The organism is Ruegeria sp. CI1 (assembly GCF_056536925.1).
This window is the reverse complement of sequence record NZ_JBQFQP010000005.1, coordinates 168,899-226,569: the sequence shown is the minus strand read 5'-3', so window position 1 is coordinate 226,569 and position 57,671 is coordinate 168,899. Positions and strand designations below refer to the sequence as shown.

General features: G+C 57.7%; 50 protein-coding genes (2 of these 50 running past the window's edge). 29 read left to right on the top strand and 21 right to left on the bottom strand.

Annotated elements, in window-relative coordinates; all coding sequences use genetic code 11:
- On the bottom strand, positions 1-328 hold the start of the coding sequence (locus tag ACR0LZ_RS08070) for an AMP-binding protein (RefSeq protein ID WP_480749339.1). The gene continues 1,193 nt to the left of window position 1, outside the view; only the first 328 of its 1,521 coding nucleotides appear in the window; the start codon lies at positions 326-328; its stop codon lies beyond the left edge, outside the window.
- 191 nt (positions 329-519) lie between these two features.
- Here ACR0LZ_RS08070 and ACR0LZ_RS08065 point away from each other — a divergent pair, with 191 nt between their 5' ends.
- On the top strand, positions 520-1,125 hold the full coding sequence (locus ACR0LZ_RS08065; protein WP_480749277.1) for an OmpW/AlkL family protein: 606 nt from the start codon (positions 520-522) through the stop codon (positions 1,123-1,125).
- A 51-nt stretch (positions 1,126-1,176) separates the two neighbouring features.
- Here ACR0LZ_RS08065 and ACR0LZ_RS08060 read toward each other — a convergent pair whose 3' ends face one another.
- The 3 genes from ACR0LZ_RS08060 to ACR0LZ_RS08050 all read right to left on the bottom strand — a co-directional run bounded on the left by ACR0LZ_RS08060 (position 1,177) and on the right by ACR0LZ_RS08050 (position 4,438).
- Positions 1,177-2,340 carry an isovaleryl-CoA dehydrogenase gene (locus tag ACR0LZ_RS08060; protein ID WP_480749276.1) on the bottom strand — a complete coding sequence of 388 codons (1,164 nt, stop codon included), beginning with the start codon at positions 2,338-2,340 and terminating at the stop codon, positions 1,177-1,179.
- Positions 2,341-2,516: 176 nt separating this feature from the next.
- Positions 2,517-3,707, bottom strand: coding sequence for a DegT/DnrJ/EryC1/StrS family aminotransferase (locus ACR0LZ_RS08055; RefSeq protein ID WP_480749275.1), 1,191 nt, complete (start codon positions 3,705-3,707; stop codon positions 2,517-2,519).
- Between the two features lie 47 nt (positions 3,708-3,754).
- Positions 3,755-4,438: an HAD-IA family hydrolase gene (locus ACR0LZ_RS08050; protein WP_480749274.1), complete on the bottom strand. Its 684-nt coding sequence runs from the start codon at positions 4,436-4,438 to the stop codon at positions 3,755-3,757.
- Between the two features lie 133 nt (positions 4,439-4,571).
- On the opposite strand from ACR0LZ_RS08050, the gene glmU reads away from it, so the two are divergent.
- The 4 genes from glmU to ACR0LZ_RS08030 are packed head-to-tail and all read left to right on the top strand — an operon-like array spanning position 4,572 to position 8,988.
- The gene (glmU, locus tag ACR0LZ_RS08045) at positions 4,572-5,921 is read left to right on the top strand and encodes a bifunctional UDP-N-acetylglucosamine diphosphorylase/glucosamine-1-phosphate N-acetyltransferase GlmU (protein ID WP_480749273.1); all 1,350 of its coding nucleotides are present in this window, start codon (positions 4,572-4,574) and stop codon (positions 5,919-5,921) included.
- 6 nt (positions 5,922-5,927) lie between these two features.
- Positions 5,928-7,748, top strand: coding sequence for a glutamine--fructose-6-phosphate transaminase (isomerizing) (glmS, locus tag ACR0LZ_RS08040; RefSeq protein ID WP_480749272.1), 1,821 nt, complete (start codon positions 5,928-5,930; stop codon positions 7,746-7,748).
- Positions 7,749-7,751: 3 nt separating this feature from the next.
- Complete coding sequence (locus ACR0LZ_RS08035) at positions 7,752-8,294, top strand: pyridoxamine 5'-phosphate oxidase family protein (RefSeq protein WP_480749271.1); 543 nt, start codon at positions 7,752-7,754, stop codon at positions 8,292-8,294.
- Entirely contained in the window at positions 8,266-8,988 is a 723-nt protein-coding gene (locus ACR0LZ_RS08030) for a DNA alkylation repair protein (RefSeq protein WP_480749270.1), read from the top strand. The genes ACR0LZ_RS08035 and ACR0LZ_RS08030 overlap by 29 nt, the downstream gene beginning before the upstream one ends.
- Here ACR0LZ_RS08030 and ACR0LZ_RS08025 read toward each other — a convergent pair.
- The gene (locus tag ACR0LZ_RS08025) at positions 8,976-9,308 is read right to left on the bottom strand and encodes a hypothetical protein (protein WP_480749269.1); all 333 of its coding nucleotides are present in this window, start codon (positions 9,306-9,308) and stop codon (positions 8,976-8,978) included. The two genes, ACR0LZ_RS08030 and ACR0LZ_RS08025, sit on opposite strands and share 13 nt — an antisense overlap.
- Positions 9,309-9,491: 183 nt before the next feature.
- On the opposite strand from ACR0LZ_RS08025, the gene moaA reads away from it, so the two are divergent.
- Together moaA and ACR0LZ_RS08015 are read left to right on the top strand one after the other, a co-directional pair.
- Complete coding sequence (gene moaA / locus ACR0LZ_RS08020) at positions 9,492-10,499, top strand: GTP 3',8-cyclase MoaA (RefSeq protein ID WP_480749338.1); 1,008 nt, start codon at positions 9,492-9,494, stop codon at positions 10,497-10,499.
- 1 nt (position 10,500) lies between these two features.
- Positions 10,501-11,799: a 3-deoxy-D-manno-octulosonic acid transferase gene (locus ACR0LZ_RS08015; protein ID WP_480749268.1), complete on the top strand. Its 1,299-nt coding sequence runs from the start codon at positions 10,501-10,503 to the stop codon at positions 11,797-11,799.
- A gap of 45 nt (positions 11,800-11,844) precedes the next feature.
- Here the strand turns inward: ACR0LZ_RS08015 and ACR0LZ_RS08010 are convergent, their stop codons facing one another.
- From ACR0LZ_RS08010 to ACR0LZ_RS07990, 5 genes are read right to left on the bottom strand one after another with little or no spacing between them, the layout of a single operon-like run.
- Positions 11,845-13,008 (bottom strand): M20 aminoacylase family protein, encoded by a 1,164-nt coding sequence (locus ACR0LZ_RS08010; protein ID WP_480749267.1) that lies wholly within the window; start codon positions 13,006-13,008, stop codon positions 11,845-11,847.
- A 22-nt stretch (positions 13,009-13,030) separates the two neighbouring features.
- Entirely contained in the window at positions 13,031-14,194 is a 1,164-nt protein-coding gene (locus tag ACR0LZ_RS08005) for a M20 aminoacylase family protein (protein ID WP_480749266.1), read from the bottom strand.
- 16 nt (positions 14,195-14,210) lie between these two features.
- Positions 14,211-15,377, bottom strand: a complete 1,167-nt coding sequence (locus tag ACR0LZ_RS08000) for a M20 aminoacylase family protein (RefSeq protein WP_480749265.1) — start codon at positions 15,375-15,377, stop codon at positions 14,211-14,213.
- A gap of 32 nt (positions 15,378-15,409) precedes the next feature.
- Positions 15,410-16,576, bottom strand: coding sequence for an acetylornithine deacetylase (gene argE, locus ACR0LZ_RS07995; RefSeq protein WP_480749264.1), 1,167 nt, complete (start codon positions 16,574-16,576; stop codon positions 15,410-15,412).
- Between the two features lie 4 nt (positions 16,577-16,580).
- Positions 16,581-18,401, bottom strand: a complete 1,821-nt coding sequence (locus tag ACR0LZ_RS07990) for an ABC transporter ATP-binding protein (protein WP_480749263.1) — start codon at positions 18,399-18,401, stop codon at positions 16,581-16,583.
- A 284-nt stretch (positions 18,402-18,685) separates the two neighbouring features.
- Here ACR0LZ_RS07990 and ACR0LZ_RS07985 point away from each other — a divergent pair, with 284 nt between their 5' ends.
- The 3 genes from ACR0LZ_RS07985 to ACR0LZ_RS07975 all read left to right on the top strand — a co-directional run bounded on the left by ACR0LZ_RS07985 (position 18,686) and on the right by ACR0LZ_RS07975 (position 22,467).
- A complete protein-coding gene (locus ACR0LZ_RS07985) occupies positions 18,686-20,392 on the top strand; it encodes a peptide ABC transporter substrate-binding protein (RefSeq protein ID WP_480749262.1) in 1,707 nt (568 codons plus the stop codon).
- Between the two features lie 94 nt (positions 20,393-20,486).
- Entirely contained in the window at positions 20,487-21,494 is a 1,008-nt protein-coding gene (locus ACR0LZ_RS07980; RefSeq protein ID WP_480749261.1) for an ABC transporter permease, read from the top strand.
- Positions 21,487-22,467 (top strand): ABC transporter permease, encoded by a 981-nt coding sequence (locus ACR0LZ_RS07975; protein ID WP_480749260.1) that lies wholly within the window; start codon positions 21,487-21,489, stop codon positions 22,465-22,467. The genes ACR0LZ_RS07980 and ACR0LZ_RS07975 overlap by 8 nt, the downstream gene beginning before the upstream one ends.
- A gap of 68 nt (positions 22,468-22,535) precedes the next feature.
- Here ACR0LZ_RS07975 and ACR0LZ_RS07970 read toward each other — a convergent pair whose 3' ends face one another.
- The 6 genes from ACR0LZ_RS07970 to ACR0LZ_RS07945 all read right to left on the bottom strand — a co-directional run bounded on the left by ACR0LZ_RS07970 (position 22,536) and on the right by ACR0LZ_RS07945 (position 29,137).
- Positions 22,536-23,825 carry a DUF3422 family protein gene (locus ACR0LZ_RS07970; RefSeq protein ID WP_480749259.1) on the bottom strand — a complete coding sequence of 430 codons (1,290 nt, stop codon included), beginning with the start codon at positions 23,823-23,825 and terminating at the stop codon, positions 22,536-22,538.
- A 109-nt stretch (positions 23,826-23,934) separates the two neighbouring features.
- Entirely contained in the window at positions 23,935-24,288 is a 354-nt protein-coding gene (locus ACR0LZ_RS07965; RefSeq protein ID WP_480749258.1) for a VOC family protein, read from the bottom strand.
- 96 nt (positions 24,289-24,384) lie between these two features.
- A complete protein-coding gene (locus tag ACR0LZ_RS07960) occupies positions 24,385-25,839 on the bottom strand; it encodes an NAD(P)(+) transhydrogenase (Re/Si-specific) subunit beta (protein ID WP_480749257.1) in 1,455 nt (484 codons plus the stop codon).
- A 13-nt stretch (positions 25,840-25,852) separates the two neighbouring features.
- Complete coding sequence (locus ACR0LZ_RS07955) at positions 25,853-27,424, bottom strand: Re/Si-specific NAD(P)(+) transhydrogenase subunit alpha (RefSeq protein ID WP_480749256.1); 1,572 nt, start codon at positions 27,422-27,424, stop codon at positions 25,853-25,855.
- Positions 27,425-27,547: 123 nt separating this feature from the next.
- The gene (locus ACR0LZ_RS07950; RefSeq protein ID WP_480749255.1) at positions 27,548-28,006 is read right to left on the bottom strand and encodes a methyltransferase family protein; all 459 of its coding nucleotides are present in this window, start codon (positions 28,004-28,006) and stop codon (positions 27,548-27,550) included.
- 174 nt (positions 28,007-28,180) lie between these two features.
- The gene (locus tag ACR0LZ_RS07945) at positions 28,181-29,137 is read right to left on the bottom strand and encodes an MBL fold metallo-hydrolase (protein WP_480749254.1); all 957 of its coding nucleotides are present in this window, start codon (positions 29,135-29,137) and stop codon (positions 28,181-28,183) included.
- A 120-nt stretch (positions 29,138-29,257) separates the two neighbouring features.
- Between ACR0LZ_RS07945 and ACR0LZ_RS07940 the strand changes: the two genes are divergently transcribed.
- Together ACR0LZ_RS07940 and kynU are read left to right on the top strand one after the other, a co-directional pair.
- Positions 29,258-30,010 carry an SDR family NAD(P)-dependent oxidoreductase gene (locus tag ACR0LZ_RS07940; RefSeq protein ID WP_480749253.1) on the top strand — a complete coding sequence of 251 codons (753 nt, stop codon included), beginning with the start codon at positions 29,258-29,260 and terminating at the stop codon, positions 30,008-30,010.
- Positions 30,011-30,087: 77 nt separating this feature from the next.
- Positions 30,088-31,281, top strand: coding sequence for a kynureninase (gene kynU / locus ACR0LZ_RS07935; protein WP_480749252.1), 1,194 nt, complete (start codon positions 30,088-30,090; stop codon positions 31,279-31,281).
- Here kynU and ACR0LZ_RS07930 read toward each other — a convergent pair.
- On the bottom strand, positions 31,274-31,852 hold the full coding sequence (locus ACR0LZ_RS07930) for a TetR/AcrR family transcriptional regulator (protein ID WP_480749251.1): 579 nt from the start codon (positions 31,850-31,852) through the stop codon (positions 31,274-31,276). The genes kynU and ACR0LZ_RS07930 overlap by 8 nt on opposite strands.
- A 102-nt stretch (positions 31,853-31,954) precedes the next feature.
- Here ACR0LZ_RS07930 and ACR0LZ_RS07925 point away from each other — a divergent pair, with 102 nt between their 5' ends.
- From ACR0LZ_RS07925 to ACR0LZ_RS07915, 3 genes are all read left to right on the top strand, one after another.
- A complete protein-coding gene (locus ACR0LZ_RS07925) occupies positions 31,955-32,419 on the top strand; it encodes a (2Fe-2S)-binding protein (protein WP_480749250.1) in 465 nt (154 codons plus the stop codon).
- Positions 32,420-32,422: 3 nt separating this feature from the next.
- Positions 32,423-34,663 carry a xanthine dehydrogenase family protein molybdopterin-binding subunit gene (locus ACR0LZ_RS07920; protein ID WP_480749249.1) on the top strand — a complete coding sequence of 747 codons (2,241 nt, stop codon included), beginning with the start codon at positions 32,423-32,425 and terminating at the stop codon, positions 34,661-34,663.
- 230 nt (positions 34,664-34,893) lie between these two features.
- Positions 34,894-35,667: a prephenate dehydrogenase/arogenate dehydrogenase family protein gene (locus ACR0LZ_RS07915; RefSeq protein WP_480749248.1), complete on the top strand. Its 774-nt coding sequence runs from the start codon at positions 34,894-34,896 to the stop codon at positions 35,665-35,667.
- Here ACR0LZ_RS07915 and ACR0LZ_RS07910 read toward each other — a convergent pair.
- The gene (locus tag ACR0LZ_RS07910; RefSeq protein WP_480749247.1) at positions 35,655-36,434 is read right to left on the bottom strand and encodes a gamma-glutamyl-gamma-aminobutyrate hydrolase family protein; all 780 of its coding nucleotides are present in this window, start codon (positions 36,432-36,434) and stop codon (positions 35,655-35,657) included. The two genes, ACR0LZ_RS07915 and ACR0LZ_RS07910, sit on opposite strands and share 13 nt — an antisense overlap.
- A gap of 234 nt (positions 36,435-36,668) precedes the next feature.
- On the opposite strand from ACR0LZ_RS07910, the gene ACR0LZ_RS07905 reads away from it, so the two are divergent.
- Positions 36,669-37,643 carry a phosphatase PAP2 family protein gene (locus ACR0LZ_RS07905; RefSeq protein ID WP_480749246.1) on the top strand — a complete coding sequence of 325 codons (975 nt, stop codon included), beginning with the start codon at positions 36,669-36,671 and terminating at the stop codon, positions 37,641-37,643.
- Here the strand turns inward: ACR0LZ_RS07905 and ACR0LZ_RS07900 are convergent.
- The gene (locus ACR0LZ_RS07900; protein ID WP_480749245.1) at positions 37,627-38,052 is read right to left on the bottom strand and encodes a GlcG/HbpS family heme-binding protein; all 426 of its coding nucleotides are present in this window, start codon (positions 38,050-38,052) and stop codon (positions 37,627-37,629) included. The genes ACR0LZ_RS07905 and ACR0LZ_RS07900 overlap by 17 nt on opposite strands.
- A gap of 66 nt (positions 38,053-38,118) precedes the next feature.
- Positions 38,119-40,263 carry a malate synthase G gene (locus ACR0LZ_RS07895; protein ID WP_480749244.1) on the bottom strand — a complete coding sequence of 715 codons (2,145 nt, stop codon included), beginning with the start codon at positions 40,261-40,263 and terminating at the stop codon, positions 38,119-38,121.
- 214 nt (positions 40,264-40,477) lie between these two features.
- Here ACR0LZ_RS07895 and pepN point away from each other — a divergent pair, with 214 nt between their 5' ends.
- From pepN to ACR0LZ_RS07830, 13 genes are all read left to right on the top strand, one after another.
- Positions 40,478-43,084, top strand: a complete 2,607-nt coding sequence (pepN, locus tag ACR0LZ_RS07890; protein WP_480749243.1) for an aminopeptidase N — start codon at positions 40,478-40,480, stop codon at positions 43,082-43,084.
- A gap of 5 nt (positions 43,085-43,089) precedes the next feature.
- Complete coding sequence (locus ACR0LZ_RS07885) at positions 43,090-43,533, top strand: hypothetical protein (protein WP_480749242.1); 444 nt, start codon at positions 43,090-43,092, stop codon at positions 43,531-43,533.
- Positions 43,534-43,748: 215 nt separating this feature from the next.
- On the top strand, positions 43,749-44,930 hold the full coding sequence (locus ACR0LZ_RS07880) for a hypothetical protein (protein ID WP_480749241.1): 1,182 nt from the start codon (positions 43,749-43,751) through the stop codon (positions 44,928-44,930).
- Positions 44,931-45,112: 182 nt separating this feature from the next.
- A complete protein-coding gene (gatB, locus tag ACR0LZ_RS07875) occupies positions 45,113-46,624 on the top strand; it encodes an Asp-tRNA(Asn)/Glu-tRNA(Gln) amidotransferase subunit GatB (RefSeq protein WP_480749240.1) in 1,512 nt (503 codons plus the stop codon).
- A 663-nt stretch (positions 46,625-47,287) separates the two neighbouring features.
- Entirely contained in the window at positions 47,288-47,689 is a 402-nt protein-coding gene (locus ACR0LZ_RS07870) for a hypothetical protein (protein ID WP_480749239.1), read from the top strand.
- A 569-nt stretch (positions 47,690-48,258) separates the two neighbouring features.
- Positions 48,259-49,095 carry a transporter substrate-binding domain-containing protein gene (locus ACR0LZ_RS07865; RefSeq protein WP_480749238.1) on the top strand — a complete coding sequence of 279 codons (837 nt, stop codon included), beginning with the start codon at positions 48,259-48,261 and terminating at the stop codon, positions 49,093-49,095.
- Between the two features lie 77 nt (positions 49,096-49,172).
- Positions 49,173-50,123: an amino acid ABC transporter permease gene (locus tag ACR0LZ_RS07860; RefSeq protein ID WP_480749237.1), complete on the top strand. Its 951-nt coding sequence runs from the start codon at positions 49,173-49,175 to the stop codon at positions 50,121-50,123.
- A gap of 11 nt (positions 50,124-50,134) precedes the next feature.
- A complete protein-coding gene (locus ACR0LZ_RS07855; RefSeq protein ID WP_480749236.1) occupies positions 50,135-50,875 on the top strand; it encodes an amino acid ABC transporter ATP-binding protein in 741 nt (246 codons plus the stop codon).
- A 4-nt stretch (positions 50,876-50,879) separates the two neighbouring features.
- Entirely contained in the window at positions 50,880-51,704 is an 825-nt protein-coding gene (gene dapF / locus ACR0LZ_RS07850) for a diaminopimelate epimerase (RefSeq protein ID WP_480749235.1), read from the top strand.
- Positions 51,705-51,793: 89 nt separating this feature from the next.
- The gene (locus tag ACR0LZ_RS07845) at positions 51,794-53,434 is read left to right on the top strand and encodes a thiamine pyrophosphate-dependent enzyme (protein ID WP_480749234.1); all 1,641 of its coding nucleotides are present in this window, start codon (positions 51,794-51,796) and stop codon (positions 53,432-53,434) included.
- Positions 53,434-54,624, top strand: a complete 1,191-nt coding sequence (locus ACR0LZ_RS07840) for a pyridoxal phosphate-dependent aminotransferase (RefSeq protein ID WP_480749233.1) — start codon at positions 53,434-53,436, stop codon at positions 54,622-54,624. The genes ACR0LZ_RS07845 and ACR0LZ_RS07840 overlap by 1 nt, the downstream gene beginning before the upstream one ends.
- Complete coding sequence (locus ACR0LZ_RS07835) at positions 54,624-55,967, top strand: MmgE/PrpD family protein (protein ID WP_480749232.1); 1,344 nt, start codon at positions 54,624-54,626, stop codon at positions 55,965-55,967. Before ACR0LZ_RS07840 ends, ACR0LZ_RS07835 begins: the two co-directional genes overlap by 1 nt.
- Positions 55,968-56,037: 70 nt before the next feature.
- Entirely contained in the window at positions 56,038-56,943 is a 906-nt protein-coding gene (locus ACR0LZ_RS07830) for a LysR substrate-binding domain-containing protein (RefSeq protein WP_480749231.1), read from the top strand.
- A gap of 295 nt (positions 56,944-57,238) precedes the next feature.
- Here the strand turns inward: ACR0LZ_RS07830 and ACR0LZ_RS07825 are convergent, their stop codons facing one another.
- Positions 57,239-57,671: the final stretch of a LysR family transcriptional regulator gene (locus ACR0LZ_RS07825; protein WP_480749230.1), read on the bottom strand. It continues 596 nt past the right edge of the window; 433 of the gene's 1,029 nt are visible here — the last part of the coding sequence; its start codon lies beyond the right edge, outside the window — the gene reads right to left on this strand; its stop codon occupies positions 57,239-57,241.

The following is a 57,671-nucleotide window of genomic DNA, read 5'->3' as shown; positions in this document are numbered from 1 at the left end:
GGGTGCACAGCGCATCCCTTTTGAACAGTTTGAACAGTGGTACCGAGATCGCGCCAATCTTCCAGATCGCGAGATGGGCCGCCGCACACCATGGGGACTGACTGAGCAGCACGCCGACCCGGTCACCCGGCGCAACCTCGTGCAGAAGGCGGCGGGACAGGCGTTCGACCATCTGGCGCAGGTCGGCAAAAGAGATTTCGACCCGTTCTGAGCCGGTCAGGTCGATGATCGCGGTCTGATCATCGGCGCCTTGCAGACATTGCCGCGCCATGTTGAGACGAGGTGGAATATCCCATCCACCTCCTGGATGCATACCCGGTATGCGCATCACGAAACGACCTCCGGCCGATGCTTGTTCATACCCTTGTTTGCAAGGGGCGTAGCCGACGCAAACACTTCACGGTTGCCTCGCAAACGCCTCCACCACAGATGAATTTGATTCAAATCAGAGAACTTCGCAGAACACATGCGAAAAACGGCATTAATGCGCGAAATCAAACGGTTTCTAAAGGAGTCACCATGAAACGCACAGCCGCCGTACTGGCATTGACCACGGCACTGACCGCCCTCGCCGCTCCCGTTTTCGCCCAATCGCGTGGCGACTGGACAGTGGGTGTCGGTTTCGGCTACCTGGACCCCAAATCCGACAACGGATCGCTTGCTGGCTTCAGTGCGTCGATCGATGATGACACGCGCCCGATCTTTACTGTCGAGTATTTCATCCGCGACAACCTGGGGATCGAGTTGCTGGCAGCCACCCCCTTCGAGCACGATGTTACCCTCGGTGGAAGCGTGGACGCGGGCAGCGTCAAGCACCTGCCGCCAACCCTGTCGCTGAACTACCACTTCCCGACCAACAGCGCCTGGAAGCCCTATGTCGGCGCAGGCCTGAACTATACCGTGTTCTTTGATGAACAATCGCCGTTGGGCGACCTCAAGGCCGACGATTCCTTTGGCGTTTCTCTGCAGGCTGGCCTTGACTATCAGATCAGCGACACCGGTGCTGTCCGCCTGAACGTGCGTTGGTTCGATATCGACACTGACGTAACCTTGGACGGCGCCGGTATCGGCACTGCCGAAGTCGATCCGTGGCTGATTGGACTCACCTACGTTCATCGTTTCTGATCCTTGCACCGCAATGCCCCGTCACCTCAACCGTGGCGGGGCGATCCGTTATCAGAGCATTGTATTCATCAACTCGCGCCCGATCAGCATCCGGCGGATTTCGCTGGTACCTGCGCCGATCTCCATCAATTTGGCGTCGCGGAAAATACGGCTGACGGCTGCATCCGAAAGGAACCCGGCCCCACCCATCGCCTGTACGGCCTGATGCGCCTGAACCATTCCCTGTTCAGAAGCATAGAGACAGCAGGCCGCCGCATCCTGCCGGGTCACGTCACCGCGGTCGCAGGCCTTGGCCACCTCATAAACATAGGCACGCGACGAATTCATCGCCGTGTACATATCCGCAATCTTGCCCTGCATCAGCTGGAACGTGCCAATAGGTTTGCCGAACTGCTTGCGCTCGGCCAGATACGGCATGACCTCATCCAGGCAGGCCGCCATGATACCCAGCCCGATACCCGCCAGCACAACCCGTTCATAGTCGAGACCAGACATCAGGACGGCAACTCCCTTACCCTCCTCGCCCAGCACGTTTTCGAACGGCACTTCGGCGTCCTCAAAGATCAGTTCAGCGGTATTCGAGCCACGCATTCCAAGTTTGTCGAAATGGTTAGAGGTCGAGAACCCCTTCATCTCCTTCTCGATCAGAAAGGCAGTAATCCCTTTCGATCCCGCCTCGGGATCGGTCTTGGCATAGACGACCAAGGTATCCGCATCCGGACCGTTGGTGATCCAATACTTGTTGCCGTTCAGGCGATAATGATCGTTCCGCTTTTCGGCACGCAACTTCATCGACACCACGTCAGACCCTGCCGAAGGTTCGGACATCGCCAGAGCGCCCACATGTTCTCCCGAGACCAAGCGCGGCAGGTACTTGCGTTTCTGCTCCTCGGTACCGTTCAGCTTGATTTGGTTCACGCACAAATTCGAGTGAGCGCCGTACGACAGGGATACCGAGGCCGAGGCCCGCGCGATCTCTTCAACGGCGACTGTGTGAGCCAGATACGACATTCCCGAACCGCCGTACTCCTCGGGCACGGTGATGCCCAGCAGGCCAAGCTCACCCATCTCCTTCCAAAGATCGTTGGGAAATTCATTGGTCTTGTCGATATCTGCGGCCATCGGCTTGACCCGATCCTGGGCCCAGCGATGCACCATATCACGCAGGGCGTTCACATCTTCGCCCAGATCGAATTGCATGGTCGCGGTGAACATCTGCGCTCTCCTCTCGCAATTATTGAACACTTGTTCAATAATGAGATAACAGCGAATCTCTTTTCGGTCAACGATTGTGTTTCCCCGCGACCCCACGTCGACCGGAAACAAAAAACGGCGCCCCGTCTCCAGAACGCCGCTTCAAAATGTGTCGGACGCTGCCTGTGTTTGTTCATTCAGGATTGAAACACCGCACCGACTTCGGCCCGAATGATGCGTGCGATCAAACGGCAATCGTCCAGCGAGAATGTCAGGGGAACACGCATGTCAATGACCCCAGCCAGAATGCGGTCGGTTTTTGGCAAGCGCTCACAATCGGCATAGCGCCAACTGTCATACCGCGAAGTGAAGCCACTGGGTTCCGTTCCGCCGAACCACTTCAGATCAACCCCGCGCTCGGCACATCGGCGGATCACCTCGCCGACGCGTTCGGCGGACCAGTCGAGCAGAAGAAACTGAATGGACGATCCGACATAGAATTCCGCCTCGGGTCGCTCGACAACGGTTAGGCCCGGCGTGTCACGCAAGCCTGCCTCGATCTCGCGATACCGATCGTTCCAGCGCGCCACCTGTGTTTCCAGATCGCGCAACTGGGGGCGCAGGATCGCGGCCCGCAAATTGTCCATCCGCCCCGAAATGTTCGGAGTATGGTACTTGATGCGCTCAAACACTTCCGGTCCCGGCGCCGCCACATGACGTTCGTATAGCATGTATGAACCCGACATCATCACCGCTCGCGCCGCCAGTTCCTCGTCATCGGTGATCAGCAAGCCACCCTCACCCGAGTTTACGTGTTTATATGTTTGGCAAGAATAGCACCCTATGGCGCCCTGCCGTCCCGACAGCGTACCGTTCCAGCGCGCGCCCATCGTATGCGCGCAATCTTCGATCACCCTAATTCCGGCTTCATCACAAATCTGCATCAACCGATCCATGTCGCACAGATGGCCGCGCATATGGCTAAGCATCAAAACTTTCGCCTGACCTGCCTTTGCCGCGAGATCCTCGAGGTCAATCGTCAATCCCGCGGTGACACCAACAAAAACCGGTCGACCACCCGCCGAAGCAATCGCGCCGGGAACCGGAGCCAACGTAAAGGCATTGGTCAGCACTGGATCTCCGGGTTTTACACCAGTAGCGCGCAATGAGGTTGCAAGCGCATAACCGCCCGATGCAACAGCGACGCAGTATTTCGCGCCCATCTGGGCTGCGAACTCCTGCTCGAGCAACGCCGTTTCACTCATCTCGCCCGGGACAACGTTGTAGCGATGCAACCGCCCATGGCGCATAACCGCAACTGCGGCCTCGATGGCATCATCGGGGATCGGCTCTTGTTGGGTGAAGCTGCCTGAAAACTTCTCGGTCATGTCTGTTATGCTCCCAGCAATACTACGGGCAGAGGTTGGAAAGCTGGCTACAACCCGACTGGCTCTGGTTGCCCGATCAACTCCGCGACCAAGGCGGGCAAGTGATCGAAATGATGCAATAACGCCTCAGGACCAAGCGCAGCCATGTCGTCGCCAGATGGTCCAAATGTTACCAGAACAGACGGAACCCCGGCAGCGCGCGCCGTGTTCCTGTCGGTGTCGGAATCCCCGACCAAAATGCACCGGTCCGGATCACCTCCGGCGCGGCGAACAGCCTCGCGCAATGGTTCAGGATCGGGTTTGCGCACAGGCAGGGTGTCAGCTCCGATCAGCGAGTCGAAAATGTCACGCGCGCCCAGGCGCGTCAGCAGCAGATCGGCCAAGGCTTCGGGCTTGTTGGTGCAGATGCCAACCTTGTATCCTGCTGCCCGCAACGCATCCACCGCAGCCAGCGCACCAGGGTAGAATTGCGTGTGGTGGTCGATGGCCTCTCCGTAAGCTGCCAGCAGGATCGGATAGTATTCATCGACCGTGGCAGCCTGATAACAGTCCAGACGTTCCAGACCATGTGTCAGCATCTTTTTTCCACCACGCAGGGCAATCCCGGCATCCTCGCCGGGCACTAGAACATCACCATGCCCCATCAGCCGAAAACAATGGTTTGCGGCCGCCAGAAGATCACCCGACGTATCTGCTAGGGTTCCATCCAGATCAAAGATAACCGTGCGCATTCCGTCTCCATGCTCGGCGGGATTTCGCCTTGTCGTGTTGCAATCGGCAATTTTGTTTGATCACCGAACTGCTTGCGCCTTTGGACATAGCGGATAAAACGGTCAGCAACAAAACGAAAGAGAAAACCTATTCATGAGCACTGCATTGGTCATCCTCGCGGCCGGAAAAGGCACCAGGATGAATTCGGAATTACCAAAAGTTCTGCATCCAATAGCACAGGTCCCCATGCTAATCCACGCAATGCGGGCAGGCGCGGTACTGAACCCCGAGCACACCATCGTGGTTGCCGGTCATGGCGCGGAAGCCGTGCGCCAAGAGGCCTGCGCGGAAGACGAACGAGCGAGGATAGTTGTTCAGGACGAACAGTTAGGGACAGCCCATGCTGTCAATCAAGCTCGAACCGTGCTGGACGGGTTCCACGGCGACGTTGTGGTGCTGTATGGTGATACGCCCTTCATTCGACCAAACACTCTCGAAAGAATGATTGAGGCTCGGAGGGGGAACGATCTGGTCATTCTCGGCTTCGAAGCCGCCGATCCGGCGAGATACGGTAGATTGGTAATGAATGGCGATATGTTGGAGCGTATTGTCGAATTCAAAGACGCTTCGGCAGATGAACGTTGCATAACCTTTTGCAACTCAGGTCTGATGGCCTGCGATTCACAACTATTGTTTTCACTCATTTCAAGTGTCGGCAACGACAACGCATCGGGTGAATACTATCTGACTGATTTAGTTGAGATCGCCCGGGATCGAGGCCTGAAGGTCACTGCCATTGCCTGTGATGAGGAGGAAACGCTCGGGGTGAACTCGCGCACAGATCTGGCGGCAGCCGATGCCGTGTTCCAATCGAGGGCACGAGAAGAGTTGCTGGAACTTGGCGTCACATTGATGGCACCTGAAACTGTCTACCTGGCGGCGGACACCGTGATCGGCCGCGATACTATCATTGAACCCCATGTCGTGTTTGGGCCGGGCGTCACCATAGAAAGCGGTGCCACAATCCGAGCCTTTTCACATCTCGAGGGCTGCCACGTCAGCCAAGGCGCGATTGTCGGGCCATATGCCCGTTTGCGACCCGGCGCCGAATTGGCCGAGAACGCCCGAATTGGCAATTTTGTGGAAATCAAGAACGCCGAGATCGGCGAGGGCGCCAAGGTCAACCACCTCAGCTATATCGGTGATGCCACGGTTGGGGCGTCGACGAATATCGGCGCTGGCACGATTACCTGCAATTATGACGGCGTGATGAAGCACTACACGAGCATTGGGGATAACGTCTTTATCGGCTCGAACACCATGTTGGTTGCGCCTGTCTCTTTAGGTAACGGGGCGATGACGGCAACCGGAACAGTCGTCACTCGTGATGTTGAACCGGATGCATTGGCGGTCGCGCGCGCCAAACAGGAAAACAAACCCGGTTATGCGCGTAAATTGTTTGATATGTTGAAGGCGAAAAAGGCTCGCCGCGATAAAGGATAAGTTTCTATGTGCGGAATTGTTGGGGTTTTAGGCCATCACGAGGCGGCGCCGATCCTGGTGGAAGCGCTCAAACGGCTTGAGTATCGCGGTTATGACAGCGCCGGGATTGCCACAATCAATAATGGCACACTGGATCGTCGCAGGGCGGTGGGCAAACTGGTCAATCTCAGCGATCTGCTGGTACACGAGCCCTTGGCCGGCAAGTCGGGCATTGGACACACACGCTGGGCCACGCACGGCGCACCTTCCATCAGCAACGCGCATCCCCATCGCGCCGGCCCGGTAGCAGTTGTCCATAACGGCATCGTCGAAAACTACCGGGAACTACGTGCGGAACTGGCTGATAACGGTATCAAGTTTCAAACCGAAACGGATACCGAAACCGTCGCGTTGATGACGGAACATCATATGCGGGGCGGTCTGGATCCGGTCGCAGCCGCCTTCAAAACAATTGACAGACTCCACGGCGCATTTGCTCTCGCCTTTCTTTTTGAAGGCGAAGAGGACCTGATCGTTGCGGCGCGCAAAGGGTCGCCGTTGGCCATCGGTCACGGCGAGGGCGAGATGTTCGTGGGGTCCGATGCCATCGCCCTGGCCCCATTGACCAAAAGCATCACTTATCTGGAAGAAGGAGACCGAGCGGTCGTAACTCGGTCCTCCGTAGAAATTCGGACGGAAAGCGGAGAGTTGGCGAACCGCGAAATCCGAGAAATCAAACTCGATCACGCCCGAACCGGCAAGGATGGCTACAAGCATTACATGGCCAAAGAGATCAATGAACAGCCGGTGGTCGTTGCCGATGCCATTCGGTCTTATCTGCCATCCGGAAGTGAGCAGGTAAGCCTTCCGGAAGATCTGGATTTTTCCAAGATTGACCGTTTGACCATGGTCGCCTGTGGCACAGCCTTTTATGCTTGCCTGACGGCAAAATACTGGTTCGAACAGCTGGCGAAAATTCCGGTCGAGGTCGATATCGCGTCCGAATTCCGTTACCGCGAACCGCCTTTGGTGCAACGAACGCTTGCCCTGTTCGTAAGCCAATCGGGCGAAACCGCCGACACTCTGGCGGCGTTGCGATACTGCGAAGGAAAAGCAGACAGGATAGTATCCGTCGTCAACGTCCCCGAGAGCTCGATCGCGAGGGAAAGCGATATCGCCCTGCCGATTCATGCAGGTGTTGAAATCGGTGTCGCATCTACCAAGGCCTTCACCTGCCAATTAGCGGTGTTGCTGTTACTGGCTTTGAAAGCTGCTGCAGATCGCGGAACTCTGACCCACGACCAACTATCGGATCACTTCTCTGCATTGCGAGGACTGCCATCGGCGCTTAACGCCGCTCTGGATCAGAATGACGCGATCCGCGTCGCCGCGCAGCAACTCAGCGAAGCGCGCGACGTCCTGTTCTTGGGCCGCGGACTTATGTATCCTCTAGCGCTCGAAGGGGCGCTAAAGTTAAAGGAAATCAGTTATATACACGCCGAGGGCTACGCGTCTGGCGAGCTCAAGCATGGCCCCATAGCCCTGATCGACAAACACATGCCTGTGGTGGTTCTGGCACCGCACGACGGGTTGTTCGACAAGACGACGTCGAACATGCAGGAAGTCATGGCACGCAAGGGCAAGGTCATTTTGGTGTCAGACGATGACGGCATTTCGGATGCCGAAGATGGCGTCTGGTCGACGATCCGAATGCCACATATCCACAACAGCCTTGCGCCGATCCTCTACGCTGTTCCCGCGCAGTTGTTGGCCTATCACACGGCAGTTGCAAAAGGCACGGATGTCGACCAACCGCGCAACTTGGCGAAATCCGTAACGGTGGAGTAAGACATGTCCAAACAGTTTCCGGCGCTGGACGAAGTGCACCGCAAATTCATTGAAGGCCAGCATATCTTCTTTACTGGTTCGGCTGGCCCCGAAGGGCGTGTCAACATATCCCCCAAGGGAATGGATTCCTTGCGGGTAATGGACTCGAATCGCATCCTTTGGATGAACCTGACCGGTAGCGGCAACGAAACCGCCGGGCATCTGCTTGAGGCCAACCGTATAACGTTGATGTGGTGCTCTTTCACAACGCGACCGATGATTTTGCGCGTATACGGATCTGCTCGCACGGTCCAGGTAGCTGATCCCGACTGGGGAAAACTGTCCTCTCAATTTCCCTCTCATCGCAGCGCGCGTCAGATCTTCGACGTTAGCGTGGACATGGTTCAGACCTCATGCGGCTATGCAGTTCCGTTCATGGATTATCGATCCGAGCGCGACACGATGCAAAAATGGGTGGATGGAAAATCCGACGACGACATCCGCTCCTATTGGGTCAAAAAGAACCAAAAGACGATCGATGGGAAACCCACTGGCGTGCCAATCTGATCCGGTCATGCTGGGCTCATTTCTAGATCAAATCAAGGCACATGCCGATCCAGAACGATCGGCCCAAATGGCAGCTTATCACAAGGCGGATCGTCCCTATCTGGGCGTGGCCAATCCGATTCTCAACGAATTGGCCAAGACGTGGCGTCAGGAATTGGCGGTTGGCACACGGGTGGAACTGGCCAATGCTCTGTGGCAAACAAACATACACGAAGGCCGTCTGGCCGCCGCGAAATTGCTGACTCAGGCCCGTATCGGATCTGACGAGGCAGTTTGGGCTTTGCTGCAAAGCTGGGTTTCCGATTTTGACGCATGGGCCGTCGCCGACCACGCCTGCATGGCGATGCAATGGCGCCTGACCGCTGATCCCGAGCGTCTGGATCAGGTCGAAGGCTGGACTAGATCCGAACATATGTGGACGCGCCGCGCCGCATTGGTCGCGACCCTTCCCTGGACCAAGCAGAACCACCCCAAGCCCGAGGATCTGCACCGGCGGGAAAGGGTTCTCAGTTGGGCAGCGGACTATGTCACGGATCGCGACTGGTTCATCCAGAAGGCCGTCGCCTGGTGGTTGCGTGACCTGTCCAAACATGACGCGCCGCGCGTCACGGCATTTCTGAGTGAACATGGTGCAACCATGAAACCGTTTGCCCGAAAAGAAGCCGGCAAATACCTGTCAGATCAGTTGGAATAAACGTTCAACTCGACCAACTGATCCAGCGGCAACAACATCGACTGCATTGCTTCCAAAGACAAACGGCTTCCCGCACCTTGGGGTCCCGGTGCAGGGATTAGCAGAACATAGACCTGAGCGCCGGTATCCCGTGTTACCACACGCCCGTTGATCTCGGTTTTCACCAATGGTGTCTCCAGCCACCGCCCCGGTCGCGTCGGATCGCCAAGTCCTGCAATGGTCTGCCTGGCCCCATTCCAGCCCGGATCGGCTGCGATTGGCGTCTGTGCCACCTCTTCGGGGGCTTCGGCGGAAACATCGGTGACAACGGGCTCCGACAACGTTTGATTCTCTCCGAAGAGACGGTCTTTGGTCGACCGTATGGCCGAACACCCCGCGAGCGCGACAAGTATAACCAAGGCAATGTATCTCATGCCTGCGACCCTATCCGCGCCCACAAAGACATGCCAGTCAAAACGCTGTTGGCCCTTGCCGACGCCCCTCACCCGCTTTACCTATGGCGCATGACTGCTCCGCTGATCGACCCGTTTGCCCGCGCCATCACCTATCTTCGCGTTTCCGTGACGGATCGCTGTGATTTCCGCTGTGTGTATTGCATGTCGGAAAACATGACCTTTCTACCCAAGAAAGAGCTTCTGACGCTGGAAGAGTTGGACCGCATGTGTTCAACCTTCATTCGCATGGGAGTAGAAAAACTGCGCATTACGGGCGGAGAGCCCTTGGTGCGGCGGGACATCATGACATTTTTCAACGCCATGACCCGCCATCTGGAAAGCGGCACGCTGAAAGAACTGACATTGACCACCAACGGCTCGCAACTGTCGCGCTTTTCGGATCAGCTCTATGCCGCTGGGGTGCGTCGCGTGAATGTGTCGCTGGATACGCTAGACGAGTCGAAATTTTCCGATATCACCCGCTGGGGTCGGCTGCCGCAGGTCTTGAATGGCATCGATGCAGCGCAAAAGGCAGGACTTCGGATCAAGATCAATGCCGTGGCCCTGAAAGGTTTCAACGAGGAAGAACTGCCCCGCATTACCGAGTGGTGCGCCGAGCGCGACATGGACCTGACCTGGATCGAGGTCATGCCAATGGGTGACATCGGCAATGAAGATCGTCTGGATCAGTACTGGTCACTGAAAGACGTGCGCTCGGATTACGAAAAACACTATCAGGTGACCGATTTAGCCGAACGCACGGGCGGACCAGCCCGGTATGTGAGGCTAGAGGAGACTGGCCAAAAAATTGGGTTCATCACTCCGCTCAGCCACAATTTCTGCGAAAGCTGCAACCGAGTGCGTCTGACCTGCACAGGCGAGTTGTTCATGTGTCTCGGGCAGGAAGATATGGCCGATCTGCGCCAACCCCTGCGCGATCATCCGAACACGGAGGAGGCCCTGGAGGCGGCCATTCGCGCCGCGATCCATCTGAAGCCCAAAGGGCACGATTTCGACTATTCGCGGCAACAGGTGGATGGCCGAATGACCCGGCATATGAGCCACACAGGCGGCTGAGGTGTCTGGCAATTCAGGCAAGGCCACGTTGCTCTATGCGGCATATTGCGGCGCAACTGCTCTGTTGGCTCCAATTGCGTGGTTGGCGGTTCGCCGCAAGCTGGACCGTGCCGGTGTTTCCAGGATCCGACAACGGGAACGTCTGGGCCACGCAAGCCAGCCCAGGCCCGATGGCCAGTTGATCTGGTTTCATGCGGCCAGCGTCGGAGAAAGCCTTTCTGTTCTCGGCCTGATCAAACGTTTGGGTCTACGCCTGCCCCGCGCAGAGTTTTTGATCACCTCCGGCACCCCCACCTCGGCCGCTTTGATCGAAAAACGCATACCTCCCCGTACCCGCCACCAGTATCCGCCGCTTGACACACCAGGGTCCGTGCGCAGGTTTCTCGCACATTGGAAACCAGATGCCGGGATATTCGTGGAAAGCGAAATCTGGCCGCGGTTGGTGGTGGAAAGCTCTTCACGCGGCATCCCATTGGCCCTGCTGAACGCACGACTATCCGAGAAATCGGTGCAGGGTTGGAAGAAGCGCCCTGATACTGCTCGGTTCATACTGGATCAGTTCCAGCTGTTTCTTACCCAAAACGAAAAGACGGCCGTAAATCTAATCGAAATGGGGGCCGAAGCCGCCCGTGTGCAGCCCGGAACCAACCTCAAGGCGATGTCTGATCCTTTACCGATCGATAACAATACCCGAGACGAAATTCGGGCGCAAATTGGTGAACGCCCGATCTGGGTTGCAAGCTCTACACACGCTGGCGAAGAAGAAACCGTTCTCGCGGCCCACACTGAACTGTTAAAAAACTGGCCCAACCTCCTGCTGCTGCTTATCCCACGCCATCCCGAACGGGGGGACGAGGTCGCAAGCCTCATCTCTAAAGCCGGGCTTCAAATGGCGCGACGAACGTCGAAGGACCTCATCACGTCGCAAACACAGGTCTATATGGCAGATACGCTGGGTGAAACCGGGACTTGGTACTCCCTCTGCCCCTTGGTTTTTTTGGGTGGCTCCCTGAAGGAGATCGGCGGACACAACCCGTTCGAGCCGGCTCAGGCCGGGGCGGCGATAATTACCGGGCCGGGCTATTTCAACTTTGCGGAAACGTACAAACCGTTGATCAGGAATGGCGGTGCAATCGAAGTGCGCGCTGCTCGGGATCTGATAAAAGCCATCACGCGATGGTTGTCCGACGAACCTGCACTGAAAGCAGCCCGAGAGGCTGCGCAAAGCTGCGTGTCCGATCAAAAACAGGCATTGGACGCCGTCATTGATACATTATGCACTCAGCTTGATCCGGCTTGAAAGATCGTCAGGGCACGAGAGTTGTTCGCCCGCGCCCATGGCGGATCACGCCGCTGGCATGCGTTTTTCGACAATCTCGGCCCACCAGCTGCACCCGGCAGGGATTGCCTCGTCGTTGAAATTATATTCCGGGTGATGCACCATTGCCGTATCGCCATTGCCGACAAGGATATAGGCACCCGGTCGTTCTTCGAGCATGAAGGCGAAATCCTCGCCCCCCATCACCAGAGGCGCTTCCTCGCAATCGCCGGACACCGCGCGTGCCACTTCGGCGGCAAAGCCTGTCTGCTCATCGCTGTTGACCATAACCGGATACCCGCGGATGTACGTTACGTCCGCCGTACCGTCAAAGGTCGCCGCAACGCCGGTGCAGATTTCCTTGATCCGTTTTTCGGCCAGATCGCGCATTTTTTTGCTCATGGTGCGCACGGTGCCTTTGATCTGCACTTTCTGCGGGATCACGTTGAATGCCTTGGAAGATGTCTCAAACGATGTAACCGATACCACCACCTGATCGATGGGGTCGGCATTGCGCGAGGCGATGGTCTGCAGCGCCAGTACCGCCTGCGCTGTCATCACAGTGGTGTCCACCGTCTCATGCGGTTTGGCGGCGTGGCCGCCTCTGCCTTCAAAGGTGATGTCGAATTGGTCGGTTGCCGCAAAAAACGCGCCGGGCCGGATCGCGAAACTGCCGACCGGCTTACCCGGCCAATTATGCATCCCATAGACTTCCTGAATATTCCAGCGATCCATCATGCCGTCTTCACACATCTCGCGACCGCCGCCGCCACCCTCCTCAGCGGGCTGAAAGATCACAACGACTGTACCGTCGAAATTACGGGTTTCGGACAAATACTTGGCAGCCCCCAGCAACATCGCGGTATGGCCGTCATGACCGCAGGCATGCATCGCACCCGGCGTCTTGGAGGCATAGTCCAGCCCTGTCGCCTCGTGAATTGGCAAAGCGTCCATATCGGCGCGCAGACCGATCACCTTGCCCTTGCTGTCACTCTTGCCTTTGATAACGCCGACAACGCCGGTGCGGCCAATACCCGTGACCACATCGTCACACCCGAATTCTTTCAGCTTTTCCGCCACCAATGCGCTGGTGCGATGCGTTTCGAACAAGATTTCCGGGTTCTCGTGGATGTCGCGCCGCCATGCAGAGATTTCCTCCTGCAGCTCCGCAAATCGGTTTTTCACTGGCATATCTGTGTACTCCTTGAGTTTCTCAGGCCGCCGGCATCCGGCGTTCGACCATTTCAGCAAACCACGAGCACCCAAGCGGAATGATCTCGTCGTTGAAATCGTATTCCGGGTGGTGCAATCCGGCGCTGTCACCATTTCCCAGAACGATGAACGCACCGGGCCGTTCCTGCAGCATGAATGAGAAGTCCTCACCCCCCATCACCATCGGCGCCTCGACGCAGCTGCCGCCGACCACAACCGCAGCTTCGGTGGCAAAGCCGGTCTGCTCTTCGGCGTTGATCGTAACCGGAACTCCGTGGCTGTAGCGAATATCGGCTGCTCCTCCGAACGCTGCAACGGTCCCGGCAACAACCTCCTTCAGACGGTTTTCGATCAATACACGCGCATCATTCGAATGGGTTCGGACAGTGCCGCGCAACCTGGCGGATTGCGGAATCACGTTAAAGGCGTTGGACGAGGTTTCCACCGAAGTCACCGACAGGACAGCTTGTAATGTCGGATCCACGTTCCGCGATACCACCGTTTGCAGCGCAATGATGACCTGAGCCAGCATAACCGTGGTGTCTACCGTGTCATGCGGCTTGGCCGCGTGGCCACCGCGCCCGGTCAATTGAATGTCAAACTCGTCCGCCGCCGCCAGCAAAGGCCCGGAACGGATGGCAAACTGACCTGTCTTCAGACCCGGCATGTTGTGCATGGCATAGACTTCCTGAATGCCGAACCGGTCCATCAAGCCGTCTTTGACCATCGCCTCGGCCCCGTTGCCGCCCTCTTCGGCAGGTTGGAAAATCACAACGGCTGTGCCATCGAAGTTACGGGTTTCCGCCAGATATTTCGCTGCCCCCAAAACCATCGCTGTATGGCCATCATGACCGCAGGCGTGCATGGCACCCGGTGTTTTCGAGGTGTAGTCCAGCCCAGTCAGCTCATCCATCGGGAGCGCATCCATATCGGCCCGCAATCCGATTGAACGCCCCTTTGTATCCGTCTTTCCCCTAATAACGCCGACTACACCTGTGCGGCCAATACCAGTCACCACCTCATCACAACCGAACTCCTTCAGCTTGTCGGCCACCAGCGCACTGGTGCGGTGCGTGTCGTAAAGAATTTCAGGGTTTTCATGAATGTCACGCCGCCAGGCCGTGATCTCGTCATGCATTTCAGCGAGCCGGTTCTTGATCGGCATGCCATTCCCCCCCTTTTCACGCCACAGGCATTCGTCGTTCCACCAACTCTGCAAACCAGCTGCAGCCGGCTGGAATGGCGTCATCATCAAAATTATAGGCCGGGTGATGACACATGGCCGTATCCCCGTTCCCAATGAAGATGTAGGCCCCAGGGCGTTCTTCAAGCATGTAGGCAAAATCTTCTGACGGCATGATCGGATCGGTTTCGTCGTTTATCTTACCTGCCACCGCCTTTGCGGCCTCTGCGGCAAACCCCGTTTCGGCTTGGGTATTCATCGTGACGGGGTAGCCGGGTGTCCACGTCACCTCGGCTTTGGCGCCAAAAGCCGAGGCGGTATCTTCGGCGATCCGACGAACACGTTCTTCCGCAATCGCACGGTATTCTGGATCGAGCGTCCGAACCGTTCCTTGAAGCCGGGCGGTATGCGCGATGACGTTGGATGCCACGCTGTCGGTTTGGAATGTGCCTACGGTCAGCACCACGCTCTTGATCGGATTGACCGTTCGGGAAACGACCGACTGAAGGGACACCACGGTCTGCGCGGCGACCAATGTCGTATCTACGGCATCATGCGGAGCCGCGGCGTGGCCACCCTTGCCGGTCACGACGATCTCAAACTCATCGGACGACGCCAGAAGCGCGCCGGGGCGTATGGCAAACTCCCCTACCGGCAGCCCCGGCATGTTGTGCATTCCATAAACCTCCTGAATGCCCCAGCGATCCATAAGACCGTCCTGGCACATCGCAAGCCCGCCCGCCCCTCCTTCTTCCGCCGGTTGGAAAATCAGCACCACTGTCCCATCGAAGTGCCGCGTCTCAGCCAGATATTTCGCGGCCCCTAGCAGCATCGACGTATGCCCATCATGCCCACAGGCATGCATCTTGCCGGGCACGGTCGAGGCATAGTCGACCCCAGTTGCCTCTTCGATTGGCAAGGCATCCATGTCTGCCCGCAGCCCGATCACACGGCCCTTGGTGTCAGATTTGCCCTTGATTACCGCAACGACACCCGTCTGACCGATACCGGTCGTGATGTCGTCGACACCGATCTCTTTCAGTCGCTCCACCACAAATGCTGCAGTCTTGTGCACATCGTACATGAGTTCCGGATGAGCGTGCAGGTGACGCCGCCATTCAGTGATTTCCTGATGCATTTCTGCGAGCCGGTTCTTTATCGGCATTTCCAACTCTCCCCTTTTGGTCGCTGGCCCGGTCAGGCCGTCAGCCTGTCCAGCAAACGCTCCATGAATGTATGTCCCGCGCTGAATTGTGCCACGGTAATGTATTCGTTGGGTTGATGTGCCTGCGCGATGTCGCCGGGACCACAGATGACCGCCGAGTACCCCGCCTCCTGAAACTGACCCGCTTCGGTGCCATAGCTTACGACATGGCGGGCGTTGTCACCAGTGAGGGCACGCACCAGCGTTTCGGCCTCACCATCCTCTTCGGGCAAAAGCGCGGGAACGGCAAAGTTCTCGGAAATCTCGATACACGCTTCCGGATGAACAGCCTGCATGCTGGCCTCGGTGCGACGCACCTGTTCCAGATAGGCATCACGCCACATGCCTGCATCTTCCCCCGGCACCACTCGGAAATCCATCATAAAGCGGCAATCCTTGGCGGTGATGTTATGCGCCGTTCCACCTTCGATCATGCCTACATGACAAGTCGTCCATGGCGGATCGAACAGTGCCGCCACTTCAGACGGCTCTGCAGCCATGTTTTCGGCATTGCGGGCATTCGCCCAGTCGATCAACGGCGCTGCAGACATGATTGCGTTGACGCCAGTATGCATGATCGAACTGTGCACCTCGAACCCGACGACATGCGTGTCATATCCAAAGCTGCCCTTGTGCCCGGTCACGGCCTGCATCATCGACGGTTCACCCACAATCACGGCGCTGCCCTTTGGCAGCACCCTTTGCATCTCGGCGATCATTGGAGGCGCACCAGTACAGCCGACCTCTTCATCAAAACTCAGAGCCAATTGCAGCGGGCGGGTCACGTTGCGGTACTTTGCTTCGACCATCGCCCAGATCGCAAGCGCGTCGAACCCCTTCATGTCGCATGTGCCGCGCCCGAAATACTTGCCGTCACGCTCGGTTACTGTGAAAGGATCGCTATCCCAGGGCTGGCCATCGACCGGCACCACATCAGTATGACCGGACAGAACAACGGCCCCCTCTTCCCACGGCCCTACATGCGCAAACAGCGCCGATTTGTGTGGTTGTCCGGGATCCGGCCAGCGATGAGCCTCGATCCCGTGGCTGTAAAGATAGTCTGCGATCCAATCGACCAAAGGCAGGTTGGTATCACGACTCACTGTTGGAAACGAGATCAGTTTGGTCATGATCTCCAACGGCGACAGACGTGTGGGCATATGGCTAGTATCCGCTGTCAGTTGTCAGGATAAAATGCCCCGGTTCTACCTCGCGGTATTGCGACGGTTCCGGCTTGTATCCGATAGGATGAATTGGCGACGGGATCGGTTTGAAGTTCAGGTCTTTTTCAGATTTTCGCCTATTGGGATCGGCAATCGGAACCGCCTTCATCAAGGCCTGAGTATAAGGATGCTGCGGGTTCTCGAATACGCGGGACCGCGGCCCCAGCTCGACGATACGGCCAAGGTACATGACACCGACATGATGGCTAACGCGTTCCACAACCGCCATGTCATGGCTGATGAACAGATAGCTGAGCCCAAGCTCGGCCTGCAGTTCCATCATCAGGTTCAGAACCTGTGCCTGTACCGACACGTCCAACGCCGATACGGCCTCATCCGCTATGATCAGCTTGGGGTTCAAAGCCAGCGCCCGTGCGATGGCGATACGTTGTCGTTGGCCACCCGACATCTCGTGCGGGAAGCGGCGCATGAAGCTACGGGGCAGTTGAACGCGGTCGAACAGGTTGGCGACCCGATCATGCAACTCCGAGCCAGTCGCCACATTGTAGTTGCGCAACGGCTCAGCCACCTGGTCCACAAGTTGCATCTGCGGATTGAGCGAGGCGAACGGATCCTGAAAGATCATCTGCATGTCCAGACGCGCCTTGCGCAGACCGGTCTGGTCAAGTTTCATGATGTCGACACCATCGAGACTGATCTCGCCTGTCATCGGCTCGACCAGGCGCAGAATCGATCGCCCCGCCGAAGACTTTCCGCAACCGGACTCGCCCACTAGGCTGAGCGTTTGGCCCCGGTTCAAGTTGAAAGACACATCCTCAACTGCGTGTACATTGGCCACGGTGCGGCGGAGCAGCCCGCCTTTTACGGGGAATCGGGTGGTCAGGCCTTTGACACTCAACAGCACCTCTTCGGTGCCGGGAATGGGCGCAATGTTTTGGTTTTCAACCCCCATCAGTTTCATCGGCTCGGGCGCTGATTTCCCACGCATTTCGCCCAGCTTTGGAACCGCGGCCAGCAATGCCTTGGTGTAGTCGTGCCGAGGGTTTTCAAAGATCTCGCTAACCGTGCCCTCTTCGACCTTGTTGCCTCGATACATGACCACGACTCGGTCCGCCATCTGCGCCACGACCGCCATGTCGTGCGTGATGAACATCACCGCCGTCCCGGTCTCGCGCTTCAGCCGGTCCATCAGCGCCAGGATTTCGGCCTGAATGGTCACGTCCAACGCCGTTGTCGGCTCGTCCGCAATCAGCAGACGCGGCTCACAGGCCATCGCCATTGCGATGACCACCCGCTGACGCATGCCGCCCGACAACTCGTGTGGATATTGCTTCAACCGCCGCTCAGGTTCCGGGATGCGCACCTGCCGCAGCAGTTCCAGCGCCCGCTCCTCGGCCTGCGCCTTGGACATGTTTCTGTGAATCCGAAGCCCTTCGGTCAATTGTCGTTCTACCGTGAAAACCGGATTCAGCGCCGTCATCGGCTCCTGAAATATCATTCCGATCTCGTTGCCGCGAATCTGTTTCATCAAATCCTGGTCGGCTTTCGACAAATCGAACTCTTCGCCGTCGCGCCGGTCGAACAGCAACTGGCCACCCGCGATTTCACCGCCCCCGAACTCGACCAACCGCATCAGAGACAGAGATGATACGGATTTGCCCGAACCGGATTCGCCAACGATACAAACGGTTTCCCCGGGATGCACCTCAAACGAGACATCTTCCACGCCCACCACCGGGCCGTCCTTGGTTTGAAACTCGACACGAAGTTTCTTGATCTGTGCAATGGGCTGATCCAGCACGAGTGCGCTCCCCTTGGTCACCCTTATGTGTTGTGTGTCAAACGCTATGTCCGGGGGCCGGTAAAAGTCAAACCCATTGGAAACTTTCCCAACGGCAAGGCTTGCATTTTTTAAAAACTCTGTTTCGATACGTCTCGTAACCGTTCCTGGGGAGAGAACGAAAACGGCGCAGCGTAAAAAACGTTACATTAGTTTTCAACAACTTACCCGACATACGGCAACGCCAAACCCGCAGGCAATGCGGAGATAATCGAGACACGTTCGTGTCCAACATGGAGTGTAGAATGAAAACCAAAGCCCTTTTACTTGGTGCGATTGCAAGCACGGCGCTGGCCCAAACAGCCTTTGCCGAGCGCGGATCGGATGGCAATGTCAGCATCATTTATTGGCAAGCCCCGTCGATCCTAAACCCATTCCTTTCGGGCGGCACGAAGGACGTCGAATCCTCGTCACTGGTGATCGAACCCCTCGCGCGCTACAACGAAAACGGCGAAATGGTGCCCTATCTGGCAGCCGAGATTCCGACCGTCGACAATGGCGGTGTCAGCGAGGACCTGACCTCGATCACCTGGAAAATCGCCCCGGGCATCCTGTGGTCGGACGGCACACCTTTCACTGCTCATGACGTCAAGTTCACCGCCGACTATTGCATGCACCCCGAAGGCGGCTGTGCGCAGTTGACAAAGTTCGAAGGCGTGACCTCGGTTGAGGCACTGGACGACATGACCGTCAAAGTCACCTTTGGCGAAGCCACCCCGTTCCCGTACGGCCCGTTCGTGGGAGGCGAAAGCCCGATCATTCAGAAAGCCCAATTCGAAAACTGCATGGGCGCAAAGGCTCCGGAATGCACCGAGCAGAACTTCGGCCCGATTGGCACCGGCCCATTTGTCGTGGATGAGTTCAAACCGAACGACGTGATCACCATGTCGGCCAACCCGAACTACCGTGATCCGAACAAGCCTGCGTTTGCGACACTGACCTTCAAGGGCGGCGGTGACGCAACTGCTGCAGGACGCGCAGTGATGGAAACCGGCGAATTCGACTATGCCTGGAACCTACAGCTTGCACCGGAAGTAATTGCGCAGATGGAAGCAGGTGGCAAAGGCGTTCCGGTTGCTGGCTTCGGCCCGCTGGTCGAACGCATCATGTTGAACCAGACCAACCCGTCGCCTGACCTGCCCGAAGGCGAACGCTCGACCGCCAAGCATCCACATCCGTTCCTTCAGGATCCTGCGGTTTACAAGGCAATGTCGTTGGCTATCGACCGCCCGCTGCTGGTGGAAATCGGATATGGCAAAGCCGGTCAGGTAACCTGTAACTGGGTTCCGGCCCCGGCGGCCGTGAATTCAGACACCTTCACCTGTGACACGCAGGACATCGAAGGCGCGAAGAAACTGCTGGATGACGCAGGTATCGTTGATTCCGATGGCGATGGCGTCCGTGAAAAAGACGGTGTTCCGCTGAAAATCGTCTACCAGACCTCGACCAACGCCGTCCGACAAGACTTCCAGGCGCTGATCAAGGAGTGGTGGGCCGAGATCGGTATTGAATCCGAACTGCGCAACATCAACGCCTCTGTCTTCTTTGGAGGCGACCCGGGTTCACCCGACACCTTCCAGAAGTTCTATGCCGACGTCGAAATGTACGCCAACACCTTCAACGGCACGGACCCGCAGTCCTATCTGGGCAACGGCCTGTGCGACAAGGCGCCCAAACCGGAATCTCAGTGGCAGGGTGAAAACATCAGCCGTTTCTGCAACGAAGAGTTTGACGCACTGCACGCGGAGCTCACAAAAACGGCCGGTGCGGACGCACGCGCGGAAATCGCCAAGCGCCTGAACGACATCATGGTCGAGAACGGTGGCATGATCCCGCTGGTTCACCGTGGCCGTCTGTCGGCACATGCCAACACCTTGGGCGGCGTGGTCCTGAACGTGTGGGACAGCGAGCTGTGGAACGCGGCTGACTGGTACCGCATGACCGGCTCCTAAGCGTCTTGCTTGCTCAACCGCGTCCCGATCTTTTCGGGGCGCGGCATTGGGCAGGTGACTTCATGAAAAGACTAATAAACCAAGGCGCACCTGAATGCTGACCTTCACCATACGCCGCCTGATTCTGGCCGTTCCTACGCTTTTGTTCATCAGTCTTGTGATTTTCCTTCTCCTCGAACTCGCCCCCGGTGACCCGATGGCGCAGGTTCCCCTGACAGTTCCGCCGGAAGTAAAGGAAAAGATGCGCGAGGCGCTTGGCCTCGGCCAGCCGATGCACATCCGGTTCTGGAAATGGATCGTGCAGTTCTTCTGGATCGAGCCGCAGGTGCTGATTGACCACTATCTCGGCACCAGCTTTTCCGAAGGTGACCTGCGTGTAATCTCGTGGCAGACCCGCTCGCCCGTCATGGACATCGTGGTTCAGCGCATTCCGCAAACCCTGTGGGTCGTCGGCACGGCCTATATCGTCGCAATCATCATTGCCCTGCCTATCGGCATCTACTCGGCCTACCGCCAGTACAGCTGGTTTGACCAGATGGGAACGTTTGTCTCGATGGTGGGTTTCTCTGTCCCGCCTTTCTTCTCAGGCGTTCTGGTGATCGTGATCTTCTCGGTTCAGTTGGGCTGGTTCCCGTCGATCTATGACACCACCCACGTCGTCAACAGTTGGGACAGCTTTGTCGTCCAGCTGAAACAAATGATCATGCCGGTGATGGTGCTGGCGTTGCAAATCACCGCGCAATTGTCCCGTTTCATGCGCGCCTCGATGCTGGACAATCTCAACCAGGATTATGTACGCACTGCCCGCGCGAAGGGCCTCAGCGAATACACAGTAGTCATGGTTCACGTCCTGCGCAACTCGATGATCCCGGTGGTGACAGTGATCGCGCTGGGGATTCCATCCATCTTTGGCGGCGCAATCATCACCGAGCAGGTGTTCAAGGTAAACGGCATCGGTCAGCTATTGATCGGCGCCATTCAGGCCAACGACCTGCCGATGGTGCAAACGCTCACTTTTATCTTCGCCGTGCTGATCGTGCTGTTCAACCTGATCGCCGACGTTCTCTACGGCATTCTGGACCCGAGGATCCGCTATGACTGACAAGGATCGCACAGACACCCTGGTTCCGGACGAGGGGCTGGCACCTGCCTCGACTGCATTGCCAACGTCCGACGTGATGGAAGAGATATCCACGCCCCCGCGCAGTCAATGGCGGGAAGTCTGGGATCAGTTCAAGACCCACAAGGGCGCCATGATCGGAGCGATTTTGTTCATTCTAATCGTCGCGGCCGTTTATTTGGGTCCATACTTTTGGGATATCGACGCCACAAAAACCGCCATCCGCGAACGCAATCAAGGGCCAAGCTTTGCGCACCCGTTCGGGACGGATCAGCTTGGCCGCGACATCTTGGCCCGGATGATGGCGGGTGGGCAGACCTCTGTTTCAGTGGGCATCACAGCGATGCTGCTGGCGCTTTTTTTGGGATCGTTGATCGGGGTCGTCGCCGGGTTCTTCAAACGACTGGACGGGCCGCTGATGCGCCTGACCGACCTGTTCCTCGCCCTGCCCCTGTTGCCCCTGCTGCTGGTCATGATGCTTCTGTTCCGCGAGCCGCTAGCGGCCGCATTCGGGTTGGAACGCGGGATCTTTATCCTGATTGTCTCCGCCATCGGCGTCACCTCGTGGATGCCCACCGCGCGGATCGTGCGGGGCGACGTGCTGGCCATCAAGGAGCGGGAGTTCGTTCTGGCGGCACGATCGATCGGAACGTCCAACCGGCAAACTATTACGCGTCATATCCTTCCCAACGTGCTGTCTCCGATCATGGTTTCGGCAACGCTGGGTATCGCCACGGCGATCATCACCGAAAGCGCCCTGTCCTTCCTTGGGTTGGGCTTTCCACCCGACTTTCCGACTTGGGGCCGCTTGTTGTTCGATGGAGTTGACTATCTTCAACAGTATCCGGAGCGTGTGTTCTGGCCCGGACTTGCGATCTCGCTGACTGTTCTGAGTGTCAATTACCTTGGCGACGGCCTGCGCGACGCGCTGGATCCGCGTATTCGAGGACGCTGATTACAACGCCTTAACGAAGCCACGACCGCGCAAGATTGGGCGGTCGTCTTTTTTTGAAGGTCAACGTGTCAGGCCGGTTTGTGCTCGATCCTCCGTCGAATCCTTCGAACGGACTGCCAGACAAGAATGACCACCGGCAACGTGACAAGCGAGGTAAGCATCCCCTTGCTGATCCCTGCCGCAGTCAGCGGATAAAGCAGATATCCGGCAAGTGAGACAGCGTAGTAGCTGATAGCTACCACCGACAGCCCTTCGACCGTGTGCTGCAGGCGCAGCGTAAGATCGGCCCGCCGATCCATGCTTTCCAGCAACGCCTGGTTTTGTGCGCTGCGTTCCACGTCCACACGCGTACGCAACAATTCACCCGCCCGGATCGCCCGGTCCGATAAGGCCTCCAGTCGCCTTTCGGTAGATTTGACCGTTCGGATGGCCGGGTCGTAGCGCCGCATCATGAAATCGGCAAAAGTCTGTCGTCCTTCAAAGCGCTCTTCACGCAGGATCTCGATCCTCTGATTTACGATGGCTTCATAAGCACCGGTCGCGCCAAAGCGGAATGCACAGCGCGCAGACAGTGTTTCCAGTTCGGTCGATGTCGAAAGGAGCTGCGGCAACAACTCTTCCGCGCTGGCTTCACCGACCGTCATTTCAGTCATCAAGGCCGTCAACTGTCCATCCAACTCGCCAATGCGAGGGATCAGCTTTTTGACCCGGGCAAAGCCAAGCATCGACATGGCCTTGTAGGTTTCGATCTCGCACAGGCGCTGAATGATCCGTCCTGTTCTGCGACGGCCCAATTCCTTGGACACGAAAACCGCCATCCGCATGTGACCCGCCGGATCAATACGAAAATCACTGGCGACCACCGCAGCATCGTCCAGCACGCGCGAGACGGCCAGACTTTCAGGTTCAAACCATTCACTCAAAGCTTCGTCGATTTTTCCACCTCCCGGATGGTCAACGACACGCAGCATTGCCGACGTCACTCTCTGCCCCGGGCTTTTCATCAGCCAATCCGGTGGAAAAACCTCGAAATCCGCCGGGTTGAAAGCCCGCTCGCTGACGTTCTGAGAAATGGCCGTATAGGTCACGAACTCGGTGTGCTGCTCCCATTTCAGCCAGTACCGTCCGATCTGGCCCGCATAATGTGTAGCACCCGGTTGGGGATGTGGCGCACCGTGCCTGTCCAGCAGGTTGATCAGGTGGGAGACATCAAGCGCCTTGTCCCGTGCCACAGCTTCGACGGACTGCTTGATCGCCAGAAAAACGACTGTGCAGGGTGCCGACGTTGTCGGGAAAGGTCGCGCATGTAACTCGTTCGCCAATACATAGCGGAGAGGGTGATCCTGGATGGGCGTCATGAAAGGCTCCTGCAATTACAGGCACTATAAGCAATAGGCGAGATACATCAATTATCTTTTTATTTCATACACTTACGTGAATACCATTGTATGCACGTCTGCTAAACCTCTAATTCGGCTGCCATAATTCGATCGGGTTACCCTCGGGGTCGTGAATGCGGGCGAATCGCCCCGCCTCGCTGTCCCAGTCGGCGCGAGTTTCAACATCGATTCCGGCGGCACGAAGTTGCCCGACCATGGCGCCCAGATCATCCACCCGGAAATTGATCATCCACTGCTGACCGGCCTTGCCAAAATACTCCGTATCCCGCGCGAAGGGGGCAAAGACGGTATAGCCTTCGCGCTGTTGCCACGGCAGCGGGTTCAGCCGGTTTACTCCCAAATGTGTTTCATACCACTCAGCCAGAGCATCAGGATCTCTGGCGCGAAAAAAGAAGCCGCCGATGCCGTTCACCTTTTCCATCGTAACCTCCGCTCTATTCAGCTCATGCCAGGCAGCACCATTCACAAAAAAGGGGCGCCCGCATGGGACGCCCCGATATTGTAGCAATTGAACGAATTAGTCGATCATCGGCAGCAGCTTATCCAGCGACTGCTTGGCGTCCCCATAGAACATCCTCGTGTTCTCTTTGAAGAACAGCGGGTTCTCGATACCAGAATAGCCGGTGCCCTGACCACGCTTGGACACGAACACCTGCTTGGCCTTCCAGCATTCCAGAACCGGCATACCGGCGATGGGGCTGTTGGGGTCTTCCTGTGCTGCAGGGTTCACGATATCGTTCGAACCGATCACGATGGCTACATCCGTATCCGGGAAATCGTCGTTGATCTCGTCCATTTCCAGAACGATGTCATACGGCACTTTCGCCTCTGCCAGCAGAACGTTCATGTGTCCTGGCAAACGCCCGGCAACCGGGTGGATGGCAAAACGCACGTTCTTTCCCTTGGCGCGCAGTTTGCGCACCAGTTCACTGACCGATTGCTGCGCCTGCGCCACGGCCATGCCATATCCGGGGATGATGATCACGCTGTCAGCGTCGTTCAAGGCTGCGGCAACACCATCCGCCTCGATGGCGATCTGCTCACCCTCGACCTCCATTTGCGGGCCTCCGGTATTCCCAAAACCGCCCAAGATCACGCTGACAAAGTGACGGTTCATCGCCTTGCACATTATGTAGGACAGGATCGCACCCGAGGAACCCACCAGCGCACCGACAACAATAAGAAGGTCGTTGCCCAACGAAAAGCCGATCGCCGCAGCCGCCCAGCCCGAGTAGCTGTTCAGCATCGACACAACCACCGGCATGTCCGCGCCACCGATGCCCATGATCAGGTGATAGCCGATGAACAGCGCCGCCAGCGTCATCAGGAACAGCGGAAAGAAACCGCCCGAGTTGGTGTACCAGATCAGACAGATCAACGACAAAGCCGCGGCACCTGCGTTCAACGCATGTCCCCCGGGCAGCTTTGTCGCCGCCGAAGTCACTTTGCCCGCCAGCTTGCCATAAGCCACAACCGAACCGGTAAAGGTGATCGCACCGATGAAGATGCCCAGGAACAACTCGACGTGCAGAATTGCCAATTCAGCCGAGGTCTTCTTGGCGATCAGCTTGGCAAATGCGCCCAGATCGGACAGGTCCGCTTCTTTCGCGCTGTCGGCGATGGCCATGACCTGCGCCACGTTGCCGATCTCAAAGTGTGCGTTAAAGCCAACGAACACGGCCGCCAGACCAACTAGCGAGTGCATTGCGGCCACCAGCTGTGGCATCTCGGTCATCTGCACGCGCTGCGCCACGTATTGACCGATCAGTCCGCCGCCGATGATCAGCAGGATCGACAGCAACCACAGGCCAGAACCGGGGCCAACCAGCGTGGCAAAGACGGCCAGCGCCATACCGACGATGCCGTACCAGACCGCGCGCTTGGCGCTTTCCTGGTTCGACAACCCGCCGAGGGAAAGGATGAACAGAACAGCCGCAACAACATAGGCGGCAGTAGTGAAGCCATAATCCATTTACCCGGCCTCCTTAAGATTTCTGGAACATGGCGAGCATGCGCCGGGTTACGAGGAAACCGCCGAAGATGTTGATCCCGGCCATGAAGACGGACAGCGCCGCCAGCAAAATGACCAGGAAAGAACCCGATCCGATCTGCATCAAAGCCCCAACGATGATGATCGACGAAATCGCGTTGGTGATCGCCATAAGCGGAGTGTGCAGGCTGTGCGAGACGTTCCAGATCACCTGGAAGCCCACAAAGATCGCCAGCACGAAAACGATGAAGTGCTGCATGAAACTGGCCGGAGCGACGAGGCCCACCAACAACATCAGTACCCCACCGACGCCGAGCAGGGTAAACTGCTGCTTGGTCTGGGCCTTGAACGCCGCAACTTCCTGCGCGCGTTTTTCCTCGGCTGTCAGCTCCTTTGGTTTTTCCTTGGGCTTTGCCGCAATCGCCTGAATTTTCGGCGGCGGCGGCGGAAAGGTGATCTCGCCCTGATAGGTGACGGTCGCGCCGCGGATTACGTCGTCGTCCATGTCGTGATTGACCTGCCCGTCCTTTTCGGGCGTCAGGTCAGTCATCATATGACGGATATTCGTGGCATATAGCGACGAGGATTGTGCCGCCATTCGGCTCGGGAAGTCCGTATATCCGATGATGGTAACACCGTTTTCAGTGACCACTTTCTCATCCTTGACGGTGCCTTCGACGTTGCCGCCGCGTTCGGCCGCAAGATCCACAATGACCGAACCCGGTTTCATTGCCGCGACCATGTCCTCAAGCCACAGCTTGGGTGCGTCGCGGTTGGGGATCAGTGCCGTGGTGATCACGATGTCCATCTCTGGTGCCAGTTCGCGAAACTTGGCCAGCTGCGCCTCGCGGAACTCCGGGGATGAGACGGAGGCATAACCGCCGGTAGCGGCGCCGTCCTGCTGTTCTTCCTCGAAATCCAGATAGACGAATTCGGCGCCCATCGACTCGACCTGTTCGGCCACTTCAGGGCGCACGTCAAAGGCATAAGTAATCGCACCCAGCGAGGTCGAGGTACCGATGGCGGCCAATCCGGCAACACCGGCACCGACGATCAGCACCTTGGCCGGCGGCACCTTGCCTGCCGCCGTCACCTGACCTGTGAAGAAGCGGCCAAAGTTGTTGCCCGCCTCGATCACCGCGCGATAGCCGGCGATATTGGCCATCGAGCTCAGCGCATCCATCTTCTGCGCGCGGCTGATACGCGGAACCATCTCCATCGCGATCACATTCGCGCCCTTGGATTTGGCCAGTTCCATGCCGTCTTCGTTCCCCGCCGGGTTGAAGAAGGAAATCAGCGTTTTGCTCTTGTTAAGCCGCTTCAGTTCGGTTTCGTTCGGCTGGCGGACTTTGGCGATGATGTCGGCCGACTTCCACAATGCCGCTGGCGTCTTGACGATTTCGACACCTGCCGCTTCATAAGCCGCGTCCGAAAACCCTGCCGCGGCACCCGCGCCACTTTCGATCACGCAGTCATAGCCGAGTTTCTGCAATTGCAGCGCCGAGTCGGGCGTCATCGCGACCCGGTTCTCGCCTTCAAATATTTCTTTTGGTGTGCCTATCTTCACCAGTCAGGTCCCCCTTTTGTGTTCGCCAAGCTCAACCGGGCCTCGGTATTGTTTGCAAAGCAAAGATGTATCTTGCGCAACATTATTTCGCAAGTGCAGCATTATTGACGTGATGTCAAATGTTCACTCCCATCCGATCCACCTGCCGGTTTTTCGTTCATACCGAGCAAAATCCATTCGGAAAGTTCGGCGCAACCTGTCCTCTTCCGGCAGAATGAAGTGTCGTTCGAGAAGCCAGAAGAAAACCGGAACCAGCGCCAGCGACAAAACCGCGTCAAACCGCAGGATCAACCCGGTCAAGATCAACACATCCCCCAGATAGATCGGATTGCGGCTGCGCCGATAGATGCCGGTCTGCACCATCGCCGTGGGCGTCTCGTGTGGGATGATCGTGGTGCGGTGGCGACGGAACTCCATGGCCGCGAACACGATCAGCAACACGCCGCCGCCAATCAACAGGCCACTGATCAGGTCAGTAAACCCACTGTCCAGCGATAGCCCCAAGGTCATATGCCGAGACTGGATCCACGCCAGGGCAGCAAAGCCTAACAGCCAGACGGGTGGCACGTCGATTCGGCGCATTTGAATTCCTTGCTCGCGACAAAGTTGTTGGGTCGGTTTTCCTTCGAAATATGTCGTAAACCGTTCCCATCGCTTTAGCAAAGCTTGTCGGTCGAAAAACGCCAAAAAGAACGTATATGCCGCAGCGACGAAAACACGGGCACGATGGCCCGGAAATCACGCTGATTGCAGGGCTTATTCCCACTCCATTTCTTCGAAGACGCGCCCTGCATTCTTGGTCGCCAACTCCTCGAAGGTATCCAAAGCTTCCCAGCGCGACTGGTCTACGTAATATGCGCTGGCCAGATCGCCGCCCTCATCAATGTGCACACCGATTTTTTCGCGCAAATCCTTGAGATATTCGACTGTGTACCGCCGAACCTGAGCGAAGTTCGTGGGGTGCCCGTGTCCTGGAATGACGTAAGTCGGAGCGATGGGTTCCAGCTTGGTTTCCCAAGTCTCTATCCAACAACTTGTACAGGTATGTTCGAATATCGGCAGCATCCGCTCATGAAACGCGATGTCGCCGGTGATCATGATACCCCATTGCGGAATCCAGACCTGACTGTCACCGGGGTCGTGGGCAGGCCCGAGATGAAGAACCTTGATCTCCACTCCACCTAGAGAAAGCGCATATTCATCTTCAAAGGTAAGGTTTGCATGCTCAACCCGGGTGCCTTCAGCGCGATCCTTGTTGTATCGCTCCATTCCCTGCAGGATGAAATCGCCGTTTTCAGTGGTCTCGGTCACGGCATCGACATGCGCCAGGATATCGACCCCTTGATCACGCCAATACCCATTACCCAGCATCGCATGGCCCTGCCCGTTTTCATTGATGACCAGAACCACGGGTTGATCGGTTATCGCCTTGATTTCCTGATGCAAGGCCGCCGCCAGACGGCTTGACGCACCCGAGTTGACGACGACAACCCCTTCATCCGTCACGACAAAGGACAGGTTATTGTTGTGACCGGCATTCTCGTAGGTCGGCGGTGCAGTTGCCCCGATGGCGGAAAAAACATGCGGGATGACCTCGACCGGCTTGGAATACAGCTCGGATTGCGGATATTGGTCCGCGATGTCCTCGCTCGCGGATACTGAAGATGCCGCCAACGCGGCGACATAAGTATAGGTCATGGATTTCTGAAACATCTGCCCTCCGCACTACAGATTCACATTCGCATTCATGCATAATAATTCAAGTGACGGGACGGCGCGTCTTGTCACAGGCAAAACTCGCGATAGGCTTTGTGGCAATAGGGAGGATTGCACGTGAAGCTTAACGGAAAACATGCGCTTGTCACCGGCGGTGGTACCGGAATCGGATTGGCCATCGCCCGGGCGCTGGCCAGCGAAGGCGCAGCGGTGACAATTACGGGACGTCGCCAAGAAGTGCTGGATCAGGTCGCCAATGATCGCATTTTCGGATCTGCAATGGATGTCCGGGACGAGGAAGATGTCGTGAGATGTGTCAACCAGTCCGTCGATGCACGCGGCCCGATCCAGATATGTGTCGCCAACGCAGGTATTGCCGTCGGCAAGAAGTTGCAAAAGACGGATTTGGCGTTCTGGCGGGACATCATGGCAACCAATCTCGATGGTGCTTTCCTGACGATTCGTGAAAGCCTGCACTCCATGGTGGAAACTGACTGGGGTCGGGTCATTACGATAGCGTCCATTGCCGGGCTTCGCGGAGCGCCGGGAATTGGAGCTTATGCCGCTTCGAAACACGGGCTGATCGGCTTGACTCGCAGCTTTTCCGAGGAATTCATGGGAACGCCCTTTACCTTCAACGCACTGTGTCCCGGCTATGTCGAAACGCCTATCGTGGAGCGCAACAAGGCGTCCATTTCGCAACGCACCGGAATCAGCGAGGACGATGCACTGAAGGTCATGGTTGACCAGAACCGCCACAAGCGGCTGATTGCACCCGACGAAGTTGCTGCTGCAGCCTTGTGGCTGGTGCGGCCGGGCTCGGAAAGCATCAATGGGCAGTGCATCCAGATAGCCGGTGGGCAAGTTTAAGCGGGCTTGCTGGACAAATCCCGACAGAAGCTATATCCAACACATACTTCAAGCTTAAAACAATTCGCGAGACCACAATGACCGATTTTGCCGCGACCAAGGCGATGTTCGATCTGCCCGAAGGCATCCTGTATCTTGATGGCAACTCGCTGGGCCCGGTGCCAAAAGCAGCAAAGGTACGGGTTCAGAGCATGATGTCCGACGAATGGGGCGACATGCTGATAACCGGATGGAACAAGGCGGACTGGATGGGCTTGCCGACCGGGTTGGGCGACCGGATCGGCAGACTGATCGGGGCTGAACCCGGCTGCACGGTCGTCGGAGACACCCTGTCGATCAAGGTTTATCAGGCGGTCGCCTCGGCGTTGGAGTTCAACCCCGGCCGCAAGGTCGTCTTGTCGGATAACGGGAATTTCCCGACCGACCTCTATATGGTCGACGGTCTTTTGCGGTCACTTGGGGCTGACTACGAGTTGCGAGTGGTGGACCCCGAGGCTATCGCGGATCACATCACCGAAGAGGTCGCGGTGCTGATGCTGACCGAAGTGGATTATCGTACCGGTCGCATGCACGACATGAAAGCGCTGACCGAACTGGCTCACGCCAATGGAGTTGTCACTGTCTGGGATCTTGCCCATTCCGCCGGGGCCATTCCGGTCGATCTTGTCGGATGCAACGCCGATTTCGCAGTGGGGTGCACGTACAAATACCTCAACGGTGGTCCTGGCGCTCCTGCTTTCATCTACGTTGCACCACGTCTGGTTGGCAGGGTATGCCCGGCTCTGTCGGGGTGGCTGGGGCACGAGGCACCATTTGCCTTCGATCTCGACTACCGCCCTGGAACCGGAATCGAACGGATGCGTGTCGGCACTCCGCCGGTCATCCAGATGACGGCCCTTTCGGCCGCAATGGACGTGTGGGACATGGCCGATATCGCGGATGTGCGTGCAAAATCAGTAGAGTTGACCGAGCTCTTCATTCGAAAAGTCGAAGCCACCTGCCCCGAGTTGACGCTGGCCAGTCCGCGCGACCCGAGCCAACGCGGCAGTCAGGTGTCGTTTCGCTTTTCCGACGGATACGCGGCCATGCAGGCCCTGATCGCGCGCGGAGTGATCGGTGATTTCCGCGCCCCCGACATCATGCGGTTCGGCTTCACCCCGCTTTATATTGACGAACAAGACGTGACGCGCGCCGCCGACATTCTTGCCGATGTGATGCAGAACAAATTGTGGGACATCGCGGAATACAAGCTTCGCCAGCGCGTTACCTGACTTCCAGCCCCGCCCCAATCAAGCCCGCCAGTTGGTCGACGCGCGCAACAAAGACGCGATAATCCGGCGCCGTTGACTTGATCCCTTTCAGTGCTGACGTGATCGTCGCAGCGACGTCAGAGGCGTCGGCGTTCAAATGCACGACTCCCGCCTCAGCCATTCGCTGCAGCCAGTTGGCATAAAGGGCGCTCAATCGTGCCTCACCTTCTTGCACGATATCGGGCGCGGTCGATGTTCCTGCATCCAGCAACTCAAGACCGTGCGGAGAGTTTAAAAGCGCTTCCATTCCTTCGCCCTGGGCGGCCATGGCGGCCGCCATAGTTTCCGCGACCGACCTGCTTCCATTCAGGGCTTCCCTCACAGCGGCGGTCTTGCTGGCATAGTGAAGCTCAACCAGACTGCGAAAGATCGCTTCCTTGTTCTTGTAATACAAATAGACCGCAGGACGGGAAATCCTGGCGCCGCGTGCTATGTCATCCATCGACGTCTTGCGAAACCCATAGGTCGCAAACGCCTGCCAGGCTGATTCGAGTATCGCCTTTTGCCGGGGATCAATGTCTGCGTCTTTCATAGATTGACCTGTGACAGTTTTTGCAAATTTTGTCAATTGACACCATGACATTATTAGCCCATTTTGTCAGGAACCGGAGCAAGAGCAATAGCGAGATCCGACATGGCAACTTCCCTCATCATCAACGGCCAAACCCATCAGGTCGACCTGCCCGACGAAGTCCCTCTGTTGTGGGTGCTCCGCGATGAACTCGGTCTGACTGGCACCAAATTCGGGTGCGGTGTCGCTGCTTGCGGTGCCTGTACCGTCCACATCGATGGCGAGGCCGTACGCTCCTGTCAGGTGCCTCTCTCGGATGTTTGGGGCGAAGTGACTACGATCGAAGGTCTGGGCACACCTGATGCGATGACCGCCATCCAACAGTCATGGGTCGATCACCAGGTGGCGCAATGTGGTTATTGCCAGTCAGGGCAGATCATGCAGGCCGCATCACTTTTGGCGGCAATCCCCGCCCCCTCGGATGCCGAGATTGACGAAGCCATGCAAGGCAATCTGTGCCGCTGCGGAACCTATCCGCGAATTCGCGCTGCAATCCATGACGCGGCAGCAAAACTGAAAGAAGCGTAAGAGATGGCAAGCATCGGAAAAATCCTGCGCCGCACCTTCCTCATCGGTTCCACAGCCATTGTCGGTGGCGTTGCATTTGGCGCCTACTACGTTAACCGACCAGCCCCGAACCCGCTGAAACCCAAAGATGGGCAAGCTGCTCTGAACCCCTTTGTGCTGATCGACCAGAACGGCGTTACCCTGTTCGCCCCACGTGCCGAAATGGGACAAGGCGTCAAGACCACATGGGCCGCACTGATCGCAGAAGAACTGGATGTCGATCTTGATCAGGTGACCGTGTTGCACGGCCCCGCCGCCGCCGCTTACTACAACTCGGCGATGATTGGTGAAGGTCTGCCCAACAAGGGATATGACGTGTCGAACTTCCAGCACAGCCTGGGCGAGGCGCTTGGCGTCGTCGGCAAAGTGTTGAGCTTGCAGGTGACGGGTGGTTCAACGTCGATGAAAGACGGGTTCGAGCGTATGCGAGAGGCTGGCGCGTCGGCCCGGGAGACACTGAAACAGGCCGCAGCAGACCGGCTTGGCGCGGAACGCAGCCAACTCAAAACCGAAAGCGGACACGTCATCGCACCGGACGGCACCAAGCTGAGCTATTCCGAACTGGCGATGGATGCCGCTCGGCTTGAGCCGATCGAAACCGCGCTACGCGATCCGTCCCAATGGCGCTATCTGGGAAAATCCCTGTCGCGTCTGGATATGGTTGAAAAGGCCACCGGCACCGCGCAATTTGGCATTGATGTGCGTTTGCCGGGGATGAAATTCGCCAGCGTGCGCATGAATCCGAAACTCGGCGGCAGTATGAAGGACTTCGACGACAGCCTCGCCAAGTCCATGCCGGGCGTCGAGAATATCGTGAATTTGGGCACCGGCGTCGCGGTGATCGCCAACAACACATGGCTGGCCATTCAGGCCGTCGAAGCGATTGCAGTTGAATGGGAAGACGCGCCCTATCCCAATGAAACCGAAGAGATTTTTGCCAATATCTCCAAGGCCTTCGACGAAAACCCCAACTCGACCATGCGCGACGATGGCGACGTCAGCGTGATGCCCGAGGGCGCCACCGAATTCACTGCAGAATATACCGTGCCTTATCTCGCTCATGCAACGATGGAGCCGATGACGGCAACCGCCCTGTTCTCGGGTGACAAGCTGGAATTCTGGGGCGGCAATCAAGCGCCAACTATCATGCAGATGAAATGCGCCAGCGCCGCCAATCTCGACACCGAGGCCGTAGAGGTTCACACCACCTATCTTGGTGGCGGTTTCGGTCGCCGCGGCGAATTCGACTTTGGCGTGATCGCGACAAAGGTCGCAATGGCCATGCCCAATGTCCCTGTCCAGACCACATGGAGCCGCGAAGAGGACATGCGCCACGATTTCTACCGCCCCGGAGCTATCGCCCGGATGCGCGGTGCTGTTGTGGACGGCAAGGCGGTTCTGATCGATGGTAAAGTCGCGTCTCAGTCCCCCACTCACCAAGCCGTGGCAAGAGTGACCGGTTTCGCGGGCGGCGGTCCCGACAAGGTGCTGGTCGAGGGGTTCTTCAACCAACCCTATGCCGTGCCGAACTACCGCATGAGCGGCCATATTGCCGATCTGCAGGTCCCAGTCGGTTTCTGGCGCTCGGTCGGCAACAGTCACAACGGGTTCTTCCACGAAACATTCATGGATGAGATGGCCCATGCCGCCGGGAGCGACCCGCTGGAATTCAGATTGGAACTGATGAAGGACGAACACGCCCCCTCGGCGGGCTGTCTGGAAGCGGTGCGCGAGATGTCTGGCTGGACAGGCCAGACACCCGATGGCGTCGGGCGCGGCGTGGCCTTTACCTATAGCTTCGGCACCCCGGTTGCGCAGGTGATCGAAGTGATCGAAGACTCCGGCACTATCCGCATCAGCAAGGCCTGGATCGCCTGCGACATGGGGCTGGCGCTGGATCCCGAAACCGTCAAGGCACAGATGTTCGGTGGCATGATGTACGGTCTGTCCGCTGCCTGTTTCGGCGAAATCACGTTCGCTGACGGCGAAGTCGAACAGCTGAACTTCCCAGACTATGACGCGATGCGCATGCATACAGCACCCCAGGTCGAGGTCCGCGTGCTGGAAACCAACCGTTTCATGGGCGGTGCCGGAGAACCCGGAACGCCCCCATCCATGCCTGCACTCGGCAACGCTCTGTTCGACCTGACCGGACAACGGGCGCGCAGCATGCCCTTTAACAAGAGCTTCAATCTGTTGGTTTGAAACCGCATTGAAAAGCCCGCTCGTTCAGGCGGGTTTGCCCTTCTGGGCTTGACCCGAACCGGCCTTTGCCGCTAGAGCACGTCGCATGAGCAAGAAACGGACCTTCTTCGTTAATTTCTATTATCCCCCGTCCATATAACGGCGGGCGCTCAATAATGTTCAACCGCCGCGACAGGCGGTTCGAACTTATCCACTTTCCTGCATCGCGGCCCACCCCCCGGAGTATCCCGATGCAAACCCGACCCGAAATCAGATCTGTTGGCCTCATGGGCTTTGGCGCATTTGGTCGCCTGATCGTCCGGCACCTGTCACCGCTTGTTCCCATCATCGTACACGACCCGATGATGAACAACGCACCTGCCAGTATCACCTGCGGCACCCCGCTTCAGGTTGCGCAATGCGATCTGATCATTCTTGCCGTGCCTGTCAGCGCTCTGGATACGACGCTCAAATCCATTGCCCCACATCTGCGGTCCGGGGCCATCGTTGCCGACGTAGCCTCGGTCAAGATCGGCCCGGTTCAAGCCATGGTGAGGCTCCTGCCATCCGACGTCCAGATTGTCGGCACGCACCCATTGTTCGGACCGCAGAGCGCAAAGGAAGGCGTGCAGGGTCGAAAAATCGCTGTATGCCGAATTCGCGGTGACGCCTGCCTGACACTCGCCGCCCTGATGCGCCGCCATCTTGGCTTGCGTCCTTTTCTTGTAACAGCCGAAGAGCATGACCATGAGGCCGCCATCGCACAGGGCCTCACCCATTTCATCGCCCGCGCCATGACCGCTCTGGAACCGTTGCCAAACCGTCTGACCACCGCAAGCTTTGATTGTCTGTGCGAAGCGATCGACATGGTGCGTCATGACCCGCCCGGCGTCTTTCACGCTATCGAACAGGACAATCCCTTTGCAGCCTCAGCGCGCGAAAAATTCATGGCACGCGCCGACGCCTTGATGCACGAGCTGGTCCCAAAAAATGATGTGGTTCTCAAACTGGATCAGGCGGTTTGACGATAAATCCCGGTTCCCCTGCACCCCGCCCAACCGCGAACGGCATCGCCAAAGGCAGTGAACAGCGGGCGCGACACCGGGTCGTTGGCGGCATCCCATTCGGGGTGCCACTGCACCGACAGGGTAAAGCCCGGTGCATCCTCGACATAGATCGCCTCGGGCGTGCCATCCGGAGCATGACCATCAATGACAATACCCTTCCCCGGCACCTTGATACCCTGCCCATGCAAGGTGTTGGTCATCACCTGCGGCGCGTCAAACAGCCGGTGAAACACACCGTTCTCCGTCAGCGTGACGACGTGGCGCAGCGCGAATTTCTCCTCCAGCGTGCCGTCAGGTGGCATGCGGTGATTCATGCGTCCCGGCAAGTCCCGGATCTCCGGGTAGAGCGTTCCGCCCAGCGCGACGTTCACCTCTTGGAACCCACGGCATATCCCCAGGATCGGTTGACCGCGTTCGACGCAAGCGCGGATCAGAGGCAGGGTAATTGCATCCCGCGCCCGGTCAAACTCGCCATGCGCATCGGTCGCAGCTTCGCCATATTCCTCCGGATGAACATTGGGGCGTCCACCGGTGAACAAAAACCCGTCGCACACTTCCATAAGCTCGGCCACCGAAACCAACCGCGGATCGGCGGGTACCAGCATCGGCAGACAACCTGACACGTTCGCAACCGCGTCCGAGTTCATCGTCCCCCCGGCATGCGTCGGATATTCATCGTTGATCAGGTAGGAGTTTCCAATGATACCGACGACCGGGCGCGCCATGGGTTTTCCCAATTTGTTGAGTGTGTTGCCCCGAACCTAGCGCGTCGCAACTGGCCCCGCAACAGAACACGGCCTGCACGACAGCGCAATGTGATGTTCATTGATGCACTCAGCCCACATGTCCCGCTCCCCACCCAAACACGTCACACTCCTCAACAATCCCGCACGGGCGTCACAAATTGGACACAAAAATCGGCCAATCGACACATGTGAACCTTTTCCGATCGAGGTATCATGAGCGACGCGTCTCATTGTTCCGACACAGTTCTTTTGCGCCGGTTTTTCAAGTCCGCGTTGCAGGCCAATGAGATCTTGCTCCTGATCCTGCTGGTCGTGACCGCCTTGCTTTGCGTCGTCATATCCACAGCTTACGCTAAGCCCGTTGATTGGCGCGGTTTCGGCACCGGCGCGGCATCTGCTGCGGCCCTCTTCGCGGCTGGACTATATATACGGCTTCGCAAAAACCGCGAAAACCTCGCCCACCTGGCCATCGCGAACAGTATTTATCTGGGCTTCACCTGTTTTACGACGCTCCTGATTTTCCTGCGCTTTCCGACGCAGGATCTGAGCACCGACCTGACCCTGATGCGAATTGACGCCGTTTTCGGGTACAGCTGGCCCGCATTCGTCGAGTTTTTCGGGAACTATCCCCTGGCCTCGCGGGTTCTGGGCCTTGTCTATATCAGTTCTCTGGCACAGCTTTTTGCTCTGGTGGCCTTTTTATCTTTGACCGGTCAAATTCTTCGATTGCATCAGACACTGCTTGCAGGAAGCATCAGCTTGCTTTTGACCACACTGATCTGGTGGATTGCACCAAGCGTCGGGCCATCGGCATTTTACAATATCCCCGAGCGAACAATTGAAGTGACGGGGCTGGTCACCAACAACGAATACGGCGCCTATCTGAGACATTTGGCAGACAACGGCCTGCCGGAAATTGGCCCGGAAAACATCGTGGGCGCCATTGCATTTCCCTCGTATCACACCGTCATGGCACTTCTGGCGGTCTGGTACCTCAGGGGTACGTGTTTGATTTATCCGGCCCTGGCTCTCAATACCTTGATGATACCCGCAATCCTGATGCATGGCGGCCATCATCTGACAGATGCAATCGGCGGGATCGTGACCTTTGTCATTTCTGCAGTGCTGGCCGGATGGATTGCCCCGGACACGCCCGCCTCGCGGCGAAAAATCAAACCTCTCCGATAAGGCCCGTTGCTTCGATTCCCGCCAGCGCCGCTGCCGCATCATTGTCCGACGTGTCACCGGTCACGCCAACTGCTCCGATGACAGCGCCTTTCTTGTCGCGCAACAGTACGCCTCCGGGTACCGGGATCACCTGCCCGCCATAGACCCCGTTCACGGCCGCCATGAAATAGGCCTGACCTTCGGCGCGCTGCATTTGCGCCGTGCCCGCCATGCCCAACATGATCGAACCATAAGCCTTGCCGTGCGCAATCGCGAAACGGCCCGGCGCCGCACCGTCTTCGCGCTCAAAGGCAATCACGTGCCCTCCGGCATCCAGAACGACAACTGAAAGGGGTTTCAACTCCATCTCGTGGCCTTTTTCCAAAGCCTTTCGGATGATCGTGCGCGCACGCCGCAGGGTAATTGCCATATCCTGTCCCTTTCATCTGGACATCAGAAATCTGCCAGCGGGCTTTTGCCGCTTGCCTATGTATCCTTAGCGCAGGCTGGCCTTCAATTCCAAGCGCCGCGCATGCAACACCGGCTCGGTATATCCCGAGGGTTGTTCACGCCCCTTGAACACCAGATCACACGCCGCCTGAAAGGCGATGCCGTCAAAGCCCGGGGCCATGGGGCGATAGGCCGGGTCGTCCGCGTTCTGCTCATCGACCACAGCCGCCATCTTACGCATTGCGGCCATGACGTCCTGCCCTGATACGACGCCGTGATGCAGCCAGTTGGCGATATGCTGAGCCGAAATCCGGCAGGTGGCGCGGTCTTCCATCAGGCCTACATTGTTGATGTCGGGCACTTTGGAGCATCCGACCCCCTGATCGATCCACCGCACGACATATCCAAGAATACCTTGCGCGTTGTTCTCCACTTCGCGGCGGATCTGGTCGGGCGACCATTTGCGGAACGCTGCCAGCGGGATGTCCAGAACGCCGTCCACATGCGCCCGGCGCCCGCCGGCTTTCAGTGCGTTCTGCACCGCAAACACATCGACCTTGTGATAATGCAGCGCATGCAACGTTGCTGCCGTTGGGCTGGGCACCCAGGCGCAGTTCGCACCTGCCTTGGGGTGTTCGATCTTGGTCTCCAGCATCGCCGCCATACGGTCGGGCATGGCCCACATGCCTTTGCCGATCTGCGCCCGGCCCTGCAACCCGCATTCCAGCCCGATATCGACATTGAGGTTTTCATAAGCTCCGATCCAGGCCTTGCGCTTGATGAAATCCTTACGGCTGAATGGCCCCGCCTCCATCGATGTATGAATCTCATCACCCGTCCGGTCGAGGAATCCTGTATTGATGAAAGCCACCCTCGATTTCGCGGCGCGGATACATTCCTTGAGGTTGACCGTCGTGCGCCGTTCCTCATCCATTATGCCGATTTTCACGGTATTTCGCGGCAGACCAAGAATGTCCTCGACCATGTCAAAAGTCTCTACCGCGAAAGCCACTTCTTCCGGGCCGTGCATCTTGGGCTTGACCACATAGACCGAGCCATGAACCGAATTGCCGCCCTCACGATCCAGATCGTGCTTTGCGATCATGACAGTGATCAGGGCATCCATAAGCCCTTCGAATATTTCCTGCCCCTCTCCATCCAGAATGGCCGGGTTGGTCATCAGATGGCCCACGTTGCGCACCAGCATCAGCGCGCGCCCCTTCAGCGCCGCCATCTCGCCGCTGGGAGTGGTATAGGTCTTGTCCCCCGCCAGTCGCCGGGTGAAGGTTTTTCCACCCTTGCTGACCTCTTCGGTCAGATCACCTTTCATCAGACCCAGCCAGTTGGAATAGGCCAATACCTTGTCTTCGGCATCGACGCACGCGACCGAATCCTCGCAATCCATGATTGCCGAAACAGCGCTTTCCATCCGGACATCGGCCAGGCAGGCCTGATCGCGGCTACCAATCGGATGGGCGCGATCGAAGACCAGCTCTACATGAAGACCGTGGTTGCATAAAAAAACTGAATCCGGCGCACGCGGATCGCCCTTGTAGCCCGCGAATTTTTCGGGCTGCTCCAACGGCAGATCATCCACCAGCAGCATACCTTCTTTGATATGGTAACGCCGCGCATCCGCGTGACTGGTGCCCGAGACCGGGAACGCATCATCAAGAAACACACGCGCCCAGGCCACAACCCGTGCCCCGCGCCCCCGGTCATAGCCACCGGCCGACGGCAGGCTGCCCAGCGCATCAGTACCGTAAAGACTGTCATACAGGCTGCCCCACCGGGCATTGGCCGCGTTCAGTGCATAGCGGGCATTGGTGATGGGCACCACAAGTTGCGGCCCCGGTATGGTCGCGATTTCGGGATCAACATTTGCGGTTTCGACTTCGAAGTCATCGCTTTCTGGCAGCAGATAACCAATTTCGGTGAGGAAAGCCTTATAAGCTTCGTGATCGTGGGCCTTGCCACGGTGGTCGATGTGCCAAGCGTCGATCTTGGCCTGCAGCTCACTGCGCTTGGCCAACAGGGCGCGATTTTTAGGCGTCAGTTCCGCCACCATCCGCGCCAACCCCGCCCAAAAAGCATCCACCGAAACACCACTGGCCAGCAAAGCCCTCGTTTCGATGAACTCTGCCAGTTCAGCGGCCACCTTCAGCCCGTTCCGATCCAGCCTGTCACTCATATTTTCCCGCCCCGCTACTGTGTGCAACTGTATGCAGACCCTACCTAGCGCAGCCCCCTGCGCCCGGCAACCGCCACAAAATCCGGGATTATTCGGATCTGCAAGACAATCCTTTCGGAAATACGAGAAAGCCGATCGATTGCCCACCCGCGCTTGCAGCCCGACGATGAACCATCATAGGGTCGCGACGCAGTCAACCCACACGAGGCCTATGATGCGCGATGCCGCCCCGACCACGATCTACCTCAAGAACTATGCACCATTCGGGTTTCTGATCGACGATGTCCATCTGACCTTCCGGTTGCACCCGACCAAGACCCTGGTCACGTCACGCATCCGGTTCCGCCCCAACCCGGAATCCGGCAACCGCGAGTTCCGCCTCAACGGCGAGAACATGACCTTGCGATGGGCCAGGATCAACGGGCAGGATTGGAAACCCCACATCCGAGATGGCATTCTAACGGCTACCCTGCCCGACCCCGAGGCGCCTTTCGTGTGGGAGGCCGAGGTCGAGATAAACCCCAGTGCAAATACCGCGCTTGAAGGACTTTATATGTCGAACGGGATGTATTGCACCCAATGCGAGGCTGAAGGGTTTCGCAAGATCACCTTTTATCCTGACCGCCCAGACGTAATGGCCCCGTTCACCGTCAGGATCGATAGCGGTCAGCCCTTTGTCCTGTCGAATGGCGACACAGTGCCCGGGGATGGGCCGCACCCGGTTCTTCTGTCCAACGGAAATCCAGCAGGAAATGGCGAAGGCTGGGCTGAATGGCATGATCCCTGGCCCAAACCCGCCTACTTGTTTGCGCTGGTGGCGGGCAATCTGGTCGCCCATTCCGACCAATTCACAACCCGCTCGGGCCGTAAGGTCGATCTGAATCTCTACGTCCGTCCCGGTGACGAAGGCAAATGCGCCTTTGGAATGGAAGCGCTGAAGAAATCCATGACGTGGGACGAGGAGGTTTATGGCCGCGAATACGATCTGGAGGTGTTCAACATCGTCGCGGTCGATGATTTCAACATGGGTGCCATGGAGAACAAGGGACTCAACATTTTCAATTCCTCCTGTGTTCTCGCCAGCCCCGAAACTTCGACGGATGCCAATTTCGAGCGGATCGAGGCAATCATTGCCCATGAGTATTTTCATAACTGGACCGGCAACCGCATCACCTGCCGCGATTGGTTTCAGCTTTGCCTGAAAGAAGGACTGACGGTATTCCGCGACGCCCAGTTCACCTCGGACATGCGCTCGGCCCCGGTCAAGCGCATTCATGACGTGATCGAGCTGCGCGCCCGCCAATTCCCCGAGGACAACGGGCCGCTGTCGCACCCGGTCCGGCCAGAAAGCTTTCAGGAGATCAACAATTTTTACACCGCCACCGTTTACGAAAAAGGCGCCGAGGTCATCGGGATGCTCAAGCGTCTGGTGGGTGACGAGGCCTATGCCAAGGCGCTCGATTTCTATTTTGATCGGCACGATGGTCAGGCCTGCACCATTGAAGACTGGCTGCAGGTCTTCGAAGATGTCACTCGCCGCGACCTGAGCCAGTTCAAACGCTGGTACTCGCAAGACGGAACACCACGGGTGAAGGTCGCGGAAAACTGGGCCGATGGTACATATACGCTGACGTTCAGCCAATCGACGCCTGCGACGCCGGGGCAGCCCGACAAGCAACCACACGTGATCCCCGTTGCAGTAGGCTTGCTTGGTCAAAATGGAAACGAAGTTCTAAAAACAGAGGTATTGGAGCTAACCGAGAAACAGCAGAGTTTCGCCTTTCCGGGCCTGCATTCCAAACCCGTCCCCTCCATCCTGCGCGACTTTTCCGCGCCGGTCATCCTTGAACGCGACAGCACGCCTTCCGAGCGTGCCTTTCTGCTGGCCCACGACACCGACCCGTTCAACCGATGGGAGGCCGGGCGATCGCTGGCGCAGGACACGCTGTTGCGGATGATCACCCGGGACGCGGCACCCGACACCAACTATCTGGACGGGATGCTGGCCGTTCTGCGGGACGACAACCTCGACCCGGCCTATCGTGCGCTGATGCTGGGCCTGCCGACCCAGTCGGAACTGGCCGCCACCCTGCACGAACGCGGCACGACACCCGATCCGATGGCAATCTGGACCGCCGTCGAAACACTCCGCCAGGCGACTGCCCAGCATCTGCAGGACCTGCTGCCGCGCATTCACAGCCAGTCGCAAATCGATGCTCCCTATCGCCCCGATGCCGAACAGTCTGGAAAACGCGCTTTGGGGAGTGCCGCTCTGGCCCTGATTTCCCGTCTCGATGGCGGCGCTCTGGCGGCCAAGGCATACGCTAACGCAGACAACATGACCCTGCAGCTGACGTCGCTGACGCATCTTTTGAAATCCGGAAAGGGAGAGGCCGAACTGGCCGCCTTTTATGATCAGTGGAAGGACGACCGGCTGGTGATCGACAAATGGTTCGGTTTGCAAGTGTCGCTGGCCACACCGGAACAAACACCGGAAATCGCACAAAATCTCACAGAACATGCAGATTTCAATTGGAAAAATCCGAACCGATTCCGCGCTCTTTTGGGGGGTCTGGCAATGAACCACGCCGGGTTCCATCATGAAAGCGGAGCGTCCTACAGCCTGCTGGCCGACTGGCTGATCCGGCTTGACCCCGTCAATCCGCAAACCACCGCCCGCATGAGCACTGCGTTCCAGACGTGGAAACGGTACGATACCGACCGGCAAAACAAGATAAAGGCCGAATTGAACCGTGTCTACGCCACTCCAAACTTGTCGCGCGACACGAGCGAAATGGTGTCGCGTATCCTTGGGGGGTAGCTCCCTTGACCGATCCCATTGCAAATAGGTTCGAATTCATCCGCCACAACCGCACCCAACGTGCGGTCGTGATCCTTATCCTTGTCTATGGCGGACTGACCGCACTGATCATCCTGTTCAGTGCCGTATGGTGGTTGGTGGCCCTGCTGGCGCTTCCTACGCTGCCCACACTCTGGGACGTGATTGCGGATACACGGGCCGGCATGAGCCTTGACGACACCGAATTGAGTTGGTTCACCGGTCGGCGCAGCGGCAGCTTGCCACTGAGCGAGATAGAGTATTTCCGTTTTGACACTCGCTGGGATTTCTCGGTCCGTGTTTCGGCCTGTCTGGCCTCCGGCAAACGTGTTCGCCTGCCCGACGAGTCGATGCCCCCGCACCGCGAGTTCGAAGAGGCCCTCCTCAATAAGGGTATCCGCACCGAGCGTCACCACTTCCGCGTGTTCTGAAAAACTGCAAACGCGCCATTGCCCTTCCGATTTAATAACATTGCTGTGTTTGGTCGGCTGCCGGCCATGTTTCTGCCGCAATGCGAGGCCACACAATGCGGAGTTTTACGAGTAGCTTCCTGATGGACGTATCAATGTTTGAGATTGCTCAGAGATTTTCCTCTCTCCTGCCTGGTTGGCGCCGATTTGACTGCGCCTCCAAGAATGCCTTCTGGATGCTCCCTGATGAGCGCACCAGTGCGCCCGAGGAGCGCCTTTTCATTCCCGTCGCCACGCGTAGCGCCGACGATCTGATCGGGCGCGAGAACCTTGATCGCGGTCGCGACCTTGCCCGACAAGAGCTGTGGTCACAACTCGCGACAGAGATTGCCGACGCTGACGCTGCGCGTGCCAAGGCTCCCAGCTGCACTCCGATTGCAGAGCTATTGGCCTATGGCGCCAGATCGGATGTCATTCTTGCGGTCGAACACGGTCTGGCCGAAGGGGTTGCCGCCGACGATCCTTCGCTGGTCGGCGGTATAAACGATCTGGAAGTCGTGCTAAAGGAAAACGACGATAACCCGATGATCGGTCTGGTGGTCGCGCAGGCTCATATCGATGTTGCGTGGGCATGGCGCGGCACGGGATGGGAAACAACTCTCCCCCGGATCAATCGCGAACGCTGTGCCGCCCATTTCGATCGGGCACACGCGCTGCTCACCAAATGCCGCGAAGCTGCGCCCGACAGTCCCAGCGTTATGTCAGCCTGCTGTGCGCTTCTGGCTGGCCGCAGATCACCGGGTATCAGGGTTGCAGATCAATATGAAACACTGATTGCTCTGGACCCCGCCAATCACCGCCACATGCGGGCGATGGGCAACCACCTGTTGCCACGGTGGTTCGGCAGCTATGACGAACTGGAACTCGAAGCGCGCCGCGCTGCATCCTATACACAGGCCCAATGGGGCGCGGGCGGATATGCATGGGTTCAGTTCGACGCCATTGCGCTGGATGAAAATGCCTGCGCCCGTGTGGATGTCGAGTTCTTTATCGACGGACTGCGCGATATCGCGCAGCGCCGCCCGGATCAGGAAATGATCAATCTGCTTGCTGCCTATTGCACCATCACCCTGCAGAATGGCCTTGGCCTTAACGAAGAAGCCGACCTTGCCCGGGTTCGCATAGCCGACGCTGCCAACTGGCTGATCCGCGAGCATCTGACCGAGTTGCATCCTTTGATCTGGGCGCATGCCGCAGACGGGTTCAACAACAGTGCGCGCATCAACTCTCCCAGCAGGTTCGCCGCTCGCGGCTATCGGCAGGCGCTGGAGGTCATCGCAACGATGTTCCGGGACGAGTTACGCGGCGGGCAGCACATCACTTTCACCCCGTCCGGCCCGCAAGTTCACGCGCAGTAGCGCGCTGCAAGTTCTTACGGGAACCCGCGAACCGTGGTTCTAACTCGCCCTTGGCGCTCTGAACCCCGGTTCTGCGGCTTCCCCCATGGCCGGGAACACACACGGGTTTCCATTGCCCCTTGCCCCTCGCGCCTGCCAGGCCTAATACGCAAGCTCAGACTGCTGCGGAAATGAGGCGCGCCATGCTCGACCTGACCTATGAAATGCCCAAACCCAAGATCATTGCCGGTGCCAAGCACGACTGGGAACTGGTGATCGGGATGGAGGTGCACGCACAGGTTTCGTCCAATGCCAAACTGTTCTCGGGTGCATCGACCCAATTCGGGGCCGAGCCGAATTCAAACGTCGCGTTTGTCGATGCAGCGATGCCGGGAATGCTGCCGGTGATCAACGAATATTGCGTTGAACAGGCTGTGCGCACCGGGCTGGGCCTGAAGGCGGATATCAACCTGAAATCGGCCTTTGACCGCAAGAACTATTTCTATCCCGACCTGCCGCAAGGTTACCAGATTTCTCAGCTTTATCAACCGATTGTGGGCGAAGGCGAAGTGTTGGTAGAGATGGGAGACGGCACCGCGCGCATGGTTCGCATCGAACGCATCCACATGGAACAGGACGCCGGCAAGTCGATCCATGACATGGACCCGCACATGTCCTTTGTCGACCTGAACCGGACCGGTGTCTGCCTGATGGAGATCGTCAGCCGCCCCGATATTCGCGGACCGGAAGAGGCCGCCGCCTATATCGCAAAGCTGCGCCAGATCATGCGCTATCTGGGCACCTGCGACGGCAACATGCAGAACGGCAACCTGCGGGCGGACGTGAACGTGTCGATCTGCCGTCCCGGTGACTACGAGAAGTATCAGGAAACGCAGGATTTTTCGCATCTGGGCACGCGCTGCGAAATCAAGAACATGAACTCGATGCGGTTCATTCAGCAAGCGATTGAGGTCGAAGCCCGCCGTCAGATCGCCATCGTCGAGGCCGGTGGAACTATCGATCAGGAAACCCGGCTTTACGATCCGGACAAGGGTGAAACACGGTCGATGCGGTCCAAGGAAGAGGCGCATGACTATCGCTATTTCCCCGATCCCGACCTGCTGCCGCTGGAGATCGAGCAAGCCTGGGTGGACGACATCGCCGCCCGTCTTCCAGAGCTGCCGGACGAGAAAAAATCTCGTTTCATCAATGACTTCGGCCTTACCGACTATGACGCTTCGGTGCTGACCGCCGAGGTGGAATCGGCCGCGTATTTCGAGGAAGTTGCCAAGGGTCGCAGTGGAAAACTGGCCGCGAACTGGGTGATCAACGAGCTGTTTGGACGGCTGAAAAAGGAAGATCACGACATCACCGAAAGCCCGGTTTCCCCGGCGCAATTGGGCAGCATCATCGACCTGATCTCGTCGGACGCAATCTCGGGTAAGATCGCCAAGGACCTATTCGAAATCGTCTATACCGAAGGCGGCGATCCTGTTGAAATCGTTGAGAAACGCGGCATGAAACAGGTCACCGACACCGGCGCCATCGAAGCCGCGCTGGACGAGATCATCGCCGCCAACCCGGCGCAGGTCGAAAAGGCCAAATCGAACCCGAAACTGGCGGGCTGGTTCGTCGGTCAGGTGATGAAGGCCACCGGCGGCAAGGCCAACCCCAAGGCGGTGAACGACCTGGTCTCGGCCAAACTGGGCCTCTGAACTGTCCGAATTGTACAGGTTCTGACAGGGGTCTTGTGCGAATTGTACACCTTGGAAGGGCACCCGATCGGGTGCCCTTTGCATGGATTTTGCAAGTAACCCGATTTCCCGGCTGTTCAGGAGCGGCCCTCAATTGAAACGCATTTCACTTCCCAAGAAATTCTTCGAAGGCTTCGCCCGCAAAACCAATTGACGGGCTTCAGCTTTGCGGGGCTTTGCTGCCCTCTGCTGCGTGTGCAGACTATTGGGCAAGTTAAAAGTCGCTACCAAGCAGACCTTCGCTGCTTGTGCGGCATGGACAGACCAATGCGGCTGTTATGCGCAAAAAGCCAACTCTGCAAAGTTTGGCCCGTTTCCCGACAGCAGCCATTCGTGTAGCGCGCGGCGAAAGCCGGGCGAGAGCCCAGATTTACCTATACTGCGCTCAGCGGATAGGTCTGCTAGTATGGATGTGCTTATGCAAAAACTCGGTAGAATTAGTTGACACAATCATCCAACAGACGCGTACCAGATCCGAATGTGAAACTTGTATGCAAGCCTCGCGTATACAGATCCTCCATTGGTTTGGACTTCTGGTACGACCATAAATGCCGCGCGATTGTTACCAATGATCCGACAACGTCCATTAAATTCGTTCGTGCTAACCGAGGCATGGACAGTGTCATGTTCGTGTACCTCGAAATAGATGGAATGAGCGTTCAGATCGCACAAAAAAATGGTGAACCCTACCCACCTAGTGTCTATCGAGGTCCAAAGCATTCAACAACTTGGGTCATAGGATCGCTCGGTGTACCGCTCTATCGACATCAATTGACTCAGGGTTACAGGTCGTTGGGGGAAGCCGATTTCGATGCTTCCAACGGATATGAGCCCATTGCAATTGAATCCGGGTTTTCTTCAAAGAAGCAACAAGATGTAGCGGTGTGTTTCATTAATGAAGCGCTCCAACGGTATAGTGGCGAGTGGATCGGAGCGTGTCGCGGTGAAGAACAACAAGCAGAGGTATATTTTCGGCCAGAGTTGGAAGAACAACTGGCGAATGGGGAATTACTATACCCTAGGTGACCTCTCCAAAAACAGACATCGAGCATTGCAAATGAATGGCGGCTTTGTCCCGCGTCTTACCAGTTCACACCTCGCGCAGCGAAAGTCGATCCACCCCAGACCTGCCCTTGCTGCAGATCGCGGCGAAGGTTCCTGGAGAGACCCAACCTTTGAGTTCGATTTTCTCGCTGCACGCACTCGCAGCAAAGTACATTCTGCAGAGGCATGAATTTCCGTGATGCTGTTTTGTGACGATATCGGCCAATCGTAAATCACGCAGCAATTTTGGGTGTAAATTAATAGGTGGCAAACAGACCTTTCATTCAAAAGAACGAAACCTGGGTAAGGCAAGACAAACTTTCACACTGTCGGATGCTTGTGTTTGTTTCTGACCAATAGGCATAGTTGAAACGGCTGCTGGAGGATCTCACGTTTTGCGCGTCGCCGGAGCTCATTGGCGCAGCAGAGACGGGCGGCGGTCGACATCCGGTTGGTGAAAAAATTTCACACACGCCAAATAGATTTCCTTAAGGCAAAAACGAAATTCCGTGCAGATTTTCCCAATGCGTTTCCAGCCAGGGAAGATCAAAATGACAATAACGAGACGAGTATTCACCATCGCCGCGACAGTTGCCGCGTTCAGTGTCAGTGCAGGAACAGGTATTGCAGGAGAAGCGCTCGATCGCATCATGTCCGACAACAAGATCATGGTCGCGACCGACGCGAACTGGGCCCCTCAGAGCTTTCTGAATGACAACAACGAAATGGATGGGTTCGACGTTGACGTCGCGCGTGAGATCGCCTCGCGCCTTGGTGTCGAGGTCGAGTTTGTGACCCCCGCCTGGGACATCATTACTGCCGGCAACTGGAACGGTCGCTGGGACGTCTCTGTTGGATCGATGACCCCGACAAGCGCGCGCTCCGAAGTGTTGAGTTTTCCGGCTGTCTACTACTACACTCCGGCGGCGGTTGCTGTGCACCAAGACAGCTCTGCCGGATCGCTGGCGGACCTGAATGACAAAACGATGGGTGCAACAACATCAAGCGTTTTCGAACTTTATCTCCAGCACGACCTGACAATTGATGCGGAAGGTGTTCCAAGCTTCGAATACCAGATCACCCCGGGTGAATTGCGGTCCTACAAGGATTCGACTGCTGTCATGGACGATCTGCGGCTTGGTGACGGCACTCGCCTTGATGGCATGGTCGGATCGCTTCCTTCGTTGCTTGAGGGAATCAAAAACAACTATCCGCTTAAGATATTGGGCGATCCGGTATTCTACGAACCGCTGGCCATTGCCATCGACAAGGGCGATCAGGATCTGAACGACAAGCTGGCCTCTATTGTCGCTGAGATGCAATCGGATGGTACCCTGACCGCGTTGAGCGAAAAGTGGTACGGGGTCGACTACACCTCCACCAAATAAAAACAGAAATCGGTCGGCCTGTCCCAAACTGGCCGACCGACAGTAAAGGCGGGCCAATGCTATACGCAGATACAGTGGTGAGCGATCCGCTTGTCCACAAACCCAAGATGATTGCCGTGATGCTGGCGGCTGCAGTTGCATTCTTTTTCCTGATCGACACGAGCGGATCAGTTTTTGGCGAGATGATGCGCCCGGTGATTGGAGAGCCCGGAGAATCCGGGCTGTACGGAAGATTCGCCACGGGCCTCGTGCTGGGCATTCTGCTCGTGTTGAACATTGTCACAATCGGGTTTCTCAATTTCCGCCTGCAGGTGATCGTGGTCTGGTTGCAATTGCTGGCCCTGTTTCTGGCCTTTTTCTATGGCTTTGATCTGAACTTTGAGTTCATCCGTTCAAAAGTCTGGTTCATGGTCAGTCAGGGTGTGTTCACCACACTGTACGTCTCGGCCATCTCGATCACGCTGGCCTCGATTGTGGCCATCATCGGGGCGGTTGCAAAGTTGTCCTCGAACGGGTTTGCCTATGCGATTGCCAGCTTTTACACCTCATTCTTCCGGGGCCTGCCGCTGCTGATGCAGGTCTATCTGATCTATCTGGGCCTTCCGCAGCTGGGCTATGTGATCGACGCGGTCCCGGCGGGGATTCTGGCGCTGACGCTTTGCTATGGCGCTTACATGACCGAGATCTTTCGGGCCGGTATTCAATCCATTGCCAAGGGCCAATGGGAAGCGTCGCGCTCGCTGGGTTTCAAGTTTGGCCTGACCATGCGCCGCATCATCCTGCCACAATCGCTGCCGCTGATCATCCCGCCCACCGGCAACCAGTTCATCGCGATGCTGAAGGACAGCTCGCTGGTATCGGTCATCGGTGTTTGGGAACTGATGTTTCTGGCGCGCACGCTGGGTAACAAAACGTTCCAGCATATGGAGATGTTGATCACCGCTGCACTGATCTATTGGATGCTGTCGATGTGTCTGGAGCTGATCCAGGGCCGGATCGAGCGTCACTTCCGCACCAAAAGCCATTAGGAGGCCGCGTCATGGCAGAGCCCATCATCAAAATGCGCGGCGTCAACAAATGGTATGGCAACTACCACGCGCTGCGGAATATCAATTTTACTGTCAACAAGGGCGACAGGATCGTCGTCTGCGGGCCGTCCGGTTCGGGTAAATCCACCATGATCCGCACACTCAACTGGCTTGAGGCGCATCAGGAAGGGCAGATCATCGTCGACGGGATCGAGCTGCACCAGAAGATGAAGGATATCAACAAGGTTCGGATGGAAGTTGGCATGGTGTTCCAGCACTTCAACCTGTTCCCGCATCTGTCGGTCTTGCAAAACCTGATGGCCGCGCCGATGTGGGTGCGCGGTGTGCCCGAAGCCGAGGCGCGCGAAACGGCGATGAAATATCTCGAACGAGTGCGTATTCCCGAGCAGGCTGACAAATTTCCGGGCCAACTGTCAGGCGGCCAGCAGCAGCGTGTGGCCATTGCCCGGTCGCTGTGCATGAACCCCAAGGTGATGCTGTTTGACGAACCGACCTCGGCCCTGGATCCTGAAATGGTGTCAGAGGTTCTGGACACCATGGTCAGCCTTGCCCGCGACGGGATGACCATGGTGTGCGTGACGCACGAGATGGGCTTTGCCAAGGCGGTCGCTGATCGCGTGATCTTTATGGATGAAGGTCAGATCATCGAAGAAAACGATCCCGTGAACTTCTTCGACAATCCGCAAAGCGAACGCACCAAATCCTTCCTGAGCCAGATTCTGCAACACTAAGCCCATGCCTGAATTCGTAAAGATGCAGGGTCTACGCAATCACTTTGTGATCGTGGACGCCCGAACCACGCCCTATGGCCCGACGCCCGAAGAAATCATCTGGGTTTGCGACCCGAAGGTGGGTGTGGGCGCGGATGAGCTTGTGGTTCTGGAACCGTCGGACCGGCCTGACGTGATTGCCGATCTGCGGATCTACAACATCGACGGGACCGAGGTGCAGGCCTGCGGCAACGCCACCCGCTGCGTGGCCTGGTTGCTGCTGGAGGAGGCCGGGGCTGACGAGATCACCCTGTCCACCAGGGTTGGCCCTCTGCGCGCCAGGCGCCGCGGGGATCATCTGGTGCAGGTGGAGATGGGGGCATTGACGCAGGACTGGCAGGCGATGCCACTGAGTACACCGCAAGACATGATGGCATTGCCCGTGGGTAACGGGCCGCTGCAAAACCCGGTGGGCGTAAGCATCGGCAATCCTCATGTGGTGTATTTCACGGACGATCTGGATGCAGTGGATCTGACAGCCTTGGCCCCGGACATCATGGCCAACCCGATTTTTGTCGAAAGTGTTAATGTGGGTCTGGTTCAGATGCTGTCCCCATCCCAGATGCGGCTGTCAGTTTATGAACGCCCCGGCGTTCTGACCACAGCCTGCGGCTCGGGTGCCTGTGCGGCGGTGCAGGCGGCGCGGCTATCGGGCCGCACCGACCAGTCAGAGGTTCAGGTTCAAATGCCCGCCGGAAAAGTCACAATCCGCATCCGGTCTGACGAGGTGGCCGAGATGACCGGACCGGTGGCCCATTGCTTTACCGGGCAATACCGGTTTTCGGGGTGAATTCGCTTCAGCCCCGGTGCGAGATTTTCAATTTCCAGCCAAACTTAAGGTTGGCAAAGAATGAATACGGAACGAGAGGAGTGATCGCCATGCGGACAGGCGGACAGGTGCTGATCGATATGCTGCGGGTCAACGGGGTCGAAGCCATATTTGGCGTGCCCGGCGAAAGCTATCTGGCCGCGTTGGATGCGCTGCATGATTGCTCGAACACGCTGAAATACTACACCACCCGGCAAGAGGGCGGCGCGGCCTTCATGGCGGCGGCTTACTCGGATGCGACCGGCAAGCCGGGTGTGTGTTTTGTCACCCGGGGTCCGGGGGTGACCAATGCCTCGATCGGGGTGCATACCGCCCAGCAGGGCTCGACCCCGCTGATCCTGCTGATCGGGCAGATCCCACGCGCCCATCGTGACAAAGAAGCGTTTCAGGAGGTCGATTATCGCCGCTATCTGGGTCATATGGTCAAATGGGTGGCCGAAATCGACGATCCCGCCCGCATTCCAGAATATCTCAACCGTGCTTTCCGCACGGCGCTGTCCGGGCGGCCCGGTCCAGTGGCGCTGGCCTTGCCCGAGGATATGCTGGCCGAACCAACCGACACGCCCGATCTGCCCGCAATCAAGCTGACCCCTCCGTCACCTTCCCCTGCGGATATGGAGCAGGTGGCTGACCTGCTGGCGCAGGCCGAACGCCCCCTGCTTTTGCTGGGCGGCACCTGCTGGACCGAGGACGGGCACACCGCCGCTCTTCGATTTGCCGAGGATCACGGCTTGCCGGTCGCGGTTGGGTTTCGCAGGCAGGGGCTGTTTCCCCATGACCATCCGAATTTCATCGGCAACCTGGGCTTTGGCGGCAATCCGATGCCAAATGAATATGCCAAATCCGCCGATCTGGTGATTGCACTGGGTGCACGGCTGAACGATGGCACCACGCTGAAATTCAGCCTGATCAAGGCCCCGCAACCAGCCTGTAAACTGGTTCATATCCTGCCGGGGGCCGAAGATCTGGGGCGGCTTTATCATGCCGATTTGCCCATTCTGGCCGACCCGAACGAGGCGGCGAAATCACTGGCTCTGCTGCCGGTGGCCAAGCGGCACTCTCCCGCGCAGGCGCGTGCGGATTATGAGGCGATGCGGTCACTGCCAGCACAGCGCGGCCCGGTCGATATGGCCGAGGTGATGCGCGTGCTCAACACTACGCTGCCCGATGAGACCACCATGACCACAGGCGCGGGCAACGCCGCAGACTGGCCCAATATCCACTTCAACTACCGTCAGTTTCTGGGCGCTCTTGCGCCGATTTCGGGCGCAATGGGCATGGGGGTTCCGGCAGCGGTGGCGGCCAAGGTGGCGCGACCCTATGCACCAGCCGTTTACATCGCAGGTGATGGTGATTTCCTGATGAACGGGCAGGAGCTGGCGACGGCGGTACAGTACGGCCTCGATCCTATTTTCATCATCGTCGACAATGGCTCATACGGCACGATCCGCACCAATCAGGAACGCAAGCACCCGGGCCGTGTGTCGGGCACATCGCTGACCAACCCCGATTTCGCCGTCGTGGCGCAGGGCTATGGCGCTCATGGCGAGCGGGTGGAAACCACCGCTGAATTTGCGCCTGCACTGGAACGTGCGCGGGCCTTGGGCAAGGCCGCCGTTATCCACATTCTGGTGGGACCGGACAGCCTCGGCCCCAACCTGACGCTGGCCGATCTGGCGGAGGCGTCCTGATGCTGTCAAGCCTCGTCGATGCCCTTCCCCCATCGCCCATTATTGGCGTTTTCAACAAAGCCTATGAGCTGCGGCAAGCCGGGGCCGATCTGATCGATTTTTCTGTGGGCGAGCCAGATTTCGACACCCCCGTCCATATCTGCGAGGCCGGGGTTGCGGCCATCCGCGCGGGCGAGACACGCTATACCCCCACCGATGGCACCGGTGCGGTCAAAGCGGCTGTGATCGAGAAATTCCAGCGCGACAACGGGCTGGCATTCACCACTTCGGAAATCATCGTCTGCTCGGGCGCGAAACCCCTTTTGGCCTCGGCCATTCAGGCGGTGTTAAACGCAGGGGATGAGATGATCTTGCCGGTGCCACTCTGGGCTTCGCATCTGGGGATGGTGCAGGCGGTGGGCGGTGCTCCTGTGCTGGTCGATACGGCTGCGACGGCATTCAAGCTGACGCCCGAGGCGCTGGAGGGTGCAATCACGCCCCGTACCCGGTTGCTGATGCTCTGTTCGCCATCGAACCCGACTGGCGCGGTTTATTCGGCGGTCGAGCTGGAGGCGCTGGCACAGGTTCTGCGCAGGCACGCCCATGTCAATGTGATCTCTGATGACCTTTATGAACATATTATCTTTGACGGGGCTGAGTTTGCGACGCTGGCGGCCACTGTGCCCGATCTGCAAGATCGTATCCTTACCGTTAACGGTGTGTCGAAATCCTATGCCATGACCGGCTGGCGCATCGGCTATGCGGGCGGGCCGGATTGGTGGACAGGCGGTATTCGCAGCCTGTTCAGTCAGACCAATGGCGGGCCATGCTCGGTCTCTCAGGCCGCTACCGTGGCCGCGCTGACAGGGCCGCAGGATTTCCTGAAAGACTGGTGCGCCACCTATCAGCACCGCCGGGATGTGGCCCTGGCCGGGCTGGCCCAGATTGAAGGTTTGACCACACAGAAACCAGGCGGTGCGTTCTATCTGATGCCCGATTGCGGAGCGCTTTTAGGTCTCGCGACACCGGATGGCGCGAAGCTGAACAACTCAACCGATCTGGCAGCCTATCTGATGGATCATGGGGCAGTTGTCGTGCCCGGTCCGGGGTTCTCCTGCGATCCGTTTTTCCGTATGTCGATCGCAACCTCGGAAGACAATATCGTCGAAGGGGTCAACCGAATGAAAACCGCCATCGAGAGGCTGAGCTGATGCCCCCCAGATTCGATCAATTCGCCGCCGAGCTGAGCTATGACGATCTGCCTGAAGCGGCGCTGTGGACCTTGCGCCGCTCATTCACCGACACAATGGGCGTCGCCGCCGTGGGGGCCACGACCGAATTGTCAGGGATTGCCCGGCGCACCGCACCGTTGATTTTTGGTGCGGGCAGTGCCGGTGGGGCGCGCATGCTGATGGATGGTCGGTCGGTCAGCCCCGTCGGGGCTGCCATGGCTGGGGCCTTTACCATAGACAGCATCGACGCACATGACGGGACGACCCCCTGCAAGGGCCATGCGGGTTCCGCCATCTTTCCGGCACTGATCGCCATGGCGCAGGCCAGCAATCAGGATATTGACGGCAAGCGCTTTGCTGAAATCCTCGCTGCTGCCTATGAAATCTCATACCGCGCGGGTCTGGTGCAGCACGCCACCTGCGCCGACTATCATACCTCAGGGTCCTGGACCGCCGTCGGCGTGGCCGGCGCCGGGGCGAAACTGCTGGGTGGCAGCGCGGAACAGATCCGCCACGCAGCTGGCATCGGCGAATATCATGGGCCTCGCAGCCAGATGATGCGCTGTATTGACCACCCGACCATGCTGCGCGACGGGGTCGGCTGGGGTGCACCTTCGGGCGTAACAGCGGCCTATCTGGCGATGGAGGGGTTTACAGGCGCACCCGCGCTAACCTGCGAAGGCGAGGACGGGGCTGAATTCTGGTCCGATCTGGGACAGGGTTGGCGCTTGATCGATCATACCCACTACAAAGCCTACCCTTGTTGCCGCTGGGCGCATCCCTCGCTGGATGCCGTGCATGACATGATGGCCGAGCATGGGTTTACCCATGAGCAGGTGGAAAGCGTCGAAATCCGCACCTTCCACTATGCCACCCGTCTGGCCGGGCATGAGCCGCAAAATCAGGATGAATTCGCCTATGCCATCGCCTTTCCAGTGGCTGCAATGATCGTGCGTGGTCAGGTTGGCGTGCCGGAATTGACCGATGGGGCCCTGCGCGACCCGGATATCCTGCGCATCAGTCGGGCAACCCAACTTATCGACGACGCGGAAATGACCCGCATTAGCATCGAAAAGCGTTGGGCGCAGGTAACGATTGTACTCAACGACGGTCGCCGGATCGAAGACAATCCCCGCACCCCGCGCGGTGATGCAGATAATCCGCTGAGCGACAGTCAGATCACTGAGAAATTCCATCTGCTGGCTGATCCGGTTTTGGGCAAGGAACGGGCCACCGAAATCCATGATCTGTCAGCGCAGTTTGATCATCTATCAGCGCCTGAACTGAAACGCCTATTGGCCTTGTGTACCACGAAACTCTGAGCTGAAAGCGCTGGGAGCCGCTGAAAATTCACCTTAGGGTCCGTTTGTCACCGCAAGTTCAGGTAGTCAGATGTCACGCAAGATTCCGCCCTTTGCCGCGATCCGCGCCTTCGAGGCCGTTGTCCGGCTAGGGCGCAATGTAGAAGCCGCTCAGGAACTCAATATCACCGGTTCTGCGATTAGCCATCAGATAAGATCTCTGGAGGCATTTGTTGGCACGACCTTGCTGGAACGCGGAACCAACCAGGCGGCTGAACTGACGGCAGAAGGCAAGGCCTTGTACGAACCGATACGTCAGGCGCTGGACACGCTTGATGCGGCTTTTGCGAAATACACGGACAAAAAAAGCGACCAGTCTGTTTCGGTCCATATGTACCAGTCACTGGCGAATATGTGGTTGATCCCAAAGCTGCCTAACCTGCGCGAAGCTGCCCCCAACGTGAAGATCAATATCATCACGATGCCCGAGGAAATCACACTGAGTGGCAGCGATATCGACATGGCCATTGTTTATGCAGACAAACCGCCGCAGGAGGCCCGTTGTATCAAACTGTTTGACGAGGTGATACAACCAGTTTGTTCCCCTGATTACCTGTCGGCGCGAGGATCAGTTCCATCGCCCGAAGAGTTGCTGTCCGAACCGTTGATCCGAAGCCGGCATCATGTAAACGAATGGGGCCTCTGGTTTTCCGCAGCGGGTCTGACTGAAACTGCGTGGAAACCGATTGCCGAAATGGATAATCGCTCGAACGCGTTGCAGGCCGCACAAAGCGGGTTGGGTTGGGCCATGGATCGCCGACCTTTTGGCGAAGAAGGTCGGCGCAAAGGAAATCTGGTCGCGCCACTGGAATTGAGCCTGCCAACAGGCAACGCGTATTATCTTCTGACCTCATACCGAGCCGATGGTTCACGCGTCGTAACGCAGTTCCGCAATTGGCTATTGCGTATTTGTGCCAGGGAATTTCAGCTTAGCTAACTGTCCTATTCTGGACATCCCGCAGCGCTTGTGCAGCATGGGCAGGCCAGTGCGGCTGTTATGCATAGAAAGCCAAGTTTGCAAAGTTTGACCCGTTTCCCGACAGCAGCCATTCGTTTAGCGTGCGGCGAAAGCCGGGCGAGAGCCCAAAGCGATCACTGAATATTTACGAAATCCGGACGACTGTGGGATAGGATGCCGCGAGAAGCGCGGCAATTTCGCACAGCTTTCAGCAGTCAATATTTGGTGCCGACAGATGGCTATGGTCTTTGGCGCTGATTGGCGTCTTATCGGCTCAAGACTTTGAAAACGGCCTGTTTGTCCAGAAATCAAGCAACATTTTCGCTATCTTGGTCTGGTGATGGGCATAGACCACCACGTCGAGCTTTTCCTGGCCCAGTTGGTTGCGTAGGGAGATCAGCTCGCCGCTTTCAATTTCCTTGTGCACCATGCTGAACGGCAGCCAACCAACACCGAGACCGTTCAGGATCATTTCCTTTGCTCCACTTGAAAAGGCCGTCTGGCAAACGGGGTTTTTGCTGAAATCGGCGGTTCCGAACGGGAGTTTGCTTTTGTTCAATGCTTCGCCGAAATAGCTGTTTTCGGGATAGACGATCACTGGCGTATCCAAAGGCACGTCGCCGTTTCCGCGCACTGCATACCGCAATCCGCCACCGATGACCGGAACGAGGTAGTCGTGACCCCAAGTGCCGCGACGTATGCCTGCT

Coding starts and splice junctions, on each gene's coding strand:
- ACR0LZ_RS08065 (WP_480749277.1), top strand. CDS start 520: ATGAAACGCACAGCCGCCGTACTGGCATTGACCACGGCACTGACCGCC.
- ACR0LZ_RS08060 (WP_480749276.1), bottom strand. CDS start 2,340: ATGTTCACCGCGACCATGCAATTCGATCTGGGCGAAGATGTGAACGCC.
- ACR0LZ_RS08055 (WP_480749275.1), bottom strand. CDS start 3,707: ATGACCGAGAAGTTTTCAGGCAGCTTCACCCAACAAGAGCCGATCCCC.
- ACR0LZ_RS08050 (WP_480749274.1), bottom strand. CDS start 4,438: ATGCGCACGGTTATCTTTGATCTGGATGGAACCCTAGCAGATACGTCG.
- glmU (WP_480749273.1), top strand. CDS start 4,572: ATGAGCACTGCATTGGTCATCCTCGCGGCCGGAAAAGGCACCAGGATG.
- glmS (WP_480749272.1), top strand. CDS start 5,928: ATGTGCGGAATTGTTGGGGTTTTAGGCCATCACGAGGCGGCGCCGATC.
- ACR0LZ_RS08035 (WP_480749271.1), top strand. CDS start 7,752: ATGTCCAAACAGTTTCCGGCGCTGGACGAAGTGCACCGCAAATTCATT.
- ACR0LZ_RS08030 (WP_480749270.1), top strand. CDS start 8,266: ATGGGAAACCCACTGGCGTGCCAATCTGATCCGGTCATGCTGGGCTCA.
- moaA (WP_480749338.1), top strand. CDS start 9,492: ATGACTGCTCCGCTGATCGACCCGTTTGCCCGCGCCATCACCTATCTT.
- ACR0LZ_RS08010 (WP_480749267.1), bottom strand. CDS start 13,008: ATGCCAGTGAAAAACCGATTTGCGGAGCTGCAGGAGGAAATCTCTGCA.
- ACR0LZ_RS08005 (WP_480749266.1), bottom strand. CDS start 14,194: ATGCCGATCAAGAACCGGCTCGCTGAAATGCATGACGAGATCACGGCC.
- ACR0LZ_RS08000 (WP_480749265.1), bottom strand. CDS start 15,377: ATGCCGATAAAGAACCGGCTCGCAGAAATGCATCAGGAAATCACTGAA.
- argE (WP_480749264.1), bottom strand. CDS start 16,576: ATGCCCACACGTCTGTCGCCGTTGGAGATCATGACCAAACTGATCTCG.
- ACR0LZ_RS07985 (WP_480749262.1), top strand. CDS start 18,686: ATGAAAACCAAAGCCCTTTTACTTGGTGCGATTGCAAGCACGGCGCTG.
- ACR0LZ_RS07980 (WP_480749261.1), top strand. CDS start 20,487: ATGCTGACCTTCACCATACGCCGCCTGATTCTGGCCGTTCCTACGCTT.
- ACR0LZ_RS07975 (WP_480749260.1), top strand. CDS start 21,487: ATGACTGACAAGGATCGCACAGACACCCTGGTTCCGGACGAGGGGCTG.
- ACR0LZ_RS07970 (WP_480749259.1), bottom strand. CDS start 23,825: ATGACGCCCATCCAGGATCACCCTCTCCGCTATGTATTGGCGAACGAG.
- ACR0LZ_RS07965 (WP_480749258.1), bottom strand. CDS start 24,288: ATGGAAAAGGTGAACGGCATCGGCGGCTTCTTTTTTCGCGCCAGAGAT.
- ACR0LZ_RS07960 (WP_480749257.1), bottom strand. CDS start 25,839: ATGGATTATGGCTTCACTACTGCCGCCTATGTTGTTGCGGCTGTTCTG.
- ACR0LZ_RS07950 (WP_480749255.1), bottom strand. CDS start 28,006: ATGCGCCGAATCGACGTGCCACCCGTCTGGCTGTTAGGCTTTGCTGCC.
- ACR0LZ_RS07945 (WP_480749254.1), bottom strand. CDS start 29,137: ATGTTTCAGAAATCCATGACCTATACTTATGTCGCCGCGTTGGCGGCA.
- kynU (WP_480749252.1), top strand. CDS start 30,088: ATGACCGATTTTGCCGCGACCAAGGCGATGTTCGATCTGCCCGAAGGC.
- ACR0LZ_RS07930 (WP_480749251.1), bottom strand. CDS start 31,852: ATGAAAGACGCAGACATTGATCCCCGGCAAAAGGCGATACTCGAATCA.
- ACR0LZ_RS07925 (WP_480749250.1), top strand. CDS start 31,955: ATGGCAACTTCCCTCATCATCAACGGCCAAACCCATCAGGTCGACCTG.
- ACR0LZ_RS07920 (WP_480749249.1), top strand. CDS start 32,423: ATGGCAAGCATCGGAAAAATCCTGCGCCGCACCTTCCTCATCGGTTCC.
- ACR0LZ_RS07915 (WP_480749248.1), top strand. CDS start 34,894: ATGCAAACCCGACCCGAAATCAGATCTGTTGGCCTCATGGGCTTTGGC.
- ACR0LZ_RS07910 (WP_480749247.1), bottom strand. CDS start 36,434: ATGGCGCGCCCGGTCGTCGGTATCATTGGAAACTCCTACCTGATCAAC.
- ACR0LZ_RS07905 (WP_480749246.1), top strand. CDS start 36,669: ATGAGCGACGCGTCTCATTGTTCCGACACAGTTCTTTTGCGCCGGTTT.
- ACR0LZ_RS07900 (WP_480749245.1), bottom strand. CDS start 38,052: ATGGCAATTACCCTGCGGCGTGCGCGCACGATCATCCGAAAGGCTTTG.
- ACR0LZ_RS07895 (WP_480749244.1), bottom strand. CDS start 40,263: ATGAGTGACAGGCTGGATCGGAACGGGCTGAAGGTGGCCGCTGAACTG.
- pepN (WP_480749243.1), top strand. CDS start 40,478: ATGCGCGATGCCGCCCCGACCACGATCTACCTCAAGAACTATGCACCA.
- ACR0LZ_RS07880 (WP_480749241.1), top strand. CDS start 43,749: ATGCTCCCTGATGAGCGCACCAGTGCGCCCGAGGAGCGCCTTTTCATT.
- gatB (WP_480749240.1), top strand. CDS start 45,113: ATGCTCGACCTGACCTATGAAATGCCCAAACCCAAGATCATTGCCGGT.
- ACR0LZ_RS07870 (WP_480749239.1), top strand. CDS start 47,288: ATGTTCGTGTACCTCGAAATAGATGGAATGAGCGTTCAGATCGCACAA.
- ACR0LZ_RS07865 (WP_480749238.1), top strand. CDS start 48,259: ATGACAATAACGAGACGAGTATTCACCATCGCCGCGACAGTTGCCGCG.
- ACR0LZ_RS07855 (WP_480749236.1), top strand. CDS start 50,135: ATGGCAGAGCCCATCATCAAAATGCGCGGCGTCAACAAATGGTATGGC.
- dapF (WP_480749235.1), top strand. CDS start 50,880: ATGCCTGAATTCGTAAAGATGCAGGGTCTACGCAATCACTTTGTGATC.
- ACR0LZ_RS07845 (WP_480749234.1), top strand. CDS start 51,794: ATGCGGACAGGCGGACAGGTGCTGATCGATATGCTGCGGGTCAACGGG.
- ACR0LZ_RS07840 (WP_480749233.1), top strand. CDS start 53,434: ATGCTGTCAAGCCTCGTCGATGCCCTTCCCCCATCGCCCATTATTGGC.
- ACR0LZ_RS07835 (WP_480749232.1), top strand. CDS start 54,624: ATGCCCCCCAGATTCGATCAATTCGCCGCCGAGCTGAGCTATGACGAT.
- ACR0LZ_RS07830 (WP_480749231.1), top strand. CDS start 56,038: ATGTCACGCAAGATTCCGCCCTTTGCCGCGATCCGCGCCTTCGAGGCC.